Annotated in this window: 42 protein-coding genes and 12 pseudogenes (1 of these 54 running past the window's edge); 40 read left to right on the top strand and 14 right to left on the bottom strand. The window is 60.7% G+C overall.

What is annotated here, in order from left to right:
• From X733_RS1000000169020 to X733_RS1000000169005, 5 genes and pseudogenes are all read left to right on the top strand, one after another.
• Positions 1 to 219 (top strand): annotated as a pseudogene (locus X733_RS1000000169020) (type IV secretory system conjugative DNA transfer family protein) (its annotated part extends 158 nt beyond the left edge of the window); the annotation flags it as partial.
• A 1,161-nt stretch (positions 220 to 1,380) separates the two neighbouring features.
• Positions 1,381 to 3,915, top strand: a complete 2,535-nt coding sequence (locus X733_RS137930) for a two-component system VirA-like sensor kinase (RefSeq protein WP_031194190.1) — start codon at positions 1,381 to 1,383, stop codon at positions 3,913 to 3,915.
• Positions 3,916 to 4,848: 933 nt separating this feature from the next.
• A complete protein-coding gene (locus X733_RS1000000171130; RefSeq protein WP_023679698.1) occupies positions 4,849 to 5,040 on the top strand; it encodes a hypothetical protein in 192 nt (63 codons plus the stop codon).
• A gap of 192 nt (positions 5,041 to 5,232) precedes the next feature.
• Positions 5,233 to 5,666, top strand: a pseudogene (locus tag X733_RS01000000166855) (PfkB family carbohydrate kinase); the annotation flags it as partial.
• A gap of 127 nt (positions 5,667 to 5,793) precedes the next feature.
• Positions 5,794 to 6,228: pseudogene (locus X733_RS1000000169005) on the top strand (transposase); the annotation flags it as partial.
• A gap of 185 nt (positions 6,229 to 6,413) precedes the next feature.
• Here the strand turns inward: X733_RS1000000169005 and X733_RS1000000171360 are convergent.
• Together X733_RS1000000171360 and hemN are read right to left on the bottom strand one after the other, a co-directional pair.
• Entirely contained in the window at positions 6,414 to 6,620 is a 207-nt protein-coding gene (locus X733_RS1000000171360) for an isopentenyl transferase family protein (RefSeq protein WP_280790571.1), read from the bottom strand.
• Positions 6,621 to 6,785: 165 nt separating this feature from the next.
• Positions 6,786 to 8,216, bottom strand: a complete 1,431-nt coding sequence (gene hemN, locus X733_RS137935) for an oxygen-independent coproporphyrinogen III oxidase (RefSeq protein WP_023820244.1) — start codon at positions 8,214 to 8,216, stop codon at positions 6,786 to 6,788.
• Between the two features lie 1,434 nt (positions 8,217 to 9,650).
• On the opposite strand from hemN, the gene X733_RS137945 reads away from it, so the two are divergent.
• The 8 genes and pseudogenes from X733_RS137945 to X733_RS01000000166850 form a co-directional block, all read left to right on the top strand.
• Positions 9,651 to 9,929, top strand: coding sequence for a hypothetical protein (locus X733_RS137945; RefSeq protein ID WP_023703294.1), 279 nt, complete (start codon positions 9,651 to 9,653; stop codon positions 9,927 to 9,929).
• Positions 9,930 to 10,043: 114 nt separating this feature from the next.
• Positions 10,044 to 10,262 carry a hypothetical protein gene (locus X733_RS137950; RefSeq protein WP_023820242.1) on the top strand — a complete coding sequence of 73 codons (219 nt, stop codon included), beginning with the start codon at positions 10,044 to 10,046 and terminating at the stop codon, positions 10,260 to 10,262.
• Positions 10,259 to 10,819, top strand: a complete 561-nt coding sequence (locus X733_RS137955) for a hypothetical protein (RefSeq protein ID WP_023820241.1) — start codon at positions 10,259 to 10,261, stop codon at positions 10,817 to 10,819. The genes X733_RS137950 and X733_RS137955 overlap by 4 nt, the downstream gene beginning before the upstream one ends.
• Positions 10,816 to 11,037: a hypothetical protein gene (locus tag X733_RS137960; RefSeq protein ID WP_023820240.1), complete on the top strand. Its 222-nt coding sequence runs from the start codon at positions 10,816 to 10,818 to the stop codon at positions 11,035 to 11,037. Before X733_RS137955 ends, X733_RS137960 begins: the two co-directional genes overlap by 4 nt.
• Before the next feature lie 50 nt (positions 11,038 to 11,087).
• Entirely contained in the window at positions 11,088 to 11,312 is a 225-nt protein-coding gene (locus X733_RS137965; protein ID WP_023703296.1) for a hypothetical protein, read from the top strand.
• 200 nt (positions 11,313 to 11,512) lie between these two features.
• On the top strand, positions 11,513 to 12,238 hold the full coding sequence (locus X733_RS137970) for a hypothetical protein (RefSeq protein WP_023820239.1): 726 nt from the start codon (positions 11,513 to 11,515) through the stop codon (positions 12,236 to 12,238).
• Positions 12,235 to 12,387 (top strand): annotated as a pseudogene (locus X733_RS1000000171550) (hypothetical protein); the annotation flags it as partial. The gene X733_RS137970 and the pseudogene X733_RS1000000171550, both read left to right, overlap by 4 nt.
• 51 nt (positions 12,388 to 12,438) lie before the next feature.
• Positions 12,439 to 12,859 (top strand): annotated as a pseudogene (locus X733_RS01000000166850) (transposase); the annotation flags it as partial.
• A 665-nt stretch (positions 12,860 to 13,524) separates the two neighbouring features.
• Here X733_RS01000000166850 and X733_RS1000000167395 read toward each other — a convergent pair.
• Positions 13,525 to 14,235 carry a toll/interleukin-1 receptor domain-containing protein gene (locus X733_RS1000000167395; protein WP_023727169.1) on the bottom strand — a complete coding sequence of 237 codons (711 nt, stop codon included), beginning with the start codon at positions 14,233 to 14,235 and terminating at the stop codon, positions 13,525 to 13,527.
• 860 nt (positions 14,236 to 15,095) lie between these two features.
• Here X733_RS1000000167395 and X733_RS01000000166835 point away from each other — a divergent pair.
• The 17 genes and pseudogenes from X733_RS01000000166835 to X733_RS138025 form a co-directional block, all read left to right on the top strand.
• Positions 15,096 to 15,957, top strand: a pseudogene (locus X733_RS01000000166835) (IS3 family transposase); the annotation flags it as partial.
• A 215-nt stretch (positions 15,958 to 16,172) separates the two neighbouring features.
• Positions 16,173 to 16,499 carry a helix-turn-helix domain-containing protein gene (locus X733_RS137975; RefSeq protein ID WP_023690557.1) on the top strand — a complete coding sequence of 109 codons (327 nt, stop codon included), beginning with the start codon at positions 16,173 to 16,175 and terminating at the stop codon, positions 16,497 to 16,499.
• Positions 16,474 to 17,730, top strand: a pseudogene (locus X733_RS01000000166830) (HipA domain-containing protein). Before X733_RS137975 ends, X733_RS01000000166830 begins: the two are co-directional and overlap by 26 nt.
• A 474-nt stretch (positions 17,731 to 18,204) precedes the next feature.
• Positions 18,205 to 19,098, top strand: a complete 894-nt coding sequence (nifH, locus tag X733_RS137980) for a nitrogenase iron protein (protein WP_023706403.1) — start codon at positions 18,205 to 18,207, stop codon at positions 19,096 to 19,098.
• 98 nt (positions 19,099 to 19,196) lie between these two features.
• On the top strand, positions 19,197 to 20,699 hold the full coding sequence (gene nifD / locus X733_RS137985) for a nitrogenase molybdenum-iron protein alpha chain (protein ID WP_023820232.1): 1,503 nt from the start codon (positions 19,197 to 19,199) through the stop codon (positions 20,697 to 20,699).
• A 124-nt stretch (positions 20,700 to 20,823) separates the two neighbouring features.
• A complete protein-coding gene (gene nifK, locus X733_RS137990; RefSeq protein ID WP_023820231.1) occupies positions 20,824 to 22,365 on the top strand; it encodes a nitrogenase molybdenum-iron protein subunit beta in 1,542 nt (513 codons plus the stop codon).
• Between the two features lie 56 nt (positions 22,366 to 22,421).
• Positions 22,422 to 23,912, top strand: coding sequence for a nitrogenase iron-molybdenum cofactor biosynthesis protein NifE (nifE, locus tag X733_RS137995; protein ID WP_031194183.1), 1,491 nt, complete (start codon positions 22,422 to 22,424; stop codon positions 23,910 to 23,912).
• 8 nt (positions 23,913 to 23,920) lie between these two features.
• The gene (nifN, locus tag X733_RS138000; RefSeq protein ID WP_023820229.1) at positions 23,921 to 25,303 is read left to right on the top strand and encodes a nitrogenase iron-molybdenum cofactor biosynthesis protein NifN; all 1,383 of its coding nucleotides are present in this window, start codon (positions 23,921 to 23,923) and stop codon (positions 25,301 to 25,303) included.
• On the top strand, positions 25,269 to 25,766 hold the full coding sequence (nifX, locus tag X733_RS138005; protein WP_023820228.1) for a nitrogen fixation protein NifX: 498 nt from the start codon (positions 25,269 to 25,271) through the stop codon (positions 25,764 to 25,766). Before nifN ends, nifX begins: the two co-directional genes overlap by 35 nt.
• A 16-nt stretch (positions 25,767 to 25,782) precedes the next feature.
• The gene (locus tag X733_RS138010) at positions 25,783 to 26,295 is read left to right on the top strand and encodes a NifX-associated nitrogen fixation protein (RefSeq protein ID WP_023724740.1); all 513 of its coding nucleotides are present in this window, start codon (positions 25,783 to 25,785) and stop codon (positions 26,293 to 26,295) included.
• Positions 26,282 to 27,088 (top strand): response regulator transcription factor, encoded by an 807-nt coding sequence (locus tag X733_RS138015; protein WP_023820227.1) that lies wholly within the window; start codon positions 26,282 to 26,284, stop codon positions 27,086 to 27,088. The genes X733_RS138010 and X733_RS138015 overlap by 14 nt, the downstream gene beginning before the upstream one ends.
• 584 nt (positions 27,089 to 27,672) lie before the next feature.
• Positions 27,673 to 27,819, top strand: a pseudogene (locus X733_RS1000000171120) (universal stress protein); the annotation flags it as partial.
• A 731-nt stretch (positions 27,820 to 28,550) separates the two neighbouring features.
• Positions 28,551 to 28,829 (top strand): FixH family protein, encoded by a 279-nt coding sequence (locus tag X733_RS1000000168990; RefSeq protein WP_245274549.1) that lies wholly within the window; start codon positions 28,551 to 28,553, stop codon positions 28,827 to 28,829.
• A 776-nt stretch (positions 28,830 to 29,605) separates the two neighbouring features.
• Positions 29,606 to 30,051: pseudogene (locus X733_RS01575) on the top strand (NifX-associated nitrogen fixation protein).
• A 46-nt stretch (positions 30,052 to 30,097) separates the two neighbouring features.
• Positions 30,098 to 30,300: pseudogene (locus X733_RS1000000168985) on the top strand (CCE_0567 family metalloprotein).
• Positions 30,297 to 30,611, top strand: a complete 315-nt coding sequence (gene fdxB, locus X733_RS138020) for a ferredoxin III, nif-specific (protein WP_023820222.1) — start codon at positions 30,297 to 30,299, stop codon at positions 30,609 to 30,611. The pseudogene X733_RS1000000168985 and the gene fdxB overlap by 4 nt, the downstream one beginning before the upstream one ends.
• 26 nt (positions 30,612 to 30,637) lie before the next feature.
• Positions 30,638 to 30,955 carry an exopolysaccharide production repressor protein gene (locus X733_RS138025; protein ID WP_031194180.1) on the top strand — a complete coding sequence of 106 codons (318 nt, stop codon included), beginning with the start codon at positions 30,638 to 30,640 and terminating at the stop codon, positions 30,953 to 30,955.
• A 374-nt stretch (positions 30,956 to 31,329) separates the two neighbouring features.
• Here X733_RS138025 and scpA read toward each other — a convergent pair whose 3' ends face one another.
• The 4 genes from scpA to X733_RS138045 form a co-directional block, all read right to left on the bottom strand.
• Positions 31,330 to 33,471, bottom strand: coding sequence for a methylmalonyl-CoA mutase (gene scpA / locus X733_RS138030; RefSeq protein WP_023820219.1), 2,142 nt, complete (start codon positions 33,469 to 33,471; stop codon positions 31,330 to 31,332).
• A 10-nt stretch (positions 33,472 to 33,481) separates the two neighbouring features.
• Positions 33,482 to 35,503: an acetyl/propionyl/methylcrotonyl-CoA carboxylase subunit alpha gene (locus X733_RS138035; RefSeq protein WP_023820218.1), complete on the bottom strand. Its 2,022-nt coding sequence runs from the start codon at positions 35,501 to 35,503 to the stop codon at positions 33,482 to 33,484.
• Positions 35,504 to 35,733: 230 nt separating this feature from the next.
• The gene (locus X733_RS138040) at positions 35,734 to 37,266 is read right to left on the bottom strand and encodes an acyl-CoA carboxylase subunit beta (protein ID WP_023820217.1); all 1,533 of its coding nucleotides are present in this window, start codon (positions 37,264 to 37,266) and stop codon (positions 35,734 to 35,736) included.
• The gene (locus X733_RS138045) at positions 37,266 to 37,847 is read right to left on the bottom strand and encodes a biotin transporter BioY (protein ID WP_023820216.1); all 582 of its coding nucleotides are present in this window, start codon (positions 37,845 to 37,847) and stop codon (positions 37,266 to 37,268) included. Before X733_RS138045 ends, X733_RS138040 begins: the two co-directional genes overlap by 1 nt.
• A gap of 132 nt (positions 37,848 to 37,979) precedes the next feature.
• Here X733_RS138045 and X733_RS138050 point away from each other — a divergent pair, with 132 nt between their 5' ends.
• Positions 37,980 to 39,392, top strand: a complete 1,413-nt coding sequence (locus X733_RS138050) for an XRE family transcriptional regulator (RefSeq protein WP_023820215.1) — start codon at positions 37,980 to 37,982, stop codon at positions 39,390 to 39,392.
• 332 nt (positions 39,393 to 39,724) lie between these two features.
• On the opposite strand, the gene X733_RS138055 is transcribed toward X733_RS138050, so the two are convergent.
• On the bottom strand, positions 39,725 to 40,693 hold the full coding sequence (locus X733_RS138055) for a helix-turn-helix domain-containing protein (protein ID WP_081740777.1): 969 nt from the start codon (positions 40,691 to 40,693) through the stop codon (positions 39,725 to 39,727).
• Positions 40,694 to 40,786: 93 nt separating this feature from the next.
• On the opposite strand from X733_RS138055, the gene X733_RS138060 reads away from it, so the two are divergent.
• The 9 genes from X733_RS138060 to X733_RS138105 all read left to right on the top strand — a co-directional run bounded on the left by X733_RS138060 (position 40,787) and on the right by X733_RS138105 (position 50,156).
• The gene (locus tag X733_RS138060) at positions 40,787 to 42,880 is read left to right on the top strand and encodes an acetate--CoA ligase family protein (RefSeq protein WP_023820212.1); all 2,094 of its coding nucleotides are present in this window, start codon (positions 40,787 to 40,789) and stop codon (positions 42,878 to 42,880) included.
• A gap of 16 nt (positions 42,881 to 42,896) precedes the next feature.
• Positions 42,897 to 43,733, top strand: a complete 837-nt coding sequence (locus X733_RS138065; protein WP_155924295.1) for an enoyl-CoA hydratase-related protein — start codon at positions 42,897 to 42,899, stop codon at positions 43,731 to 43,733.
• The gene (locus X733_RS138070) at positions 43,733 to 44,896 is read left to right on the top strand and encodes an acyl-CoA dehydrogenase (RefSeq protein WP_023820210.1); all 1,164 of its coding nucleotides are present in this window, start codon (positions 43,733 to 43,735) and stop codon (positions 44,894 to 44,896) included. The genes X733_RS138065 and X733_RS138070 overlap by 1 nt, the downstream gene beginning before the upstream one ends.
• A 2-nt stretch (positions 44,897 to 44,898) precedes the next feature.
• Positions 44,899 to 46,026 (top strand): alcohol dehydrogenase family protein, encoded by a 1,128-nt coding sequence (locus X733_RS138075; protein WP_031194179.1) that lies wholly within the window; start codon positions 44,899 to 44,901, stop codon positions 46,024 to 46,026.
• Positions 46,023 to 46,394, top strand: coding sequence for a hypothetical protein (locus X733_RS138080; RefSeq protein WP_023820208.1), 372 nt, complete (start codon positions 46,023 to 46,025; stop codon positions 46,392 to 46,394). Before X733_RS138075 ends, X733_RS138080 begins: the two co-directional genes overlap by 4 nt.
• 32 nt (positions 46,395 to 46,426) lie before the next feature.
• Entirely contained in the window at positions 46,427 to 47,176 is a 750-nt protein-coding gene (locus tag X733_RS138085; protein WP_348625881.1) for an enoyl-CoA hydratase-related protein, read from the top strand.
• Between the two features lie 2 nt (positions 47,177 to 47,178).
• Positions 47,179 to 47,700, top strand: a complete 522-nt coding sequence (locus X733_RS138090; protein ID WP_023820206.1) for a thioesterase family protein — start codon at positions 47,179 to 47,181, stop codon at positions 47,698 to 47,700.
• A 4-nt stretch (positions 47,701 to 47,704) separates the two neighbouring features.
• The gene (locus tag X733_RS138095; RefSeq protein WP_023820205.1) at positions 47,705 to 48,823 is read left to right on the top strand and encodes a mandelate racemase/muconate lactonizing enzyme family protein; all 1,119 of its coding nucleotides are present in this window, start codon (positions 47,705 to 47,707) and stop codon (positions 48,821 to 48,823) included.
• A 316-nt stretch (positions 48,824 to 49,139) separates the two neighbouring features.
• Positions 49,140 to 50,156 (top strand): CaiB/BaiF CoA-transferase family protein, encoded by a 1,017-nt coding sequence (locus tag X733_RS138105; RefSeq protein WP_196813796.1) that lies wholly within the window; start codon positions 49,140 to 49,142, stop codon positions 50,154 to 50,156.
• Between the two features lie 440 nt (positions 50,157 to 50,596).
• Here X733_RS138105 and X733_RS138110 read toward each other — a convergent pair whose 3' ends face one another.
• The 6 genes and pseudogenes from X733_RS138110 to X733_RS138130 form a co-directional block, all read right to left on the bottom strand.
• On the bottom strand, positions 50,597 to 51,358 hold the full coding sequence (locus X733_RS138110; protein ID WP_023820202.1) for a methyltransferase domain-containing protein: 762 nt from the start codon (positions 51,356 to 51,358) through the stop codon (positions 50,597 to 50,599).
• Positions 51,359 to 51,398: 40 nt separating this feature from the next.
• Positions 51,399 to 51,725 (bottom strand): annotated as a pseudogene (locus X733_RS1000000168975) (5-methyltetrahydropteroyltriglutamate--homocysteine S-methyltransferase); the annotation flags it as partial.
• A gap of 45 nt (positions 51,726 to 51,770) precedes the next feature.
• Positions 51,771 to 52,874: an alcohol dehydrogenase family protein gene (locus tag X733_RS138115; protein ID WP_031194175.1), complete on the bottom strand. Its 1,104-nt coding sequence runs from the start codon at positions 52,872 to 52,874 to the stop codon at positions 51,771 to 51,773.
• Positions 52,875 to 53,232: 358 nt separating this feature from the next.
• Positions 53,233 to 54,237 (bottom strand): 2-oxoglutarate and iron-dependent oxygenase domain-containing protein, encoded by a 1,005-nt coding sequence (locus X733_RS138120; RefSeq protein WP_023820199.1) that lies wholly within the window; start codon positions 54,235 to 54,237, stop codon positions 53,233 to 53,235.
• Entirely contained in the window at positions 54,234 to 56,258 is a 2,025-nt protein-coding gene (locus tag X733_RS1000000171115) for an NAD(P)-binding domain-containing protein (protein ID WP_280790569.1), read from the bottom strand. Before X733_RS1000000171115 ends, X733_RS138120 begins: the two co-directional genes overlap by 4 nt.
• Positions 56,259 to 57,365: 1,107 nt before the next feature.
• Positions 57,366 to 57,671: pseudogene (locus X733_RS138130) on the bottom strand (IS256 family transposase); the annotation flags it as partial.

The following is a 57,671-nucleotide window of genomic DNA, read 5'->3' as shown; positions in this document are numbered from 1 at the left end:
TGACGACTACGAGATTGTTCTCATCAAAGGTCTGCCACCATTAAAATTGAGGAAGGTGCGATATTTTCGGATCGCATTCTGAAACGCATCTTTGAAAGCCAGACAGGCGCCCTCCCGGAGCCGGCGCCCTTGACGGGAGCAGAGGAGGCGCTCTCCGCAGAATCTCAACTCGGTGACCCGCTGTGTGAATTGGCGCAGGACTTTGACGATACAGTTTGATGTGAGGCTAGTATGAACCCGCGAAATAGTAATCCATCCCGTGTAACAGCTTTGTCGCAGGTGCAGGACGCCGGCTTGGAAGAGGGGCAAGCGGTCCAGGCCCGGCGAGTGGGCTTTGAGCAGCACGTGTCCGAGGCGCTCCGGCCGCTGTTCGATGGNGGGCAAGCGGTCCAGGCCCGGCGAGTGGGCTTTGAGCAGCACGTGTCCGAGGCGCTCCGGCCGCTGTTCGATGGTCGAGCTGACGAGCCGCCAACCAATCCAGAGGAGCTTCTGCGACTGGAACAGGGGTTTCGCGAGGTGCTTCAGCGAGGGCAGGATCATCAAGCCGCCTCGTCTTTTTTCAGCAACCCAGGGATGCCCGATGGACGGGATGACCTCAACAGAAGCGTGTCGGAGGCTTTCGCAAGCTCTGGGACGCCGGAGTTCGGGCCGCCGCCCCCAGTCTTGGCTGCCAGCCGACAGCAGATCCGCCCTTCGCCGGATGAGCTTGACCATGCAACCACCTGCCACCCGAGTGAGTAGTCCCAACAATGAACATTCCACAGCGCTGTTGTGGCCAGCGGAGACGCAGAGGGCCCTGAATGCGCCGCAAGCCGTCGCCATTCAGCAGCAGCTGAGCGNCCGGCGAGTGGGCTTTGAGCAGCACGTGTCCGAGGCGCTCCGGCCGCTGTTCGATGGTCGAGCTGACGAGCCGCCTACCGGTCCAGAGGAGCTTCTGCGACTGGAAAAGGGGTTTCGCGAGGTGCTTCAGCGAGGGCAGGATCATCAAGCCGCCTCGTCTTTTTTCAGCGATCCAAGGATGCCCGCTGGACGGGATGACCCCAAGGGAAGCGTGTCGGACGCTTTCGCAGCAGCCGGCTCTAGGCACGCCGGAGTTGAGGCCGCCGCCCCGCCAGTGTTAGCTGCCAGCCAACAGCAGATCCGGCCCTCGCCAGTTGCGTTTGACCGACCGGTATCATCCTCGGCTGCTGCAGGCGTGCGCTTGTATGCCCCTTCGATGATCTCTCGGAAGACCAGTTCCGAAAACTGCGATCAGTTGCCCGCCTTGTGCTGCCGCCTCGCCGTCGAGGTCGAAACGCCCGCGAATCAATGGAAGGTCAGCGGGCCATGGGGGCAGAGTGCAACGGCGTCTACACCGCCTATTTGAGGGGAGAGGTACACTTGGCTTTCCTGTTCCAGCAGCATCCGGCCGCACACCGACGCGATGGGGAGCTAGAATTCAAATCGGACCTTCGCAAGGCACGCACCGCGGATCAAACGCCGTTCGTTTGGGAAAAATGGCTCAGTACCGACAAAGCTTCTGTAATGGCCCTAGTGGCCTCGGTCGCGCTCTTGGTCGCGATACAGTGGCAAGACCCCCAGATCAACGAGGCGGTCCTAAGCGAACTGCGGACGATTCAGATCAACTACGCATTGCTCCAGCGAGACGTCGCCCGCGCAGACATGGTATTGGACTTCCGTTCCGTTGCTTCTACCGGGCAAGCATTAAAAAGGAACCTTCAAAACTACCAACGCCTTGTTGAGATCTCGCCCAATGAGAGCTCCGGGGTGCACTCCAGGTTGGTTGCACAGCTCAAAAATTCCCTCGAAAACACAGAAGCTGCCATCTCGGCCTCGGCAGCGCAAAATGAGCTTCTGCAAAGCTCTCTGGTACGCTTTGCTCGCTCGGCTAATCGCCTTCGGGGGGGAGTGTCGAACAGGCCTGAATTTTCCAATCTGATCCTTCAATTTTCGGCCAGACCGGGATTCAGCCTCGCATTACAAATCGATCAGTCTCTCCGCCGACTTCCTCCTAGCCAGGACCAAGTCACGGAGGATGTTGCCCGCGAGGGCCGCGCTATCCTGTCCTCAATGTTGAGGTTGGACCGCGCTGTCAATCGGATCCCATCCTTCGACACGTTCGCCAAGGCTGCCGAATTGGAGCGAGAACATCTGAAAGCCTACAGCTTCGCCAGCGCGCAAGCGCAGCGTACACGACTTTTCTTTGGCTTGGTGTCCATATGCCTCTGCTTGTTTGCGACCATTCGAGCCTCCACGCTGCATGTGCGGACGAACCGGTTGGAAAGGCGGTTAGAGCTTGAAGCGGCGATGAGTGAGATCGAAGCTTGTTTCATCGACAGTCAAGCAACGAAGGCTTCGCGGCGCTTCTCCACCGAAGCAGCGCTTAGACTCATTCAATGCGTTTTCGATGCCGATCAATGCGCGCTTGCTCTGGTGGATCCGAGTATCAGCAGGAATACCGAGTACTTTGTCGCGAACAAGCGGATGCGCGTCTGGAACGCCACGCTAATCCATGAAGTCGTCTCACTTGTACACCCGGAACAGCCAGTGTTTCGCGTCGTTCCGGCGTCGGAAGTGGTTCGGACTGCCGTAGGCACTACCGGTGTTTGTCAAATTGTTGGTTGCAGGGCCTCCGATCAGCAGGCTGCGGTTTGTATCCTTGTTTTTGAAGGAGATCGCTCACCACCCTCCACAGACGACCTCCTGGTTCTGGCGAGCGCTACTGTGCGTTTAGGCAACCATCTTGAAATGCAACGTGTACACACGGAACGTAACCTTTTTGAGAGTCGATGGGAGCATGCGGAAAGGCTGACGGCTGTCGGCACAATCGCAAGCGGCGTTACACATGAATTCAATAATGTTCTAGGAGCAATAGTCGGCTACGCAGAGATGGCTAAAGGTCTTGTGCGCCGCCCCTCGAGAATTCGGGGCCACATCGGCCAAATTATCTTGGCCAGCAACCGAGCCAAGCTGATTATTGATCAAATTTTGTCACTAAGCCGAACTCGGAAGCGCGTGACGATGCCTTTCGACGTCTCGGAGAGTGTAATGGATCTCGCGCCATTGCTGCGGGTTACACTTCGTGCGGATGTTCAGTTGAACTTCAAGATCAACGAGTGGCAAACGGTGATCGAGGGCAGCCCGACCGAGATACAGCAAATCCTTATGAATCTATGCAAGAACGCGTCGGAGGCTCTCTTGAATGAGGGCCGTGTCGAGATTAGCGTTTCTCGCGCTCACGTCTGTCAAACGAAGCCCGTGGCTAAGGGCACCTTGAAACCGGGAGATTACGTTCTCCTCTCCATCAGCGACGATGGCCAAGGAATCGCAAGTTCGGTGCTTCCGCACATCTTTGAGCCCTTTTTTACCACGCGCTCTCGCGTCGGCGGGACCGGACTGGGTCTTGCTGCGGTGGACCGCCATGTGAGCGCGCTCGCAGGATGCCTTGACGTCACCTCGGCTGTTGGCCGAGGTACACGCTTCGATCTCTACTTACCGGCCTGCGCTGAGGAGCAGGTCAGAGCTGATAGCGCTTCCGGTCCATACGATGGATCACTTGGCAATGGAGAAATCATTGCAGTCGTGGAGTCCGATCCAGCAGCGTTGGAGATCTACAACGATAAGATCGCCGCGCTTGGTTATAAGCCTGTCGGCTTCGCGACCTTCGAAAGTCTTTGCGACTGGATCGAGAGCGGGAAGGCAGCCGACCTCCTAATTTTCGATCAAGCGACTTTCCTCGGGCCAGGACAGCCCGATGCCGTACGTACCACCCTGATGACGGTGCCCATCATCGTCGTTGGTGGAAGCGACCCCATGCCGATCACATCTGGTAATCAGACCTTCGTCCTTTGGCTAGCCAAACCGGTCTCGTCCAGGACGATGGAGCATGCAATCCGTAGGATGATAATGGCATGATGCCGCCGACGCGCTCAGGCTACCGAGCTACCGAGGCAATCGGAGGCGGAGCCGGCTGGAATCCAGCAAATACAAGAGCGTCGGACGATCTCTGCGCACCCGGCTCATGACGAGTTCCCCTCGAACACTGTCGTCGGCTTCCGCCCAAGGAAGGGCTCCCCGACCACAGCAAACCTGCCGCCGTGCTCGTGACCGTCAAGGACAAGTCGCCGCGCGATGGGGTCTGCGGGCCTCCATCCTTGACAAGTCACTGCGCGCTGGCGGCGACAGGCGACGGGTAATATAGGGTCGGGACGAGGAGATGGTCGCCAATCGGTCATGCAAGATGGTTGACGAAAAGCAAAGCTTGACAATCATCGCCCCATTCACGCCAGACTTCTCCTGTGCGCTCATCACTCGGCTACGGCTCCTCGCCTGCCCCGACAAGGCTATCGCCGCCCGGCCGGGCAAGCGATGTCCCAGGTTCCGACGTGTTCCTTTCATGCTTGATGGACCTAGGCCCCGGCAGGGCGGGAGCATGAGGCTGGGTTCTCGGTCGCGGATCTGTGAGGCAAGCACGGGGTAAGCGAAGGCTCGACCCACCATTGGGGAGGCCGGCTTCGGCACGGAGGTGCGGCCTCGGCGTTGAGAGGCATCGGATCGGGTGTAGCAGGACTTTCGAACTAACTGCCGACAACACACTGGATAGGCTGTTCTCGTCGTTCGGTCCAGTTCACCAACGCCTGTGTCGACATTTTACGGCGCTTCACTACTCAGCGCCGCGCCCGTGAGCGCCAGCGAGTGGTCGTCGGCGGGCTCGATGGCGCTATCAGGTCGGGGACTCGACCTCTATGATCATCACCGACTTAATTCAAATTTGTCTGTATATATTGACGATCGCACCACCTTCACCTCGTAAACGGCAATGCGGGCGGATGGAGAGGGTTCTATGATATGACAAGCGATTTTTCCGCCGCCCGAGGGCATTTAGATCGAGCGTATGACTACCTTTGTGGGGATGACCCGATGAGTCAAAGGGGCCGAGAAGCCTTGGATCTGCTAATTGAGGCGGTTGCCGTCGAAGAGTTCAAGCAGCCACGCCAAAGCGCGGAGGTGCTAAGGTTTCCGATCGGGCGCCGCTGCTGAGGTAATCTCCACGGCCGCCATGTAGCCTCAGGTGGCAGGGACTCGCCGCCCCGTGAGGGCCGGGAACGAACGCATTGGCAAAAGGAAAGCCCACTTGCCAGACCCGCGCCCGGCCGGCGTGGTAAGAAGGCCGGCGGGTTCCCAAGCGGAGACATTGACGCCGGACTATGACGTTCTTTGCATCGGCAATGCAGCGCCGGCAACACCGCCGCCGGCGTAGGCAGCTTCGGCGGGCGCGCCGCCTTCTTCGGCAGGTGTCGAACGACGCGCTCGGCGAGATCTACGCCCACGACATCCACGCCCAGGGCGTCGCCTTCGACACCGAACCGCTAGTGGGACAACCACCGACGGCATGCTCGATGATCTTCGTAACGCCCGATGGCGAGCGCTTATCTCGGCGCCTGCTTCGAACTCGGCCCGACGATGTCGAACCGGACAAGGCTTCGGGCACCAAGGTCACTTATTTCGAGGGCTATCTGGGGGACCCGCCGCGCGCGAAGCAAGCGATCCGGCAGACCGCGCGGCTGGCGCATGCCGCTGGGCGCGAAGTGTCGATGACGCTGTCGTATTCGTTTTGCGTCGACCCCTACCGCGACGAGTTCGTCGAGCTGATCCGCTCCGGCACGGCAGCAGCAGGTCGTCTGGATCGCCGGGACTATCCGGGTGAGTACGTCGGGGTAGTGTGCTGAGAGTTCTGCAAATTCGCTGAGAGGGGGCGGTCATGGCAGGCTGGTGATTGTTCACGTCACCNTGATCCCCGAAGCCGCCTGGCAACGCTGCTACGTGCACTTCCTCAGGAACGCGCTCGATCATCTGCCGAGGAAGCACGGCGACGACTGCCTGCAGGAATTGCGCTGGCTCTACGACCGGCGCGATCTCGCAGAGGCCAGGGCTGATCTTGCCGTATGGCTTGCCAAATGGTCGGCACGCTATCCGCGCCTGACAGGCTGGGCCGAGGATGCCATCGAACAAACCCTGACCTTCTTCAGGCTGCCGAGACAGCACCCAAGCATCTCAAATCCACCAACATGCTGGAGCGGCTCTCCGCCGGCGCACCTATGTCGTGCGCATCTTCCCCAACACCGAAAGCTGCCTGCGCCTGGTCAGGGCGTTGGCCGTCGAGACCAACAAAACTGGATGGAGGCCTACCTGCGCGAGCACAAGAAGCTCACTCTGCGCCAAGCCGCATCACCAGCATATGGCCGCCCCATTTTGCAGGACTTGACGCACACAACCCGCTTTGCTCTCTCTACAAAGGCATCGGAGTTGCCGAGCCGCAACCGCCTTACATGCCACTGAAAGCTCCAGCCCGATGCTGACTCGCGCCATGTGAATTAAGAAGGGAGATCGAGCCGGCTTCGAGTGAGCCCAGGCTAAGATCTAAGCTCATCCACGTGCATGATGAGCTTACGACGGGCAGTCACGGCGTGGATGTGCCCGCGGTCAGGAGGCGTATCCAAGTAAACCCGCTGGGTAGATTGCAGTTCGGGATCCGAGGCACGCCCGCTGCCCGTAGCGATTTGAGGACAGCATTGTACACGATCCAACGCAATGACCGGCCGTCCGGCCTCTCGTGCAATTTAAATTGAAACGTCTGTCTTGCCGCTGCAGGTCGGCCCGTAAATCAAATGGATTAGCATGTGTTTACCGCTTAGAAGCCCTTGTTTTCGAACTAACTGCCGACAACAAACTGGATAGGCTGTTCTCGTGGTTCGGTCCAGTTCACCAACGCCTATGTCGACATTTTACGGCGCTTCACTACTAACGGGCACCGCACGATGGCAGCTCGTTCTCTCCGGCAAAGATACTCCCTGTGTTAGCTTCCGTGTTGTGTGCTTGCCCTCACCTGCGGGATACGGAAGGCCATCCCTAAAAGCATCGAATGCGGCAGCGACAGCGCGAATCCCAAAGCGATGCTCCCGCCGTACGCGGACAAAACCGTTTTCGAAGTCCACTATTCCGTCCTTGGCCAGCATCGCCAAACGCTCATCTGAACCGCGAAGACGGATCAAATCAGATCCGTGGGCGACACAGATTGCCGGCACGTCAGCCTCGAAATCGCACATTAATCGCTCGATGATTGCGGCTCGCAGGCGGTCGTCGTCTGTGAGGCGATGGCCCTTCGATGTCGCCAGTCGGCCAGCTGCGATGTGCCGGATGTAGAAATCCCGTGTAACTTCGTTTTGAACGTACCCCTGGCCAAAGCGGCCGATAGCCGACGCGCCGAAACCGATCAGGGTTCTGCAGGTATCGGCAGAGTAGCCCAACGAGTTACGTCGCAGGCGACCTGTTTCCTGTGCCCTCGCGAGCTCGTCGTGCGGCAAGGCGAAATGGTCGAGCCCGATCTCTCGGTAGCCGGCGGCAACCAGCGTCACGGCGGCAGCCGCATGCTGTTCAGCGCGGGCAGCGCTGTGGGGAAGAAATTCCGCCTCGATGAGGCGCTGGTTCTTTATTTGGGATGGGATATGCGAGTAGCCGAACAAGGCAAGCCGGTCGGGGCGCATGGCGACCGCCGCCCTCGCCGTCTCGACGCACGACTCCACCGTTTGACGCGGCAGGCCGTAGATGAGGTCGAAGTTGATCCGGTTTACTCCATGCCGGCGCAGCATTTCCACGGCAGCCGACGTCTGGGCCTCGCTCTGGATTCGGTTGATCGCTTTTTGAACAATGGGATCGAAGCTCTGTACGCCCAGGCTCGCGCGGTTCACGCCGGCCGCTCCCAAGCCTTCCGCCATCTCGGGCGTGAGCGTGCGTGGATCGATCTCGATGGCGACCGTAGCTGTTTTCGAGATGGCGAAGCGGCATCGCAGGAACTCCATCAGAGAGAGGAACTCGGCTGGTCCGATGAGAGACGGCGTTCCGCCGCCGAAATGTATGTCGCTCACGGGCAGCGTCTTCGGCACTCGCTCACAAACCAGACGGATCTCGTCACGCAGCGCCGCCAGATAGTTGAGGATGGGCGCATCATGGCGGGTGATGGTGGTTGGGAAGCCGCAATACCAGCAGGCTGATCGGCAGAACGGAACGTGCAGATAGAGTGACACCGGATCCTCAGCCGGCAGGTTCCTGAGCCATGCCTCATAAGCCTCGGCGCCGACCGCCCCGGAGAACTCCGACACAGCCGGATAGATAGTGTACCAAGGCAGCCGGGCCTCTCGAAATTTCGTGGTCTGCAAAGGCACAATCCCATACTGATAACAACCAACCCTACCCACCGCGCCCCCCTGGGTCCTTGCGCTATGTCAGTCCGTTCCGTTTGGGCTCGAATCTAAATCTTTTTTAGCAATGGGCCACAGGCGCCGCTGCCCATCACTTCGCGCTACGGCACCCTGAACGACGTTTACGAGGCCCCGGACGCCGATGACTGGGAATCGACCAACTACGCCAATCTCGTCGGCTCGCCGGATGCGTCGACGCTGCGAGCGTCCGGCCGGCTCCGGGCCCTCAAGCGGCTCTTCGCGCCGACGCCGGGGGGGCAAGGACCTCCTTGACCAGGGCGCCAGCGTCGATTTGGTGTTGCCGGTGGCAAGCGTGACGGATCCGCTCTTCAATCGGATCCTGGGGGGACTGGCGCCCCTCAAAACCGGTGGCGCGGAACGAGCCCCGATCTGCATCTTGAAAGGCGCGTTTACCAGCCGATGGAGCGCCTCGACCGATCGCGTGCTCGACCGCTTTGAAGTCGCCTACACGNTCTTGAAAGGCGCGTTTCCCAGCCGATGGAGCGCCTCAACCGATCGCGTGCTCGACCGCTTTGAAGTCGCCTACACGCCCTCCCCGTATAATGCACCTGCAAACCGGCACGTGCTCGCACAGCTGAGTGACTTCAACAAGCTGAAGCTTGCGCTGGCGAGCGACGATCCCGAAGTCATCGCCCGCGCGCCCAAACTGAGCCGTTCCGGACGTGTCGTGACCTTCCTCACCTATCCCGATGCGGCGGGTGCCGATGCCTTCCGCGGGCTACCTGCCCGCCAGGGCGCCTTGGCTGGTCGCAGCGCCTCCTCCGAGCGGGCGGTTCTTTGGCTATTTCCTGTCGCATTCTTCACACAGGACGCCCGCGGCGAGGAGCGCGACGCCGAGACGGAGCGGCTGGCGAGCGAAACGCTGCGCTTCATAAATTACCTGACCCCGCAATTGGCTTGGACGCTCGACGGATACCTGCAACATCAATACACGCAGCGCTACCCGTTGACGGCCCCGACGGTGATGTTGCCGCTTGCAACCGATATCCAAACCCCTGCCACAGCTGCGCTGTGGGACGACCATGGCAGCGAACTGCCGCTGATGGGCTGGCGGTTCTATCTCTCGCCTGCGCGCTTCGAACTTGGTTTCTTGCGGCAATACCTCAAGAAGGCTCTGGCGCCGGCTGACAATGGCGAGGCAAGGCCAACCGCGCTCCGCTCCATTTGTGAGCCGCTGGCGGACCTGATTTTGGCCGTGGACCGCGGCAGCGCCGAACTGGTGTTGCAGCGCTGGGCCTATGAGGCCGATGCCCGCGCGGGGGCGTGCCGTCGCAGAGCGGCGCCCTCACCGCAAACGTGGCAAAGGTTGGAACACACAAGCGCGCGCTAAAAGCGTCTGATTCACCTAATGAATTCAAGATCCTTCGGGACTTGCTGCGCCAGCCGCTCGACAAGTTCCAAGCCGCCGTCAAGGTCTTCGCCTCTGGCGTGAAAGACGACTGGCTGACGATCACGATACCGTGCCCGGCTGGATGGAGCGGACTGGGTTCCGCAAGCCCTGTCACTGACGGCAGCGACGTGCTGCGCCTCGGCCTTCGCCTGGAGCGCCCGAGCGATGCGGTGGTGCCGGCGGGCATTGCCGACCCAATGCGGCCGCAGGCCACGCCTGGATTTGGCCTTGCAGTCGACAAGAACGAGGTCGCCATCTAACCGGAACTGCAAGGCGACACCTTTGCCGATCTGCATGACGGGGCGGCCACAGAGCTGGGCAAATATGTCTCGGCCAAATGAAGACCTCACTGCGCGAACGCCTCGACTGGCTGCGTGCGATCCGGGCCGCGCCCGCGCTGCGCTCGCCGCTCCGACTCGCCCGCCGACGCCTTTGGCCTGCGCAACACCGTGCGGGCTCTCCTGCCCGACGTGGCCGCACGCATGGCCGCGCTGGTGAGCTATGTGCACAATGACGGCCCAGCTTCGGGTACCGACGCGCTGTTCGAACACGTCAAGGACCTTCGGCAGAGCTGGCCGGCCATCTTTCGATGACGCTGAAGAGCCTGCTCATCACGACCCCGGGGCTCTTCGCCACGACCAAGGGCTTCGGAGTGGCGATCTTCGAACCCGATTCCTGTACCCAACGGCTCTACTCCTTGCAATTGCGTAAGCAGATCCATCCCGCACCCGCGCCAGGCGAGACCGCTAGCGACCCGTCGCGCTTTGATGTCGACCGTTTTCTCTTTCCTCTGTTCCACAACGCTGTGGCGGGGCGTTACGTTGTCGATATACTCGACGACGCCCGATATGATGACGAGTTCGAGATCGATGGGAGCGTTTTTGACCCGCCGCGGCCGCTGTGGACACGCGGCGGACCTGGCGTTGTGCTTGGGTCGTGCGGCGCGAAACTGCGCCAGCGCGGCGATGCCCAAGCGCGCAGCGGCGAGGACGTCATCGAGCAGCATAATCGCTTCGACGATGGCCTCGCCCCGCCCGCCAGATCGAAGCCGATGTCGTGCATTGGAACCCGAACTGGACCGAACCGGTCGCCCCGAACACCCGGCGCTTCTACCTGCTGCCCTCGCGACGTCGGCCCGCGACGCCAGTGAAGCAGAAGCCCAGCGCCGACAGCGGACCGCCTCGCGCGCCGCTGCCGGTGAATCTGACAACGCCCATGCGGCCCCTGAACGATCAGCTGGCCGACCTCCTGAAAGGTCGTCTCGATGATAAGAAGATGGTGGCCTTCGGCTCGGGCGGCACAGGGCTAAGAGCGAAGCGCCGCAATCCAACCCTGACAGGGCTGATCCAGCCGACAGCAATGGGCTAGCCGCGCCCGGCTGGTGGCATCTCGAGAGCTATGCCTCCGAGCACTATTTCGTGCTGGAGGGTGACGAGGAGTCCTCGGGCTCCGAAGGCCCATTCCACAATGACCGCATCCGCATCGAGGTCGAGATTGGCGACAGCCCGTTCGTGGACGAGGATGCCGTCGCGCCAAAGACATACGCCGTCGAGGGTGAACTCGGCGACTGTTCGCATACCAGCGTCTGCGGGTCGCAAACCAAGCGGCGTGATCCCGAAGCCCGCCAAGATCTCGCGTGCTAACCTTGAGAAGCAGCTCCGCGACTGGCTGGCCCCAACGACTGCCGACGATGGGCTCCTGGTCCCGGCGCCGCCTGTCGTGGACTCCGGCAAGCGAGCATCGCAGAAGGGTAACAGCACGACTGTCGTGGCCGGCTTCACGCCCCAGCAAGTCGGATGCCGCGCAGCGGCTCGAGAATCAATGGCCGCAAGGGATTGGCGCGGTGCTGGCCGCCGAAATCATGGATCTCGATGCCGATCCAAAGCCGCAGGATCGCTTTGTGCTGAGGGTGGTTGTGCTGGACGAACCCTGGCGCTACGCGCGCGTGCGGGTCCGGATCGAGCGCAACAAGGCGGACGTCAACGACGACAAGCTGCCCGACATCAACCCGCTGTTCCAGATGATCGGGGAATTCTCCAGCTGGAGCAGTCATGGGCGCGAGCCGATGCTCCTTGATTTGCGCGACAGCGAGGTACTGGGCTTGACAGCCGAGGCAGTTCAATTGGCTGCGAAGCTGACGCTTGGCGAGTTCCTCAAGAAAGATATGACTACTCCCCTCGACTACGGCGATCAGGTTGGGACAGCCGTTGACGCCCAATTCACCGCATCGGGTTTCGGGCGGCTTCCTCTGTGGAACCCCGATCGTGTTCGACTGGGGCAGTACGCGGTCTCTGGCATGGTGATCCAACTGCGAGCGGACCTTCATCCGCGCTACGCAAGGGCCGAGCTGAACGATCAGATTGAGGAGCGCATCGAGGAGATCCCGCGCGTACATTTGGCTCCCATGCCGTCCGACCCGACTACGCCAAGGCGTGACTTCGCGCCAGTTCTCAAGGGCTTCACGCACACTGACGTGCCCTCGGCCCATCATGCGGTGCGTATCAATTGGACCAACGCCGCCGGCGAGCTAATGGTGAGTTGCGCGTGGCCAGTGCGATTCCAATCATGAAACGCAACGAGAGGCGCAGCCGAGCGATCTTGATTTTTGCTGATGCCATCGCACTAGGGTGCTCGATGCGACTCGAACGCGGCCTCGCCTTCGAAGCGCGGCTGTTCAGCGCCCTGCCCTCCTCGCGTTCCGAGCGGGCCTTGGTGGCGACACTGGCGGAGATGTATGTGCAGGGCGTGTCGACCCGCAAGGTGAAGNTGATCCCCGAAGCCGCCTGGCAACGCTGCTACGTGCACTTCCTCAGGAACGCGCTCGATCATCTGCCGAGGAAGCACGGCGACGACTGCCTGCAGGAACTGCGCTGGCTCTACGACCGGCGCGATCTCGCCGAGGCCAAGGCCGATCTCGCCGCGTGGCTGTCCAAATGGTCCGCCCGCTATCCGCGCCTGACAGGCTGGGCCGAGGATGCCATCGAACAAACCCTGACCTTCTTCAGGCTGCCGAGACAGCACCACAAGCATCTCAAGTCCACCAACATGCTGGAGCGGCTCAACGAGGAAATCCGCCGGCGCACCTATNTTGGCCGTCGAGACCAATGAAAACTGGATGGAGGCCAACCGATACATCAACATGGACGACCTGCGCGAGCACAAGAAGCTCGCTCTGCGCCAAGCCGCATGACCAGCATCATGGCTGCCCCATTTTGCAAAACTTGACGCACACAACCATTGCCCCCGAGTCATGCGCGGTCGGTCGTGAGGTGCCTCCGGCTATCCACAGCACTTCCCGGCAAGGTGCCCAACGCCCATTAGAGGCGCATGGATCGGCTTGATCAGGGCGTTGGGCGCGGTCGTCATGAAGCCGTAAAGCTCGAAATCGCCGGCGCCGTCCTTGACCTTGCGCACCCCATGCCATGGCGTCCAGAGGCCAGCGAAGAAGAAAAGCGGCCGGTCCTCATTGAGGGCGAACCAATCCGCTGAATACCTGTCTCAGGGTCCTTATGCCGGGTGTTGGGCTGGGCTCCGAGAAACTCGTCACAGGCACCACACAGCGATGCTCAACCCCAACATACTGCTGCCAATGGCCGTATTGTGGGTTGCGGATATTGGTCGTGCCGTAGTCGGCCTTGCCCTTGACCCGTTCGAGCGGTGTCGGCATTCCCCAAAGCAGGTTGGCGACTTCACGTTGCCCGTCTGCCGCATTGCGGACCACCGGACCGGGCTGGTTGGGGGCTGGTTGGGGTAGATGTCGATGGACGGTTCAGGTTGCCTGAGATGTTCGCGCAGAGCCCTGGTGCACTGGCGTATGGCTTCTTGCGACGTGGTGATGTTGTGCAGATTGCACATCTAGGAAGGAGCAACCCCGTTCTTTTTGGCAAGCATGGAAAGGGCTTTTTCCTTGATATCTGCCGCGACCAAAGTCAGAGCTTCGTCGCGATCCTTGAAACTTGCGATCGATGTACCCTTGAGGGTCGCCTGAAAAGAGCCGAAGAGCTCTTCCTGCCACAGGCAATTTCTCGCGATCACTGGAATAACAACCGTCGTGTTGTTGGCCTCTCTCTCCATCGCGTGAGTTAGCTCAATCTGGTTGCAATAACGCGAGTTGATAAAGTCAACGCTTATCAGGAGGATGATAATGTCGGCGCTCTCTAGATTGCCCTTGATGGCGTCCGCCCATTTGTCGCCAGTCTCGATTTCGCCATCGTGCCAAGCCTCGACAAGACCAAGTCGGCTCAGCGGCGTAAGGTGCTTTAGAAGGTCAACCTTGATAGCCGCATCTGCATGCGAGTAGGAGATAAACGCCTTGAGAGGCTTGGGACTGGGGCTAGCCGCATTTTGGGGGAGGGACATAGTCCCACCGGGACCTCCTCTTATCAGTCCATTCTTCCTCAGGCGGTCCTTAGTTGTCGTGTAACGTTCTTCTATCCAACCCAGTTTATTGAAAAGGGCTGCGTTCTTAACGCTCACTTTTCCGCCCCCCGACAATTCTCTAACGGCGTCCATAAACCGGTCTTCTAGAGTTCCAACGCGCTTCCGCGATTTTGCCTTGCTTGCCATTTTATGGAGCCCCCCGAATCTAGGTCGACACTTCCAGCGAAAGTCTTTTGCAGTCAAGTCGACGCTGGAAATTAAGCCGGGAAATCCTCTAATTGGGGAGCCGGCTTGTTGCCAGCAATAAACTCGAACGGTGCGTTGCGTCTTTGTGTTAGCTTGTCGGGTCGGAGGTCTAGCCAGCCTGAGTTAGAGCCTTCTCAAGCGCCGGTCTGGGCACCTCAAGCTGCGCCTTGTCGCCACCCCATAGTCGTCCCCGACGCTGCGAGCCGTCCAAGGGTTGTCAGCTCTGGTGATGCTGACACGGGGCCTAGCTTACGCGCTTACCGTCATCTCAGCCCCTGTCGGTTATGTCCGCGGCCAGGGCATCGATATTCCGTCGAATTGCTCTCCCAGGTCGCACCGCTCCTTGGCTCATATCGCATTCACCAAAGACTATCTCTGGAACGAGATTGACCGACCCGGGAACGCTCCAGGCCGATCCGAGCTAACCGGTCAATCCAAACAACTTCGAATTACCTTAGCGGGTATTATTCTAAAAATGCCCACGGTGCCCCGGTTACAGGCAGCCCGCGAACGCGGGCGAAAGGGTGGACGCCGTCCGAAACAAACCCAATCAGCGCTCCGAAATCACTCGACTCAGCTAAATGAAGGCTGTGCGGCATCTGAAGCAGCCCGTCTCTTTCATAGGACCACCGTCGAGTGCATCGGCGCCGAGGTCAAATAGCCGTTGGCTGAATTTTCTTTCAGTTGGCCGTCTGCAGCGACGCATGCACTAGGCCTATTACGAAGAAAAGCCGGTGGACGGTGGCCACAGCAGCTGTATGAACCGTGCTCGCCGGCGTGCCTTCGGACGTGGCAACCGCATCGAGCCGATCTGGAAGGTGCTGCCGATCGCCCCGTCGAGCTACCACGACCATGTCGCCAAGCGCATCGATCCTTCCCGGCTGTCGGCTCGGGCGAAGCGGGATGAGGCCATGGCCTTGAAGGATGAGGTCCGACGCGTGTTCGAGGCCAACTTCCGCGTCTACGGCGTTCGCAAGGTCTGGCGGGAGTTACAGCGTGAGGGCTCGACGTCGCCCGCTGCACGGTTGCCCCACTGATGAGGGCCATGGGTCTTGAGGGCATCATCCGCGGCAAGCCGATCCGCACCACGGTGAGCGACAAGGCCGCACCTTGCCCTCTCGATCACGCTAATCGCCAATTCCATGCCCCGGCGCCGAACATGCTGTGGGTCTCCGACTTGACCTGCGTCGCGACCTGGACGGGCTCCGTCTATGTCGCCTTTGTCATCGACACCTATGCGCGAAGGATCGTCGGCTGGCGGGTGAGCCGGACGGCGCATGCCAGCTTCGTTGTGGACGCTCTGAAACAGGCTCTCCATGATCGGCGGCCCGTGCAGGGGGGCAGGCTGATCCATCACAGCGATAGAGGCCGCCCAATACGACTCTATCAGATACACCGAGCGCCTGGCGGAGGCCGGCGTTGAGCCTTCGGTAGGCGACAGCTACGACAATGCTCTCGCCGAAACGATCAACGGCCTTTACAAGGCCGAGGTGATCCATCGACGCGGACCATGGCGCGACTTCGAAGCCGTCGAGTTCGGTAGCTCGATTGGGTCGATTGGTTCAACAATCGCCGGCTGCTGGAGGCCATCGGCAACATTCCGCCGGCCGAAGCTGAGGAACGCTACTACGCCATCTGTATGACCCAGCCATGGCCGCGTGACTCAACGAAACGGCCTCCGGAAAACCCGGTGCGGCTTCAGTTCTCGGAGGAACGACGTTGCCGCGCGGCGCTAAAGAGAGAGGAAGATTGATCTCTTTCCATATCATTTTCTTCACATATGATACGTAAACAGATCATAAAGCATTGAAACTACTCGCTGGATGAGATACCTTTGCGTACCATCGCGCATTGGAATAGATCGTATAGGTTGCGTTATGGACTCTCAATCGGAAATTCTACGGGAAATCGGTGGGTTTTTCAGGCAGGCGAGGTTGGCCGCTGCGATGACGCAGGAGCAGGTCGCCGATTTGGCGGGTATATCCCGTCCCCGATATCGCGACATCGAAAAGGGAGCCGCAGCCGCGCGTGCGACGACGCTCATGAATATCGCTCGCGCGCTCGGTCTGGAAATGATGCTGGTTCCGCAAGCCATGGTGCCGGCTGTCCAGGCTCTATTGCGTCCGCATGATGATGACGATCGACCCGCCTTTGTTTCTCAACCTGACGATGACGATCATGGCTCCAGTCTTTCGCGCACCTAAGACGATCCCGTCACTGGACGTGCTCTTGAATGCAGTGAAGATCGGCACAATCGTCAGGACGCCGGGCGATTTCAATGCGTTCAACTTCGATGACGCCTACCGCGCGACGGGCGGCTTTCCGGTTCTCAGCCTGTCGTTCCGGGCAGCGACGGGAGGATTGCGGAAAGATCCAAAGCCTCTGGCAAGCGCCTTGCCCGCTTTCTTTCGCGAACCTCCTGCCGGAGGAGAAATTGCGGGAGGCGATGGAAAGGCATCACGAAGGCAATGTGCGGCCAGGCAATGATTTCGATCTTTTAGCGGCACTGGGCGCCGATCTGCCGGGAGCCGTACGGGCGTTGCCCAGTGACGGCGCGATAACGGTTTCGAAGGATGGCTCAAAGGATCACCCCAAGGCACGGTTCTCGCTTGCCGGCGTGCAGATGAAGCTGTCGGTCATGAAGAACATTGGAAAAGGCGGCGGCCTTACCTTGCCGATGGACGACGAGCAGGGCCGGTACATTGCCAAGTTCCCTTCGACGGCGTTTCCGGGCGTTTCCGAGAACGAATTCGCCAACCTGGCGCTGCCAGCAGCAATCGGCATGGAGGTTCCTGAATGCGAACTGGTCGAGAAGTCCGATTTTGAGGGCGTTCCCGAAGAATTCAATACGCTGTCGGAGGGCAAGGTCCTTCTCGTCAAACGCTTCGATCGCGGCGCCGGTGGCGAGAGGATACACATCGAGGATTTCGCTCAGGTCTTCGGTGTCTACCCCTCGCGCAAATATGAGGGGGCCGCTTATCACGACATAGCCTTGGCTCTTGGCGTGGCCGTCTCGCCTACGGCGGCTCTCGATTTCGTCCGCCGCCTGGCACTGAGCGTCATCACCGGCAATGGCGACATGCACCTGAAGAATTGGTCTTTGATGTATCCCGGAAACGGCGACAAGCCGGCGCTTGCACCAATCTACGACGTCCTGTCCACTGTGCCATATATTCCCGCCGACGCCATGGCGCTGTCGCTTGGAGGAGAGCGCTCGTTCAGGCGCTAGCAGCACCGCGATGGAAAGCATTTGCGAACCGCGCAAGGCTTCCGGAGCCGGCAGTCCTAAAGGCAGTGGTCGAGACGGTCAAACTCGTCAACGAGTACTGGTGGCATCTGCCTGAGCGCGACGTTGTCGCGGCGAAAGTGCTCAAGCGGATGGACGAACATGTGAAGGCGATGACGCCGATACTGAACTCCTGCGCCGATAAGTGAGCCGAGTCCCCTCGGGTTGCTGATATAGCGGAACTTTCGATCCGCGGCCCTATGGATGGCTGGACCGAAGGCATGCCAGCGTGGCGCAAGATTCCGCGGAGTGTCCACGATGACACGCGTGAGTAAGCACGTCAGCTCGCCGGAACAGACAGCATCCCGCAATTCACCCAACAGGATCGAGCTGCTGTTCGTCCACTTCAACATAACGACGCGGTTCAAACGAATTCGGTGACTGAGGATCGCGATCCGACGCTTTGTGTCGCCATTGTCGGGTCCGCTACACGGTCTGTTGCGACGATCCTTTCTTTGGCCCTCAGGCTAAACCACTGAAAAGCAACCATCAAATTATTCTTCGGTTCGATCAGCCAAATTGGCACGAGTCTTGAGATCCTTAGGTGCGAGGCGGCTACAGCTGCCCGACCGGCATTCATGTCGCGGCAGCCGCGATGAATGGAACGAAGGAAGGAAAGCTACATGTCAGGTTTGCGTCAGATCGCCTTTTACGGCAAGGGCGGCATCGGCAAGTCCACCACCTCCCAAAATACGCTCGCCGCCCTTGTCGACCTCGGGCAGAGAATCCTCATCGTCGGCTGCGACCCCAAAGCCGACTCCACCCGCCTGATCCTGAACGCGAAGGCGCAGGATACGGTGCTGCACCTCGCGGCAGAGGAAGGTTCGGTGGAAGACCTGGAACTCGCGGACGTGCTCAAGGTCGGGTACAAAGGCATCAAATGCGTGGAGTCGGGCGGGCCCGAGCCCGGTGTCGGCTGCGCCGGCCGCGGCGTGATCACCTCAATCAACTTCCTCGAGGAGAACGGCGCCTACGACGACGTCGACTATGTCTCCTACGACGTGCTCGGGGATGTGGTGTGTGGCGGTTTCGCGATGCCGATCCGCGAGAACAAGGCCCAGGAAATCTATATCGTCATGTCCGGCGAGATGATGGCGCTCTATGCCGCCAACAACATCGCCAAGGGTATCCTGAAATACGCCCATTCGGGCGGCGTGCGGCTCGGCGGCCTGATCTGCAACGAGCGCCAAACCGACCGCGAACTCGACCTCGCCGAGGCGCTTGCTTCCAGGCTCAATTCCAAACTTATCCACTTCGTGCCGCGCGACAACATCGTCCAGCACGCCGAGCTCAGGAAGATGTCTGTGATCCAGTATGCGCCGGACTCCAAGCAGGCCGGCGAATACAGGGCGCTGGCCGAGAAGATCCATGGGAATTCGGGCCAGGGCACCATCCCGACCCCGATCACCATGGAGGAGCTCGAGGACATGCTGCTCGACTTCGGCATCATGAAGACGGACGAGCAGATGCTTGCCGAGCTTCAGGTCAAGGAAGCGGCTAAGGCGGCCGCACAGTAGCGACCACTGCCGACATGAGGCGCCGCCTGACCTGGTGCGTCTTTCAAAGAACGGCGCCTCGTCGGTGAGGCGTCACCCTGAACCTTGAAAGGGGTCCCATGAGCCTGGAATACGAGAATGACGGTGGCCTCCATGCGAGGCTAATCGAGGAAGTGCTGTCGCAATATCCTGACAAGTCGGCGAAGCGCCGCAAAAAGCACCTCAGCGTCGCAAAAAGCGGCGGCGAGGCTGGCGAGGAAAGCGAGGTCCTTTCCGAATGCGAGGTCAAATCGAACATCAAGTCCATCCCCGGCGTGATGACAATTCGCGGCTGCGCCTATGCCGGCTCGAAAGGCGTGGTGTGGGGTCCAGTCAAGGATATGGTCCATATCTCGCACGGCCCGGTAGGCTGCGGGCAATATTCCTGGTCTCAACGCCGCAACTACTACCTCGGCACGACCGGCATCGACACGTTCGTCACCATGCAGTTCACCTCCGATTTCCAGGAGAAGGACATTGTTTTCGGCGGCGACAAGAAGCTCGAACGGATCATCGACGAGATCGAGGAACTGTTTCCGCTGAACAAGGGCATGACTGTGCAATCCGAATGCCCGATTGGCCTGATTGGCGACGACACCGAAGCTGTATCCCGCAACAAGGCCAAGCAGCACGGAAAGACAATCGTGCCGGTGCGCTGCGAGGGCTTCCGCGGCGTCTCGCAATCCCTCGGCCACCACATCGCCAACGACGCGATCCGCGACTGGGTGTTCGAGAAGAAGGACCTCGAGTTCGAGGCCGGCCCGTACGATGTCAATGTGGTCGGGGACTATAATATCGGCGGCGACGCCTGGGCTTCGCGCATCCTGCTCGAGGAGATGGGTCTGCGCGTGGTCGGCAACTGGTCGGGCGACGCTACGCTGGCCGAAATAGAGCGAGCGCCAAAGGCGAAACTCAATCTCATCCATTGCTACAGGTCGATGAACTACATCTGCCGGCACATGGAGGAAAAGTATGGCATCGCCTGGATGGAGTACAATTTCTTCGGCCCCTCCCAGACCGAAGCCTCTCTGCGCAAGATAGCCAAGCACTTCGGGCCGGAAATCGAGGCCAAGGCCGAGGCGGTCATAGCCAAATACCGGCCGCTGGTCGAGGCGGTCATAGCCAAGTACCGGCCGCGCCTCGAAGGCAGGACGGTGATGCTTTATGTCGGCGGGCTGCGCCCCCGTCACGTCGTCACGGCATATGAGGACCTGGGTATGGTGATCGTCGGCACTGGCTACGAATTTGGCCATAACGACGACTATCAGCGTACCGGCCACTACGTGAAGAAGGGCACTCTGATCTACGACGACGTGACTGGTTACGAGCTGGAGAAGTTCATCGAGGGGATCCGTCCTGATCTCGTTGGCTCCGGCATCAAAGAAAAGTACCCGGTCCAGAAGATGGGCATACCGTTCCGTCAAATGCATTCCTGGGATTATTCCGGCCCGTATCACGGCTACGACGGGTTCGCCATCTTCGCGCGCGATATGGATCTGGCCATCAACAACCCGGTCTGGAACCTCTACGACGCCCCCTGGAAGAAAAAAGCCGAGCCGTCGGCGGCGATCGCAGCCGAATGAAACCCTGGCCTCCCGGAAGCCGGGAGGCCATGAACGCCTGTGGCCGCTTGTCCGCGGGAGACCTGAAACTTTCGACGTCCCTGTGCCGCCGTATGGCGGACCAGATGCAAAGAGGTAACCGCCCATGCCGCAGTCGGCTGAAAAAGTTCTCGACCACGCGCCCCTGTTCCGCGAGCCGGAATACAGGCAGATGCTCGCGGAGAAGAGGCTGAATTTCGAATGTCCTCACCCGGACCAGGTCGTTACCGACCAAGGCGAATTCACCAAGACGTGGGAATACCGCGAAAAGAACCTTGCTCGCCAAGCCCTTGTCGTGAACCCCGCCAAGGCCTGCCAGCCGCTCGGCGCGGTGTTCGCGGCCGCAGGCTTCGAGCGAACCATGTCCTTCGTCCATGGCAGCCAGGGCTGCGTGGCCTATTACCGCTCGCACCTGTCGCGCCATTTCAAGGAGCCTGCTTCGGCGGTTTCCTCCTCGATGACCGAGGACGCGGCAGTGTTCGGCGGCCTGAAGAACCTGGTCGATGGGCTCGCCAACACGTACCAACTCTACGACCCGAAGATGATCGCCGTCTCGACCACTTGTATGGCAGAGGTCATTGGCGACGATCTGCACAGCTTCATCGAGAACGCCAAGGACGAAGGCTCGGTCCCGCGCGACTTCGACGTGCCTTTCGCCCACACTCCGGCCTTCGTCGGCAGCCATGTCGACGGCTATGACGTTACGGTCAAGGGCATTTTGGAGCATTTCTGGAAAGGGGAGGAGCGAACGGAAGCCGAGGGGACCATCAACGTCATTCCGGGCTTCGACGGATTCTGTGTTGGCAACAACCGGGAACTCAAGCGCCTGCTCGACCTGATAGGCGTATCCTACACCTTCATCCAAGACGCCTCTGACCAGTTCGACACGCCGTCCGACGGCGAATACCGCATGTATGACGGCGGCACGAAGATCGAAGACGTGAGGAAGGCACTCAACGCCGAGGCGACGCTGTCGCTGCAGCATTACAACACCCGAAAAACCCTAGAGTATTGCGAGGGGGTGGGGCAGGCGACGGCCTCGTTCCATTACCCGCTCGGTGTAAAGGCGACTGACGACTTCCTGATGGAGGTTTCCGCGATTTCCGGCAAGCAAATCCCGGAGGTAATCCGCCTCGAGCGCGGCCGACTTGTCGACGCCATGGCGGACAGCCAATCCTGGCTGCACGGTAAGAAATACGCCATTTACGGCGATCCGGACTTTGTCTACGCCATGGCCCGCTTCATCATGGAGACGGGCGGCGAGCCGACCCATTGCCTCGCCACCAACGGAACGTCGGCATGGGAAGCGGAGTTGAAGGAACTGCTTGCATCATCGCCCTTCGGCAAGGATGCTCAAGTCTGGGCGGGCAAGGACCTCTGGGCGATGCGCTCGCTGCTCTTCACCGAGCCGGTGGACCTGCTGATCGGCAACTCCTATGGCAAGTATCTGGAGCGCGACACCGGCACGCCGCTGATCCGGCTGACGTTTCCGATCTTCGATCGCCACCATCACCATCGGTTTGCGCTGATGGGCTACCAAGGCGGGTTGCGCGTGCTGACGACGATCCTCGACAAGATCTTCGACAAGCTCGATCGCGAGACAAGCGAGACGGGCGTGACGGACTATTCGTATGACCTCACCCGCTAAGCTTGACGGTCGGCTTTGGCCGGTCGTCTTCCCGAGGGACTTTGGAGACCGACGCAATGTCCTTGCTCAGAGCCAAAATCCAGGATGTCTTCAACGAGCCTGGCTGCGAAAAGAACGGCGGCAAGGATGCCAAGGCGCGCAAGGAGGGCTGTTCGAAGCCACTGATCCCCGGGGCGGCGGCCGGCGGCTGTGCCTTCGATGGCGCCAAGATCGTGCTGCAGCCGATCACAGACGTCGCACACCTGGTCCATGGGCCGCTCGCCTGCGAGGGCAATTCCTGGGACAACCGCGGTGCGGCTTCGTCCGGGCCAACGCTGTGGCGCACGAGCTTCACGACCGACCTCACCGAACTCGATGTTGTCATGGGGCAGGGCGAGCGGAAGCTCTTCAAAGCGATCCGCGAGATCAAGGAAGCGTATGGGCCGCCGGCGATCTTCGTCTATCCGACCTGCGTGACGGCGCTGATCGGGGACGACATCGACGCCGTCTGCAAGCGCGCGGCGGAAAAGTTCGGCTTGGCCGTTGTACCGGTCAATGCGCCGGGCTTCGTCGGCTCCAAGAATCTCGGCAACAAGCTTGCCGGCGAGGCGTTGCTCGAGCATGTCATCGGCACGGTCGAGCCCGACGATGCCGGCCCTTACGACATCAACATTCTTGGCGAATTCAACCTCTCGGGCGAATTCTGGCTGGTGAAGCCGCTGCTGGATCGGCTCGGGATCCGGGTGCGCGCCTGCATTCCGGGTGACGCCCGTTACGTCGATGTTGCCGGCGCGCACCGCGCCCGGGCGGCTATGATGGTGTGCTCGACCGCGCTCATCAATCTGGCACGCAAGATGGACGAGCGCTGGGACATCCCGTTTTTCGAGGGCTCCTTCTACGGGATCACCGACACCTCGGAAGCGCTCCGACAGATCTCTGAGCTGCTGGTGAAGCAGGGTGCCGACCCGGAGATCCTCGGCCGCACCGAGGTATTGATTGCAGAGGAAGAGGCGATCGCCTGGAAGAACCTAGCGGCCTACCGGCCGAGGCTCGAAGGCAAGCGCGTGCTGCTCAACACCGGCGGCGTGAAGTCCTGGTCGGTCGTCCATGCGCTGATGGAGATCGGGATCGAGATCGTCGGCACCTCTGTCAAGAAGTCGACCGTCGAAGACAAAGAGCGGATCAAGCAGATCCTCAAGGACGACAACCATATATTCGAGCAGATGGCAGCGCGCGAGCTTTACGCCATGCTCTCCGAACACAAGGCCGATATCCTGCTATCAGGCGGGCGCACGCAATTCGTCGCTCTGAAGGCCAAGACGCCCTGGCTCGATATCAACCAGGAGCGCCAACATCCTTTCGCCGGCTATGACGGCATGGTGGAACTCGTACGCCAGATCGACCTGGCCATTCATAACCCCATCTGGTGCCAGGTACGCGAGCCGGCACCATGGGATTGCCAGCCTGCGGTGAGGGAGGAACTGCCGCGCACGAAAAGCGAGACCGTGACCTTGCATGCTGTCCAGGAATTCTCCGGCACGACGGCCGCTGATTTCGGCGAGTGTTGAGGAAGCCAATGGGCCGCATCCTTCCCCAGACCAAAGCGGCGGCGGTCAATCCGCTGAAGTTATCGCAGCCATTGGGTGCCGCCTTGGCCTTTCTTGGCGTCGACGGCGCGATGCCCTTGTTCCACGGCAGCCAGGGTTGCACCAGCTTCGCGCTCGTGCTCTTCGTGCGACATTTCAAGGAAGCCATTCCCTTGCAGACAACCGCGATGGACGAGGTGGCAACGATCCTCGGCGGGGCAGACCATCTGGAAGAGGCGATCCTCAACCTCAAGGCCCGCACAAAGCCAACGCTGATCGGGGTTTGCACGACCGCGTTGGTGGAAACCCGGGGCGAAGACTGCGCAGGAGATATCGCCAATATCAGGCTGAAGCGGACCAAAGAACTCGCGGGTACGGAGGTGGTGCTGGCCAACACGCCAGATTTCGATGGTGCGATCGAAGAGGGCTGGGCCAAAGCTGTCACCGCGATGATCGAAGGGATTACACGGCCCGGCGAGCAGGCGCGGCAGTCGAAGAAAATCGTGATCCTGCCTGGCTGGAACCTCACTGTGGCTGACACCGAGCATTTACGTGAGATGGTTGAAAGCTTTGGACTGAAGCCGGTGATTCTGCCGGACATCTCCGGCTCGCTCGACGGTACGGTGCCCGACCGCTGGGTCACGACCACCTATGGCGGCACCAGCGTCGAGGATATCCGCGAGCTAGGCACGGCCGAGCAATGTATCGTCATCGGTGAGCATATGCGCCGCCCGGCCGAGCTGCTGCAGAGGTTGACCGGCGTGCCTTACGTGCTGTTCCGGTCGCTGACCGGATTGAGGGACGCCGACCGGTTCGTCTCGCTGCTGTCCGCAGTTTCGGGCGAGGCGGCGCCGGCTGAGGTGCGCCGTCGGCGGGCGCAGTTGCAGGACGCGTTGCTCGACGGACATTTCCACTTTGGAGGCAAGAAAATTGCGATCGCTGCTGAACCAGACCAACTCTACCAACTCGCGAGCTTCTTCATCGGCATGGGCTCCGAAATCGCGGCGGCGGTCACAACGGCCGCTATGTCGAAAATTCTGGAGGAAGTGCCGGCGCAGTCGGTTCAAATCGGCGATCTCGGCGATTTGGAAGCGCTTGGCGCCGGCGCTGATCTTCTCGTTACTCATTCCCACGGCCGCCAGGCGGCGCAGCGCCTCGGCATTCCGCTCATGCGGGTCGGCTTCCCGATCTTCGACCGGCTCGGGGCCCAGCACAAGCTCACCGTCCTCTACCAGGGGACCCGCGACCTGATCTTCGAGGTTGCCAACATTTTCGAAGCCAACGGGCGAGCGCCGACGCCTGAGGCGCTTGATCCACTCCGTAAGCGAGAAATGCCAGATGAGCTCCGTCCGTCGCCTCTCGCTCGTCACTGACGAGGTTCACGTACCGACGCCGGAACGCCAGGCGGGCGCATTGCGCGTGGCGATCGCCACGCAGGACATGAAGAACCTCAACGCCCATTTCGGATCGGCCAGGCGCTTTGCTGTCTACGACGTTATGCGCGAGGAGTGGAATCTCGTGGAAGCCATGGTCTTTGACGACGTTTCCGACGAGAGCGGGAAGCACCGAACCGAGGGCGATGACCGCATCACCCCGAAGGTGGAGGCGCTAAAGGGCTGCCATTTGCTGTTTTGTCTGGCGATCGGCGGACCTTCGGCAGCCAAACTTGTTTCCGCAAAGATCCATCCGATCAAAGTGCCGCAGCCCCAGACCATCCAAGAGGTGTTGTTGCGCACGCAGATGATGCTCAGGACGTGTCCTCCCCCTTGGCTGCGCAAGGTGCTGGCGCAGGCAGGTGTCGCTGAACAGAAGCCCTCCTTCGAGGACGAAAGCTGAATGAGGAGTGGGCGAAATGTTTGAAGCCGCTGTTGGCCCTGCCGCCACCGAGGACGAGGCGGCCCTTGCCACCCCGTTCGTCAAATGCCTCGTGCGGCTGATCCGTGCCAATGATTCCCACGGGTCATGGGAAGGCAAATCGGACGCCGAGCTGCTGGGCGACTTCATCATCACCAGGGAACAGCGCCGTGCAATTCCAATCATCGGCGATCCCGATCCGGACGTGCTGTGGAGGCTCGATAAGTTCTACACCGCCGTCGGGCTTGCGATTGAGGAACGCTCCGGCCTGATGGCATCCCCGATCATGGAGATGAGCCACGAGGGCTTCGGGCGCGTGCTCTTCACGGCCGGGCGGTTGGTCGTTTTGTCGAAAACCCTGCGCGACGTCCACCGGTTCGGTTTCGAGACGTTCTGGAAACTCGCCGCCGCCGGTACCCAACTGGCCGGCGATGCCACCGCAGTCATTGAGGCTTATCCCGAGGTGGCGCGGGCGGGATCTTTCGATCGAGGGGATCATGTCAGGTCTTGAGGACATGCGATGGCCAGCCCTCTCAATCGAGGCGGTCGAGGCCGATGTGGTTCTTGGGGTAGCGCTGATGAAGCCAGTGGTACTGATCTGTTCGCAAGATGCGGAGTTGTATTTGTTCCTCAGCCACATTCTGGGGGTGGACGGCTTCACGAGTGAGCCGGCAGGCGGCGTGAATGAAGCACTTGCATTTGCCAATGAACGGGAGCTCCAGGCGGTCGTGCTGGACTGCGGGCCATCAAGCGTGGCAGGCTCCACAATCTGCGCCCGGTTTAAGGGGGAGCCCCGAACCGGCCGCCTGCCCGTCATTGCGTTGATCGCGCCCGGCGCCGAGAACCAGCACCTCGATCTCTTGAAGGCAGGAATTGACGAGAGCTTTGTGCGGCCCTTCGCGCCGGCCAAGCTGCTTGACTGTCTACGCACGAAGCTGGCGCTGCCACAGCCGGGTTCAAACGGGATAAAAAACGGCAGCTGGCTCCGCTGTGGCAGGCTAGAGATGAACGTCGATGCCCGCCGAGTCCATGGTAACGGCCACGACATCCACCTTGGACCGATCCAGTTCAAGCTGCTGCGGCATTTGCTCGAGACTCCCGGCATGGTGTTCAGCCGAGTCGAGTTAAAGAACGCTGCTTGGGGGGAAAAGATCCATGTCGGTGAACGCACCGTCGATGTCCATGTCAGCCGGATCAGAAAGGAGCTGGAGAGGACGTCGGCCGGCAGCGTCATTCGAACCATCAGGTCCGACGGCTACTCGCTGGAGGAGGCGGACGTTGAGCCTGAGGCTGACGGCGAATGAGGCAGGTGCGGTGCCACTCGCTCGAGGGGCCGGACGGCTGAACAGCGAAGATGTAGTGCCACCCCATCTCCGTCGTGCCGAGGGCAAGTCTTGCGGCTTCGAAACGCGCCTACAGTTACGACATACTTAGAAAGAAGCAGACAGATGGCCTTCAAGAGCGTACTCAGTGTGACGGGAGTTGACCACTCCGATCCGGATGTCAGGACAGCTGCCAGCTTGTGTGCCGAAGTCGGCGCGTATCTTTCCGTACTGGTGATGTCGCCTCCGCCGCTCGTGATGGTCGCCTCGGCCGCTAGGCAGTGGCATCCCCGAGTGGCCTGGACAACGCGCACACGCCATTGCCGCACTGGAACAACGGTACACGCAAAGAGATTTTCACAGGACACGGCCAGTTGGGAAAAAACATCCAGGGAAATTCACAAACTGCTGAAAGCCACGTGGCGGTGCTATGATGTCGATATTGCGAACTGCGAAGCATCGGTGACGCGGTGCGACAGCGGGCGCTCTGCAACGGCCCCGCACTTCTCAACGACACTAGTCTCGGAGCTCTTGTTTTCAACGGCAGCTTGTTCGATACGGCCACTGTGCTCGCGCAGCACGCAATCGATACGTCTGCCAACATGATAGTCATGGGCGCTTATGGCAGCCGACGGCTGCGCGAGCGGCTCTTCGGTGGCGTCACAAAATGGATGGTGGGCAAGCCGCCATTGCCGCTGTTTTTGGCTCGCTGACGGGTTCCGAAGCAGCACCGATGCTGTTCGAAGCTCTACTCCCTGGTCACCTATCCTGATGCCAAGTCGGAGAAAAGTCGCCGCAACGCGAAGCTCCTGGAGCAACTTGCAAGCGCCGTCGCGAAGAACATTCCCGGACGTCTCTAACGCGCGCTCGGGGTCTGCTCGCCGAGACAATCCGTAACGCGCAGACCAACGGCCGGGCAGAGGCCCAGGCGTCCTCAATGCTCTCAAAACACCGATACTCGGGTCGGCGTCAGGTCGAGAAGAGAGTCGTTTCAGCGCAGCAGGCCGCGTTCGGACCGTAGCCCCATCGTATTGGCGTTATCACGATTCCCCTCACCACTGGCCGGGAGCTGAACACCGCAACCGTGCAGCGGCCAAGGCGCCGACCTTCGAGTCGGACGGTCGGGCTCTTGCCGGTGGCGGGGGGGAATTGATAGCATCAATAACGTTACCATCGGCTGGGATGGTAGCCGGCTTAGCGGCGAGGACGGCGGCCGCATCTTCAGCGTTTTCAGTCTGCCCGGCCCACCGCGTGGCGACCGAGCGGCCTTAAGGCTGGTCAATTCCGACAAGCTCACATTCGCACCAGGCGGTCCCTGTAGCGCCTGAGCACAGGGAACACAGAAAATATCGGCACAAAGCAGGAACCCCGGAGAGCTCACCGGCCGCACACGCCGGCACTCATCCTGGCCTTTTTCGCCAGGATCATAATCTTCGAGCTGACGATGGCGGTATTGGCGAGCCGAAGCTGGACCGGCTTCGTCGTGAAAAATTCCCATGTCGCCAGCCAGGAATTCAATCGCAAGGCGGGCGAGGGGGCACAGGCCGCGCTCGGATGGGGCAGCCTTTGCAATCGAAAATGGCGAGATCCGCTACCGCCTGAGGGACCGGAACGGCAAGACGCTCAAGCCGGTGGCGTGAAGCGGACAATGATGACGGGCCTGGCGGCAGCCAACGCAGTCTTGATGTCCATCTGCTCGGTCCCTCAGCCGAATACATGTTGAGTCGTCCGTGGCCAGGCTTTCGTGCCGGCCCGAAGTGCCAGATGCGTGTCCAAACCGGACAGCGGCAGAAGACATGTCGCGTCCAATACAACCGGCTATCTTGGGCACCCGGACGATTTTGAAGTAGAATCAAGAAGTTACTGCGCGCCTAGCGCGTTGGCACGGCCTTTGCGATTTGAGATTCAGCAACACTGAGTGAAGGCTGACTGCACGCAGATGCGCAAGACGAGCGATGCTCTTGAACCCTCGTGCCCCGTCTCAAAGGGGGAACAAGCTCGCGCATAAGGTCACCCAACCTTTGGCAACAGCCTTGGAGAGAAACATGGTAGTGCAGCTGGGGTCACCGGCTCCCGAGATCAAAGTGGAGGACTGGCTGCGTGGCGAGCCCCGAGGGTGCCAAGGCGCGGTTGGCCGAGGAGGAAAGATAAAAAAATGGGTAATTGGTCGAAATGACTTACTGGTCAATTCGCCCATTTCCCTGGCGTGACCGTGCGGCAAGGAGGGTCCATGCAGCACTTGGTCGATCGTTTGCAGCAGGGTCGAGGCTCAAATCTTCATGGCCTCCGGCCGCATTGCGGCGGAAGTGCTGTTCAACGCGAATTCGCGTGGAAGACTTCGCAGTCGAGGACGTGTTCAAGGTCGGCCCGAAGGACATCAATTGCGTGGAACCAGTCGCGCCGAGCCGGGCGTCGGCTGCGCAAGTGTGCCCGAAGTACGCGTCCCAGACAACAGACATCGTGCTTCGAGGAAGAGGACTGAAATGAGGAGAAGGCGAAATGTCTGACACCGCAATCAGCCCTGCCGTTGAGGAGGACGAGGCGCCTGCCACGCCATTCGTCAGATGCCTCGTGCGGCTGATCGGTGCTCAAGACTCCTACGGCTCGTGGGAAAGCAAATCGGACGCCGAACTGCTGGACGACTTCATCGTCATCAGAAAACAGCGCCGTGCGATGCCTGTCATCGGCGATCCCGAGCCGGACGTGCTTTGGAGGCTCGACATACTTTACACCGCCGTCGCGCTCGCGATCGAGGAGCGCTCCGGCCTGATGACATCGCCAATGACAAAGATGAAACCTATGGGGCTTCGGACGATCGCGTTTTACGGCCGGGCGGTTGGTCGCTCTGTCGAGACATCCACCGGTTCGGCTTAGAGATGCTCAGGAAGCTAGCGGAGGCCGGTACGAAACTGATCGACGATGCGACTGCGGCCATCGAAGCCTAACCCAACGTGGCACGGGCGTGAAGAAACCGATTTCAAGGAAGGATCTATGTCAAAGCTGGATGAGATGGGAACGGAAGTCCGAAAGCTTCAGTTGCGCGCGCCATTGCCAAGATGAAATTGCGCGACCTTGCAGAGGATCTCCCTGGAAAATGGACGGAGATAGAGGAAGTCGCCGAGGAAGCGTCGGCCGTTTTTGCCGAGTTGGATGGCGCCCAGAGAGAGCTCGCTGCAATGAAGAAGTTACGATGAGGAGCACATTCACCACGCGCGACGGCTCCGGATGGATGCCGGAATATCTCACCGCGATAGACGGCGCGACCTGCATCGGCTGCGGCCGCTGTTTCAAAGTCTGCTCGCGCGAGGTCATGCATCTTTACGGCGTCGATGACGCGGGTGAAATCCTCGCCTGCGACGGCAAAGACGACGATTTCGATGGCGAGCTCAATCGCATGATCATGGTCGTCGACCATCCCGGCCGCTGCATTGGCTGCGGAGCCTGCGCCCGCGTCTGCCCGAAGAGCTGCCAGACCCATGTTGCGGCCGACAATGTCGCTGCATGATCTGGTGGACATCCAGGAGAACGGCATTGCCCTTCAGAATCTTCTGCCGCGTCCTGGGAATGGTCCTTTGCAGCACAGCTCTGACCGCCTATTTCGCTTCTCATTCCATCGGCACAGCAATCGTCACTACGCTGGCTTGTTCGCTGCTCCTTCAGCTGGCGTATTTCGCAAGCGTGCTCTTTCTGATCTGGCGGTCTGGCCACGTTAGCCGAGCTGGCCAAAGGGCCGAGCATTTCGACAGTTGCGAGGAAGTTGGATCCGAGCCGCCAGACCTGGATGAGGTAAAGAATGAATCCGCAGAGTTGCTCCAGCGCGGTCAAATGCTGGCCACATCGCTGGAGTAGTCGTCACGATCAACGTCTCCGGACCCGGTCGTCTGTCGGCAAACAACGAAATTGCATCGTCAACCTGCTGGAAGCCTGGAGCGAGGTTCCCATACAGGAGCAGCCCCCTGCCGTCAGCTTGATCTCGCGGTTCCAACGATCAAACAGGCGAACGCTGAGTTGAAGCTCCAATAGCTTTATCTGCTGGATTACCGCCCTGGCGTCCCGCCGCCCAGATCTTTTGCAGCGCCGTTTACGCTGCCGTGACGCCCGACCTTGACAAAGGCGCACGCCTTGGTCGCTTCGGTGATGACGCGCCTGACCTCCATCAGCTTCGACGCCTTCAGGCCGGTTTCGCTTCTTTGAGCTGACCGAGAGCTGCAGAACATGGCCGTTCATTGGTTTCGTCTTCTTCCCTCGAGGACATCAAGGAGCGCCCGCGCCGCATCGAGCACGTTCGTGCCAGGGCCAAAGATAGCCGCCACACCGCGGTCACTGAGGAACTGGTAATCCTGGCGCGGGATGACGCCACCGACCACGACGACAATGTCGTCGGCACCCTTGGCCTTTAGCGCCTCGACTAGCTGCGGCGCGAGCGTCCTGTGACCGGCCGCCAGCGAGGATACCCCCACAAGATGCACCTTCTTCTCTACTGCTAGCTGCGCGGCCTCCTCCGGCGTCTGAAAGAGCGGGCCTGCGACCACGTCGAAGCCGATGTCGCCCAAGGCGGACGCGATAACCTTGGCGCCGCGGTCGTGCCCGTCCTGACCAAGCTTCGCCACCATAATGCGCGGCCTTTGTCCAAGGGTGCAAGTGAAGTCATGGATCCGCGAGACCAGCGTCTTGAACTCCGGCTCCTGGTCAAAGGCTTTGCCATAGACGTTGCTGACCACCTCGGGTACCGCCGTATGATCGCCAAACGCCTCACGCATGGCATCTGAAATCTCCCCCACAGTCGCGCGGGCCCGTGCCGCCTCGATCGCCGCTGCGAGGATGTTGCCTTCGCCGCTAGCTGCGACCTGGCTAAGTGCGAGAAGCGTATCGCCGACGCGCTGGGGATCGCGCTGGCGCCTGGTCTTTTCGATGCGGGCAATCTGCGACTGGCGCACGGCTCCATTGTCAATGTCCAGGATATCGATCTGGCCCTCGGTCTCGAGCCGGAACTTGTTAACGCCGACTATGACCTCTTCGCCCTTATCGACGGCAGCCTGACGGCGTGTGGCCGCCTCCTCGATCAGCCGCTTGGGCAGTCCGGAGGCCACGGCTTTGGTCATGCCGCCCAGCGCCTCGATCTCTTCGATAAGCGCCCAGGCCTTTTCGGCAAGCTCATTGGTCAGGCTTTCTACGTAATAGGAGCCGGCGAGCGGATCAACGACCTTGGTCACGCCGGTCTCATGCTGCAGGATGAGCTGCGTGTTGCGCGCAATGCGGGCGGAGAATTCCGTCGGCAACGCGATCGCCTCGTCGAAAGAATTGGTGTGCAGCGACTGCGTGCCGCCAAGAACGGCGGCAAGCGCCTCATAGGCCGTGCGCACGATGTTGTTGTAGGGGTCCTGCTCCTGCAGCGACACGCCCGATGTCTGGCAATGCGTGCGCAGTATCAACGACGAAGGCTTCTTCGGATGGAACTCTTCCATGATACGCGACCACAGAAGTCGAGCTGCCCGCAGCTTGGCGGCCTCCATGAAAAAATTCATGCCGATGGCGAAGAAAAACGAAAGCCGGCCGGCGAACTCATCGACGCTCAGGCCCTTGGCGATGGCTGCGCGGACATATTCGCGCCCGTCAGCCAGCGTGAAGGCAAGTTCCTGGACCCGCGTCGCGCCGGCTTCCTGCATGTGATAGCCGGAAATCGAGATCGAATTGAATTTTGGCATCTCCCTTGCCGTGTATTCGATGACGTCGGCGATGATCCGCATCGAGGGTCCGGGCGGATAGATGTAGGTGTTGCGGACCATGAACTCCTTGAGGATGTCGTTCTGAATGGTTCCGGAGAGTTTTTCGCGCGCGACGCCCTGTTCTTCTCCCGCGACGATGAAGTTCGCCAGGATCGGGATCACCGCGCCGTTCATGGTCATCGAAACCGACATCTCGTCGAGCGGAATGCTATCGAACAGGATCTTCATGTCCTCGACAGAATCGATCGCAACGCCAGCTTTGCCGACGTCGCCCTCGACGCGGGGATGGTCTGAATTGTAGCCGCGATGCGTGGCAAGATCGAAAGCCACCGACAGGCCCTTCTGTCCGGCGGCGAGCGCCTTGCGATAGAAGGCGTTGGATTCCTCGGCTGTCGAGAAGCCGGCATACTGACGGATGGTCCAGGGCCGGCCAGCATACATTGTAGCGCGCGGCCCGCGGAGGAACGGCCTCAGGCCCGGCAACGAATTGAGGTGGGCGATCTCCTCCAGATCCGTTGCGGTATACAGCGGCTTGACGGCTATGCCTTCCGGCGTGTGCCAGACCAGATCGTCCGGCGAGGCCTTCAGTTCGCGCTCGGCGAGTTTGCGCCAGTCCTCGTACCCCACCCGGTCGCCCATTGCCCTGCCCTCACTCGAATTCCATGATCAGTTCATCGACGGCCAGGCTGGCGCCGGCTTCCGTGGCGATGCGCCGGATCGTTGCCCGGCGCTCGGCGCGCAGCACGTTTTCCATTTTCATGGCTTCGACCGTCGCAAGCGCCTGCCCTGCCTCGACCTGATCCCCCGCCTTAACCGAGACGGCGGTTATCACGCCGGGCATCGGACAGAGCAGCATCTTGGAGGTGTCTGGTGGCAGCTTTTCCGGCATCAGCAGCGCCAGCTCGGCAATGCGGGGCGTGCGGACATGGGCCAACACATCCATGCCTCGCCATCGCAAACGGATGCCCGTCGCCACGTTTGACGTCTTCACGCCAAGCGTCTCATCGTCGATCGTGAACCGAGCTTGGCTGCACCCCGGCTGCCAGTCGCTGCCGACTGCGACCGGAGTCTCGCCGCCGAGGGCGACGACGACCTTGCCGCCCTTTTCACCAATCGTGATGCCAAAGCTTTTGCCGGCTAACATCGCGACCCAGTCGTGCCCCACCAGCCGACGGTGATTGTCCATCGCACCAGAAATCAGCACGTTGCGTTCCTGCATCCGCAGATTGATGAAGGCGGCGATCACCGCCAGCTTCCTGGCATCCTCCGCGGACGGTTCGACCCCAGAAAACCCGTCCGGATATTCCTCGGCGATAAACGCAGTCGTCAGCCTTCCCTGGCGAAAGCGCGGATGGTCGATGACAGCGGACAGGAACGGCAGATTGTGGCCGATACCCTCCACTTCGAAGTCGTCGAGGGCGCGGGCCATGGCATCGATAGCCGCCAGCCGGGCGGATGTCCCCTGTCCGTCCGGCGCCCAGGCGCACAGCTTGGCGATCATCGGATCATAATACATGGAAATCTCGCCGCCCTCGAAGACACCGGTATCGTTGCGCACGATCGCCCCGTCGTCGAGTACGCCTTCCATCGGCGGACGATAACGGCTCAGCCTGCCAATCGACGGCAGGAAGTTTCGATAGGGATCTTCGGCATACAGCCGGCTTTCGATCGCCCAACCTGTCAACCTCACCTCGTCCTGCGTCAGGCGAAGCGGTTCACCGGCCGCAATGCGGATCATCTCCTCGACTAGGTCGATACCGGTGATCAACTCCGTCACCGGATGCTCGACCTGCAGCCTCGTGTTCATTTCGAGAAAATAGAACTTCTTTTGCGCATCGACGATGAACTCGACCGTGCCAGCCGAAAAGTAACCGACAGCCTTGGCGAGTGCCACCGCCTGCTCACCCATGGCCTTGCGCGTCGATGCGTCGAGAAAAGGCGACGGCGCTTCCTCGACGACCTTCTGGTTGCGGCGCTGGATCGAGCATTCTCGTTCGCCAAGATGGATCAGGTTGCCATGCTGGTCGCCGAGCACCTGAATCTCGATGTGGCGCGGCTGGGTAACGAACTTCTCGATGAAGATGCGGTCGTCGCCGAAAGACGATTTCGCCTCGTTCTTCGACGATTGAAACCCCTCGCGCGCCTCGATATCGTTCCAGGCGATCCGCATGCCTTTGCCGCCACCGCCCGCCGACGCCTTGATCATCACCGGATAGCCGATCTCGTCGGCGATCTTCACCGCCTCGTCGGCATCCGCGATCAACCCCATATGGCCAGGCACGATCGAGACCCCGGCCGATGCGGCGATCTTCTTCGACGTGATCTTGTCGCCCATCGCCTCGATCGCCACCGGCGGTGGCCCGATGAAGGCGACGCCCATGGGTTTCAACGCCTCGGCGAAATTAGCGTTCTCCGACAGGAAGCCATAGCCCGGATGCACGGCGTCGGCGCCGGTCTGCTTCACCGCTTCGAGGATCTTGCCGATGACGATGTAGGACTGGCTCGAAGGCGGCGGACCAATATGCACGGCTTCGTCGGCCATCTTGACATGCAACGCCTCGCGATCGGCATCTGAATAGACTGCGACAGTGGCAATGCCGAGCTTCCTTGCGGTCTTGATGACACGGCAGGCGATTTCGCCACGATTGGCGATGAGGATTTTCTCGAACATTCTTTGCCTATCGTTCAACTGTGAAAGTCGACGCGTCGGTATCCTGCTTCCAACTGAGCTTGGCGCGATTCAGCGTCGTCGGCAGGTCGATGGCGCAAAGGCACCAATCCATTTCACCGGCGTGCCCCAACCAGACTAGACCTCGTGGCCCGCCGACGAGATCGGAAAGCTGTCCCGGCGTCACATAAATGCGTTCACCGCAGAACACGTGATTGCACATAGTTTCACCTCTACAGCGGCATCGTGTCGTGTTTCTTCCAGCGCGCATCGACGCTCTTGCCCCGTAACGCCGCGAAGGCACGGGCAATGCGTCGGCGCGAGGAATGCGGCATGATCACCTCGTCGATGAAGCCACGTTCGGCAGCGACGAAAGGATTGGCGAAACGCTCCTCATAGTCCTTGGTGCGCTGGGCGATCTTGTCCTTGTCGCCAAGTTCCGAGCGATAAAGGATTTCGGTCGCACCCCTGGCGCCCATCACCGCGATCTCGGCCGTCGGCCAGGCATAGTTGACATCGGCGCCAATATGCTTGGAGGCCATGACGTCATAGGCCCCGCCATAGGCCTTGCGCGTGATCAGCGTCACCATCGGCACCGTCGCCTGGCTGTAGGCAAACAACAGCTTCGCTCCATGCTTGATGACGCCGCCATATTCCTGCGCCGTGCCGGGCAAGAAACCGGGCACGTCGACGAGGGTCAGGATCGGGATCGAGAAGGCGTCGCAAAAGCGGACATAGCGCGCCGCCTTGCGCGAGGAGTCGATGTCGAGGCAGCCCGCCAGCACCATCGGCTGGTTGGCAACCACACCGACCGTCTGGCCCTCGATGCGTAGGAAACCGGTGAGGATGTTTCTAGCAAAGGCCTCCTGGATTTCGAAGAAATCACCCTCGTCGGCGATTGCCAGGATCAGCTCACGCATGTCGTAGGGTTTGCTGGCGCTGTCCGGCACCAGCGTGTCGAGCCGCATCTCGAGCCGTGACGGATTATCGTGGAAGGGGCGGACCGGCGGCTTTTCGCGATTGTTGAGCGGAAGGAAATCGAACAGGGCGCGAACTTGCTCAAGGGTCTCGACGTCGTTTTCGTAGGCGCCATCGGCGACGGACGATCTGGTTGTGTGCGTGCGCGCACCGCCAAGTTCTTCGGCGGTAACAATTTCGTTGGTGACAGTCTTAACCACGTCTGGACCGGTGACGAACATGTACGACGAATCGCGGACCATGAAGATGAAATCGGTCATGGCTGGCGAATACACCGCGCCGCCGGCGCAAGGACCCATAATGACGGAGATCTGCGGTATCACCCCCGACGCATCGACATTGCGCTTGAAGACGTCGGCATAGCCGGCCAGCGAAGCCACGCCTTCCTGGATGCGCGCGCCGCCGGAATCATTCAGTCCGATAACCGGCGCGCCATTGCGCACAGCCATGTCCATGATCTTGCAGATCTTCTGGGCGTGGGTCTCCGACAACGAGCCACCAAGCACGGTGAAATCCTGGGAGAAGACATAGACCAGACGACCGTTGATCGTGCCCCAGCCCGTTACGACGCCGTCGCCCGCCACTTTCTGGGCGGCCATTCCGAAATCGACTGTGCGATGAGTGACATACATGTCGTATTCCTCGAACGACCCCTCATCGAGAAGGACGTCGAGGCGTTCACGCGCCGTCAGCTTGCCCTTGGCATGCTGCGCATCGATGCGCTTTTGCCCGCCGCCGAGGCGAGCCTCGGCGCGACGGAATTCCAACTGTTCGAGAACCGCGCGCATCAGCGGCCGGCTCGCGCGTCAACCCATTTCCATGCCGTCGGGAAAACAAGAACAGCCAGAAGGGCCTTGACGATGTCGCCGAGCATGAAGGGATAGAGTCCGAACTGGACAATGGGCTTGTCGAAGCCGAGTACGGCGCCAAGCCACAGCAGCCCAGGTACATAAATGATAGCCCCGGCAAACAGGGCTGCAGCCATTGCGGAAAGCGGATTACGGTCCCAGCCGCGGACCGCGAGCCAACCGGCAAGGAGCACGGCCGGCAAGAAGCCAAGGAGATACCCTCCCGTCGGCCCCATCATATAGGCAAGGCCGACGCCTTTTTCCGGCGTACCGGCGAAGACCGGGAAACCGGCAGCGCCCTCGGCCAGGTAAAGAGAAACAGCGGCGACGCCGCGTGCAGGCCCCAGCGCCAATCCCAGGCCAATGACGACGAAAGTCTGCATGGTGATCGGCACCGGATGGAACGGCACCGCAACCTTGGCCGAAAGGGCGAGCAGCAGCGAGGCTGCGAAGATGGTGGTTCCGTCGACTGCAGGGTTGCTCGCCCCCCGCCGTCTCGCAATGGCGTTGTAGATGGTCATTTCGGCTCTCCTCCAAAGGTCCCCTAACTGCTGCCACCAACCTTTAGGTGGCGCGACCGAATGAGGGAACCTTTGAAAAGGAGCGAAGGTGTAATATAGCAATTTGTAATCTGCATTTGCGAAGTTGCGAACATGGCCATAGGCAAACTTTTTGTCGGTACAAAAGTCCGCGCTCTGCGCGAAAGCAGCAAGGCGACGCAGGCCGCCTTCGCCGAGCGCATTGGCATCTCGACCAGCTACCTCAATCAGATAGAAAATAATCAGCGGCCGGTTTCGGCCTCAGTGCTCTTATCGCTTGCCGAGAACTTCAAGATCGATATCGCATCCATGTCGGGAAGCGACAGCGACCGTCTGCTCTCGGCGCTTAGCGAGGCTCTTGCAGATCCGGTTTTAGGTGCCTATTCGCCGAGTTTGCAGGAGTTGAAACTCGTCACTCAGAACGCGCCGGGCTTTGCGCATGCTTTGATTGCCAGCCACCAAGCCTATCGCCGCAACAGCGAACAGCTTGCAAGCTTCGATGATCACATGGTCCGCTCAAACGCCGTCGGTGATCCGACGCCCTACGAAGAGGTCCGCGATTTCTTCCACTTCGTCGACAACTATATTTCCGACCTTGATCTGGCAGCCGAGCGCCTGGCGACGAGCCTTGGCATTCCTGACCGCGATGCTGCGCTTGTGTTGCCGACCTATCTGGAGAGCCAGCACGGTGTTCGGATCCTGCGCTCGCAATCCGGCGAGGATATCCTGCGCCGATATGACGGTGCTTCCCGCGCACTCTTCCTCAATCCCTATTCGCCGACATCGACGCGAACTTTTCAGATGGCGTTCCAGGTGGCCGCCTTGGAGATGGACAAAGAGATCGATGCGATAGTCCAGCGAACAAACTTCCGCACCCAAGAATCTGGTGAGATCTGCAAGATCGGTTTGCGCAATTACTTCGCCGGAGCGCTGACGCTGCCCTATCAGCATTTTCTGGCGGCGGCGAAAGAACTTCGTCACGACCTTGAATTGATGGCGACACGTTTTGGTGCGAGTCTTGAACAGGTCGCGCATCGTCTTTCGACCTTGCAGCGGCCGGGCGTCAAGGGCGTACCTGTGTTCTTCGCCTGCATCGATCGCGCGGGAAATATCACCAAGCGTCATAGCGCCGCCAAATTGCAATTCGCTCGCTTCGGGGCAGCATGCCCGCTTTGGAACTTACATCAGGCCTTTGAGACGCCGGGCCGCATCATCCGCCAACTGGCTGAGACGCCCGATGGCGCGCGCTATCTCAGCATAGCCACCGAAATTGCCAAAGGCAGCGGCGGATTCAATACTCCGCAACGACGATACGCCATTGCTCTTGGCTGTGAGGTAGCCCATGCGCAAGACTTCGTCTATGCCGACGGTACCGACCTGAACAATCGGTTGGCATTCGAGCCGATCGGTGTTTCATGCCGCATTTGTGAGCGGCTGAATTGCGTCCAACGTGCCGTCCCGCCGCTCAAGAGCAAGATTGCAGTCGATCAAAGCCAACGTGGCGCATTGCCGTACACCCTTCGCTGATTTTACGATCACCCAACATTGGACCTTGGGTGGCCGGAGGACTGCTTTTCGTTTTTAAGTGTTGGCGACTCAACAACGGTGGCCGACGACGTGACCTCATGCAGCATGGCAGGATCGTCAAACAGGGCGAGAAGGAAAGAGATCTTCCGACCACCTCATCACGCGTACACGGAACTGCTCGGGATTTGAACATATGTCGGCTTAAAGCGAGAATGCAGGGATTTCAACTTCTGAAGCCAACAGGCCTATGGACCGAGCCTGTGTCGCAGGCTGCGAAGCGCACTGTGGAAAGCCGTCTCATAGGTTTGTATCTTTTGCCAGGCAGCTAGGCCTCACGCGAAGGCTTCGCCGGATTTGTCGGGTTGCCCATAAAGCGATCTGTCGAGGCTGGGAGCCACCTTGAACCGTTTTCGATAGGCACGGCTCAGGCTTTCGCTTGCCGAAAAACCGCACATGAGGGCGATATTGCCTACCCGCTCTCGTGAATTTCGCAAGAGATTGCGTGCGCGATCGAGGCGTAGTTCCAGGTAGTAGGTCTGCGGTGACTGTCCGAGGTGCCGCAGGAAGAGCCGACGAAGCTTCCATTCCTTGGCCTCCAGGCGGTTGGCGATCTCCCTGATCGGAAGTGGCGATTCCATGTTCGCAAGCATCATCTCAATAGCCTTCGCGAGCGTCCGGTTGAGGCGAGGGATCGACCAGTCGAACCCGAACGATCCATCCGCGCGTTCCGATTCCAGAGGCCGATAGTTCAGGATCTCTGCGACTCGGCGCGCCAATCGTTTGTTTTCAAAATGCGAAATCATGGCCAGCGTCATGTCGATCGTTACGACTCCGCCCGCACTTGAGCAGCGATCATGATCGAGATCGAACAGGCGATCGGCGAAGAAGGCTTCGCCGCGGCTTTCACGGAACCCGACGATCGCCTCGTGGTGCGCGGCCGCAGGTCGCCTGTCGAGAAGGCCCGCCTCGGCAAAGATGAGGGCCCCCGTGTCGACGCAGCCCATAAGGGATCCAGTCCGGGCGCGGCGCCTGAGCCAGCTCAATACCGCGTTGGTCTTCATGCGGTCCGGGGCGTAGGAAGCCAACAGAATGACGGCATCTGTCGGCTGTTCATCCAGCCCGCCCTGAATCTCCAGAGCATGGCCTGAAGAGGACCGCGGTGTCGTCCCGTCAATACTCAAGACGCGCCAGCGAAAGACCGGTCCCTGACTTTCTCGATTCGCCAGCCGGAGCGGTTCCGTGATGAGCGAAAGCGACAGAAGCGGGAAGCCTTCGCCGATTACGATAGTTACCACCTTCATGTTCAGTCAGGTCATTTTTTTGTCTGCTCGGATCATCCAGGGAAGGAAGCAGATCGCTATGCTTCAGGCAAGCTTCTTATCCCCGGAAACCAGATGACACAGCCCCTCGATGCCCTCTTCCGCCCCAAATCTGTGGCGTTCATCGGGGGCAGCAATCTCAATCCCGCATTGAAATACCACCGCGACCTCGGCTTCTCCGGAGACACCTGGGTGGTGAATCCAAAATACGAGACCCTGCAAGGATTTCCTTGCGTCCCCTGGATCGAGGCGCTTCCGCAGGCGCCTGATCTGGCTTTCATCGCAATCCGGCGCGAAGCCGCGCTGGAAGCGGTCGGATCGCTCCGTGTCAAAGGCTGTAGAGCAATCGTTTGCAACGCCGCCGGTTTCGCCGAGACGGGGACCGACGGTGGCAACCTGCAGGCGGAGCTCGTCGCCGCGGCTGGCGACATGGCCATGCTCGGCCCAAACGCCGTCGGACTGGTCAACTTCGTCGATCCGATGGCAGCCATGATGGACCAGTTCGGGGTCCACTCGGTCGAAAAGGGCGTCGCCGTCGTCAGCCAGGGCGGTGGCCTTCTGTGCGACGCGGTATTCTCCGATCGAGGTCTGCCAATCACGCATCTTGTCGGTGGTGGCAATCAGGCGATTACCGGCATGGAAGCCTGCGTTGACTACCTGCTCGACGATCCGCGCGTGACTGCCGTCGGCCTGTCCTTTGAAAGTCTTCGGGATGTGTCGGTTCTCCGCAAGGCTGCGGCGAAGGCGCTTAAGCTCGGCAAGCCAATCGTCGCCATCAAGTTCGGCAAGACGGCTGCAGGCGCGCAGGCGGCGGCTTCCCATACCGCGTCGATGACCGGGGCAGGGGCTGCCTGGGAGGCACTCTTCGACAGGCTGGGCATCATCTCCACCAACTCGGAATCCGAGTTCTTCGAGACGCTGAAGCTCTTCCATTCGGGGCAGGCGCCCAAGGGACGCAGAGTTCTCGTGACGGCCGTGTCCGGGGTGCTGGGCGTGATGCTCGCCGACCACCTCAGCGCCGCAGGATTCGAGCTTCCTCAGCCGACCGGGGACCGGGTCGCCCGCCTGCGGGAAGTCCTTCCCTTGATGGCAACGCCTGGCAATCCGCAGGATGTCACCATGGGCGCCTGGAACGACAAGGAACGTCAGACGGCCATCTACTCTGCGCTGCTCGACGAAGGCTACGACGCCGCCCTGATGGTGCAGAACTATCCCCGCGAAGGCATGTGGGACATCAGCGAATACGCTGCGCAGGTCGAGGCGCTCGGCGCGGCCTGCCGAGGCCGCGACGTCGCCGCCATGCAGCTGGCCCCCATGATCGACTGCTTCCCGGCCCACGCCCGGGATCACACCCAGACCCTCGGCCTTGCCGCCATGCAGGGTCTGGAGGAATGTATGCGTGCGATGTCACACGGTGTTTGGTGGCGCGAGCGCCGCGAAGAGCTGAATGCCGCAGGGCTGGAGCAGCTGACCGCGGCCCAGTCGATTGTTCCTGAAGCCGGCACCTATCAAGACGAGGCATCAGCCAAGTCGATGCTGGCAGGGGCTGGAGTCCGGGTTCCCAAGTCGAGAGTCTCCAGTCCCGAGAAGGCCCACGAAGTCGCCACCGAAATCGGCTTCCCGGTTGTTCTCAAAGCTCTCGACCCCCGCCTCATTCACAAGTCCGAGGTCGGTGCGGTTTGCATCGGCCTGTCCTCGGCCCAGGAGGTGCGCGACGCGGTCGACAAGATGCGATCGGACATGGGCCGCCTCGCACCGAACATTCCATTGAACCTCGTCCTCGTAGAGGCGATGGCGGCGAACACCGTTGCCGAGGTCTTGGCTGCCGTGACTTACGATCCGTCCGTCGGTTCCATCATGATGATCGCCGGCGGCGGAGTGGAAGCCGAGCTCTGGAATGACAGCACTTTGGTCGCTGCGCCATTCCGCCGTGAAGAACTCTCGCGTGCGTTCGACCGTCTGAAGGTGGCCGAGCGCCTGAAGGGATGGCGGGGCCGTCCCGCAGGCGACCGCGAGGCGCTGCTCGACACGCTGGAGGCCCTGGGCCTCTTCGCCATCGCCGAGGGCGCCGAAGAAATCGAAATCAACCCGATCCTGGTCGGCCGAGAAGGCGCGCTTGCCGTGGACGCGGTTCTGAAGCTTGCACACCGCAAGAAGTGTGTCGCCTAACACAAAGGGGAAGGCCATGCAGGGTATCACTACCACCGATTACAGGCACCTTGTCTACGAGGTGGACTCCGAGCACGTCTGCTGGCTGACACTGAACAGGCCGGAGAAGCTGAATGCGATGAACCTGAGGCTTATCGCCGAACTACAGGCAGGCCTTCTGCGCGCGGACCGCGACGACAATGTCAATGTTATCGTCATCCGCGGGAACGGCCGGGGATTTTGCGCCGGACACGATCTTGATGAAGACGCCTCGGAGGACCGCACGTCGATCTACGAGTACCGCGCCCACTACATCCATCAGTTCGAGGAGTTCACCACTCCCTGGACCGTCACCAAGCCGGTCATAGCCTCGGTCCACAAGTACGCCATCGGCAAGGGGTTCGAGCTGTCCTTGTTCTGCGACGTCTCGATCGTCACCTCGGACACCCGAATGGGCTACAACGAGGTCCGCTACGGCGTGTCGGGGCACTGCATGTTCCTACCTTGGGTGGTGAACATGAAGACCGCCAAGGACCTTCTCCTGACAGGCAGGGAACTGACCGCCGCCCAGGCGAAGGAAATGGGCCTGGTCACCGACGTGGTCGAGCCGGACCAGCTCGCGGAAGCTACCTGGCGCAAGGCCACACTGATGGCGCGGATGCCGCGCGAGATGCAGCGGATGCACAAGATGTATCTGAATCGCGTCTACGAGATGCAGGGGCTCAGGACGGCGACCGACTACTACCTCGAGCAGGTTGCCATCATGGGCGCGCAGCCTGTGCCCGAATACGCGGAGTTCAGCCGGATGACCGCCGAAAAGGGACTGCGGGCCGCCCTCGATCACGCCAATGCTCGTTACGAAGGGCTGGACTGATGGACTTCTCGCTGACCGAAGAGCAGGAGATGCTCTCCAAGACGGTCCGCAACTTCTGCGAAACCGAACTCATCCCGCACGAAGCGTTGCTTGAGCGGACGAGTGAACTGCCGCGCGAACTGGAACTCGACATCCGCCGCAAGGCGATGGCACTCGGACTTCACGCCTGCAACATGCCAGAAAGCGTGGGCGGAGCCGCGTTGGACTGCGTGTCCTTCACGCTCGTCGAAAAAGGGCTGTCACGGGCATCCCTGGCCTTGGCCGAGTGCGTTCGTCGGCCAAACAACATCCTCGCGGCGTGCCAAGGAGAGCAGATTGCCCACTTCCTCGAACCTGTGATGCGGGGCGAGAAGAGGGAATGCATCGCCATGACTGAACCCGACGCTGGCTCCGATCTCAAGGGCATGAAGACCCGCGCCGTCGAGGACGGCAGCGACTGGATCATCAACGGAACTAAGCACTTCATCTCGAATGCCCAGAACTCGGATTTCGTGATCCTGTTCGCGGCGACTGGGGAGGAAGAGACGTCGAGCGGTTCCCGCAAGCGCATCTCGTGTTTCCTCGTGGACCTCGACACTCCAGGTCTCGAAGTCGCCAGGGGCTACGACCACATGGGTCACCGCGGCTACTACAACAACATCCTGAACTTCGACAGCGTCCGCGTCGGCGCCTGGCAGATGGTCGGTGACGAAGGCGAGGGTTTCAAGGTGGTGAGTGACTGGCTCGGGCCCGGCCGCCTGACGGTGGCGGCGGTCTGCGTTGCCCGTGCGGAACGTGCTTTCGAGGTCGCTGTCGACTTTGCGGCCCAGCGAAAACAGTTCGGGCAGCCGATCGGCAAGTTCCAAGGAATCAGCTTCCCGCTCGCCGACATGGCGACCGACATCCGCATCGGCGACCTTCTGCTGATGAACACGGCGTGGAAGGTGGATCAGAACGCGCCGACGATCGCCCAGGACTGCGCCATGGCGAAGGTCTGGTGCTCCGAGATGCTCGGGCGCGTGGCCGACCAAGCCATCCAGACCTGCGGCGGCATGGGCGTGATGGCCGACCTGCCGCTCGAACGTATCTACCGTGACGCTCGCGTCGAGCGCATCTGGGAGGGGACCTCCGAGATACAGCGTCACATCATCAGCCGACAGCTCATGCGTGCGAGAGGTGCGTGAACATGACGCCGAACAAGATGACGGCCGTGCACCTCGTCGGTCACGGCGGCCTCGACAAGCTGGTCGTTCGCAACGACGTTGTCGTTCGCCAGGCTGGTCCCGGGGAAGTTCTCGTCAACGTGACTGCCGCTGGCATGAACAACACGGACATCAACACGCGCACCGGCTGGTACAACAAGCAGGTCAGTTCGGGCACCACGGCGGAAGGGGGGAATCGCGGCTTCGGGGTCGCCGAGAAGGGCATGGGTGACTGGGAGGGCGGGCTTACGTTCCCGCGCATCCAGGGCGCCGACGCCGTCGGCTACATCGTGGCAGTCGGCGAGGGCGTGGACGCGAGCCGGATTGGTGAACGTGTCGTGTGCGATCCCTATATCCGCGATCCGGAAGATGTCGAAGGGTTCGACAGCGCGGGCTTCTTGGGATCCGAGCACGACGGCGCGTTCGCCCAGTTCACCACCGTCCCGTCCGTCAATGCCGTCTCGGTCCCGAAGGACTTTCCGCTCTCGGATGCGGCTCTTGCGACCCTTCCATGCTCGGGCGGCACGGCCATGAACATGCTCTCGATGGCCGGCGCAAAGGCAGGCGATCTTGCGCTCGTCACAGGCGCCTCCGGCGGCGTCGGCACGTTCCTGGTGCAGATCCTGAAGGCTCTCGGCGCGACCGTCATTGCGGTCGCGGGCATGTCGAAGATGGCGGCCGTCTCCGAACTCGGCGCCGATCACGTGATCGACCGCGAGACACCAGACCTCGTCGCTGCGGTGCTGGAGATCACGGGCGGCAGAAAGCTTAGCCTCGTGGCAGACGTGGTTGGCGGCGACCAGTTCCCCGATCTCCTGAAGTTGCTGCGCCGTGGCGGCCGCTACGTGACGGCAGGGGCCATCGGCGGCCCGAAGGTCGATCTCGACCTGCGGACGCTCTATCTCAAGAACCTGTCCCTGTTCGGTTCCACGGTCTACCTGCGCGACACGTTCCCGCGGCTCATCGACCTGGTCGTCGCGGGCCGGATCAAACCGTTCAGCACGAAGTCCTGGCCGCTGGATCAGATCCACGCCGCTCAGTCGGAGTTTTTCGAGAAGAAGCACGTCGGCAGCCTGGTCCTCCTGCCTCCCAAAGTGGAGGCGCAAAGGTGAAGATTACCGGACTCGCGGCCTACCGAGTTGTCCTCGACAAGTGGAAACCCTACACCCACGCCCTCGAGATCTCGATCCCGCTCGAAACCACTGTGCTGCGCAGCGACACGGACGAAGGGCTCGGCGGCTGGGGCGAGACGATGACCCCGCCTAGCTACTACCTGCCGACCTCGCCGCAGACGGCACACGTGGGTCTGGACCTTATCGTCTCGATCCTTCTCGGCGCTGAGCCACGCAACCACCGCGCACGGATGGAGGAGATCGCTTTCGCGATGCGCGGACACAAGCCGACGAAGTCGGTCGTCGACATGGCTCTCTGGGACCTGGGCGGAAAGGCGAGGGATCCTTTCACGGAGTGGCGGGCGTGAGTTCCCCGGTTAAGACGGAAAGGCGCGGCCGCGTGCTCGAGATCGTTCTTGACCGGCCGAAGGCGAACGCCATCAACGCCGCGACGTCGAAGGAGCTGGGCGAGGCGTTCCGCACCCTCAGCGAAGACGACAGCCTGTCGGTCGCTATCATCACTGGCGGAGGTGACAGGTTCTTTTCTGCGGGTTGGGACCTCAAGTCGGCCGCCGAGGGCGAAGCGCCGGACGCCGACCAGGGCATCGGGGGGTTCGCTGGCCTCACGGAGTACTGGGGCCTGAAGAAGCCCGTAATCGCGGCGGTGAACGGGCTGGCACTCGGCGGCGGGTTCGAGCTTGTCCTGGCCGCAGACCTGATTGTCGCGGCCTCGCATGCGAAGTTCGGCCTCACCGAAGCGGCCATAGGTCTCATTGCCGATGCTGGCGGCGTGATCCGTCTTCCGCGCCGGCTTCCACGGCCCATAGCAATGGAGATGATGTTCACCGGAAGGCAAGTCAGCGCGCACATGCTGGAGAGCTGGGGTCTCGTGAATGAGGTCGTGCCCGGCGGCCAGCTGATGTCGGCCGCGCGCGAGCTTGCCGATCGGATCGCCGCATCGGCGCCTCTCTCGTTGCAGGCGATCAAGGAGATAGACCGGGTGACCGAAGGGCTCGGCGAACGGGAAGCCTACCGGATCATGCGCGAGGCTGATCTGCCCGTGTACCGACGCGTCTATGCGAGCGAGGACGCCGCCGAAGGAATGGCCGCTCTATCGGAGAAGCGAGCACCCAACTGGAAAGGACGCTGACAATGGCGGAAGTCTATGATGCCCCGTTGCCCTGGACAGGCGATATCGAATCGCCGCTCACGCTGTTCCGGGCGAAAGTCCGGGAACAGTGGATCGACGTCTTCCAGCACGTGAATGTCGCGCATTATCTGACTATAGGTGACCATGCGAACTGGGCTTTCTGGAACTGGCTGAACGGTCCTGACAGCACGATGGAAGCGCGCGATGGCCATGAGTACGTCATCGTTGAAAACCACGTTCACTACATCAACGAGCTGGCGTTGGGCACGCCGATCCATGTCACCACGCAGCTCATCGGCGTGGACAACAAGCGCTTCGTCCTCTTCCACCACATCTGGAAGTCGGAGACGAACGAGCTGGCAGCCACGAACGAGGTGAAGTGTCTCGGGTTCAACCTGGCAGAGCGGCGGCCGGAGAACTGGCGGTCTGTCGTCGCGAAGAGGCTCGAACAGATCCTGCAGTCCCAGACCGGACAGGAAGTTCCCGCCGTCGCCGGACAGGGCATCGCCCTGAAGAAGAGGTGATCCAATGCGCATCGAGAGGATAACGCTCTACTCTGTGCCGATCGACGTCGGCATGGAGCTCACGCGGTATGTGTCGAGCCAGTCGATCAACCCGGCGCTCGACGTCCTCGTGGTGAAGATCGAAACCGATGGCGGTCTCGTCGGCTGGGGCGAAGTTTCCTCCGCGCCTCCTTATTACCTGCCGGAACTCTCGGCAGGCGCCCGCGAGGGCATCCGACACGTTTCCCCGGCGGTGCTGGGGCGAGATCCGCGACAGGTCGCGGCCATCCTGAGGGACGTGTCCGCAGCGCTTAGGGGCCATGGAAACGCCAAGACAGCGCTGGAGATGGCGCTGTGGGATCTCGCGGCGAAAGCACATGGCGTGCCGCTCATCGACCTGTGGGGCGGACGTATATCGGATTCCGTGCCGGTGCTCACCGTGGTCCGCATCGGAACACGCGACCAGACGCTTGCCGCGTTCGACAAGGAGCGGAAGAGGGGATACTCGCGGTTCCAGATCAAAGTCGGGGCAGGCGAGGTACATGAGGATATCAAGACCATCCGGATGGTCGAAGAGATAGCGCTTCCCCATGAGCGCATCTGGTACGACCCGAACCGCGGCTGGCTCGTCGATGACGCGATCCGCGTGATCAAGGCGCTACGCGATCTCTCGCCGATGATTGAGAATCCCTGCGACACCTACGAGGAGTGCCGGACCGTCGCCCGGAAAACTGGCGTGCGGATCATGCTTGACGAAGTATTGGACAGCCCGCGGCGCTTCCTTGAGGCGGTCGAAGATCAGGTCCTCGACGTCGCCTCGCTTAAGACCTCGTGCATCGGCGGTATCGAGGCCACACGGCAGGCGATGTCGCTTGCCAGAATTCTCGGAGTGCCGGTCCGCATCGAGGACTACTACGGAACGGGAATCCTCCTCGCGGCGGTGACCCACCTCGCACACTCGCTTCCGCGCAACCTCGTTTTCGGGCTGTACGACTACGTCAGCGGCGACCTCCCGCTCGTGAAGAACCCGCTTCTTGTTGTGAATGGCGAGATACGCCTGCCAGACGATTGCGGTCCGGGGCTTGGCGTGGAGGTCAACGAGACTATCCTGGGTGAGCCTGTTGCTATCCTCGGGCTAGCCTGACCGGCAGGCAATACATGGGCAGGCGGATCACATTTCAGCGGGTGGGCGAACAATCTGACGGAACCGGCTGGAAGCCTACCTGGTCAATTTCGCCATTGGCTTGCGTAGCAGGAAGCACCGGCATAAGTTCGATCAGAACCTCGTGGCGGTGTCAGGAGGGGATTAGGGCCCGAGAGCACGTCATGGAGGCAGGGGACGTCCCGACGATCCCGGCCGGACACCGCACTGGCTCGGAGAAGTATTTCGCACATCAGATCTCGAAGATCAGTGCCGAGATCATGATTGCCGCTGGAGACGCTGGAGGGTGAAGACTGCTTTGACCGGCATCAGGGTGATCGACATATCGGTAAATGCGCCGGGACCGTTCTCATCTATGGTGCTTGCCGACATGGGCGCCGAAGTCGTTTCCGTCGTGAATCCCTTGCAGACGAAACCGGAGTACGCCGGTGCGGCTGACGATCCAATGCTCGCGGGACGCGGCGGTCCCAACGACGCCTTGGCCAGGGGAAAATCTCGCCTTTTGCTTAACCTCAAGTCCGAGACGGATCGGGCTGATCTGCTCGAACGCGTGGGCAGTGCGGACGTCTTCATCAGCGAAATGCGGCCCAGAAAGCTCGAGGCTCTCGGCCTAGGCTGGGACGTCTTGAAATCTCGCAATTCTCGGCTGGTGCTCTGCGAGATCACTGGCTACGGCCGAGACGTGCCTCACGCGGCAAGGGCGGGACACGACATTAACTATCTGGCGTTCTCCGGTGCGCTTTCTCTCATCCGGGACGAACATAACAAGCCCGTCGCTCCGCAGAACCTAATTGGCGACTATGCGGCGGGCGGAACGCTTGCGGTGTCAGCCATATTGGCGGCCCTCCTAGAAAGGGCAAGAACCGGGCAGGGGCAGCACATCCATCTCTCTATAGCCGACGGCATCAGGTATCTCCTTTCCGACATCTCGGCTGCGACGATCCTTGGCGGCCATTCCGAGGAATCCTGGCGGGGTTCCCTGAGCGGCGGGATGCCGACCTACGACACCTACAGCACGTCGGATGGAAAGTGGATCGCGGTCGGCGCGCTCGAACCGAAGTTCATCGCCGAAATTGGCCGGAAGCTCGGCTGGGTTGAGCTGTCGTCGTTGATGGAGCGCAAGGAAGGTTGGCCCGAAGCAAAGAGGGGATTAGCCGAACGGCTGAGGTCGCGGCCGCTTGCCGAGTGGACGGAGCTGTTCGCTGACAGCGATGCGTGCGTGACACCGGTTCTGTCGCTAGCCGAAGCTCATCCGTTTGGGCTGCCGCATATGGCAGACGTAGTTGGCCAGGGCCAGGGCGCGGCGGAGGAATGATCCCGATACATCCTCCAATCGGCACTTCTTGAACCGACGAGCTCGGCGAATGAGCCAGAGAGGGACATAGTCCGTGGTTCCGAAAACGATGACAGCCATGCATCTGGCCGGGCACGGAGGGCTCGAAAAGCTCAAGTGCTGGACGACGTGGCGGGCCAGCGTCCGTCGCGATCCTCAACTAGACTAAGACTGAGGCAAACACGCCCGAAGTCGTCGCCGTTTGAGGCGAGGACGACGGCAGCACTTGAGCTCGCTGCGCCCCGCGTGAGGAGGCGCGCAGTACATCGCAGAACGCGAACCCGGAGGCCCGACCTCACGAGACGTAGAGGATACATGTTCTGAGTTCGTTTCAGAGATCGTCGGAACGGCGAATGCGAGCATGATCCATACCGCGATGGGGCATAGCACAGCGGATGACGAACGGGGGATGCCGCCTTAGGTCAGCGACGGCCCCTGAGATGGCAGGGGATGAGGCAGCCGGAATCGAGCGCTGCCTGGCGGCCCTTGGCGCTGGCGAGACGGCTCTCGGCCATCTCCGTGCCGACCATCGCCGCAAGCCTCTGGCGTATCGGACCTTCGAGCAGCGCTACCTCCTTGCGGTTGGCCTCCTGCAGCTCGTGGCGGCGATCGGCGACCCCTGGTTCGGCGAAACCCGCGTCGATGAGCGCCTGGAGGGCGTCCGCGGGCGGCGTGAAGGCGAATGTCAGTTGCATTTTCGAGAGCCAGGCATGAACGACGGCGCCCTCGGCCGCCCCCTCGGACCAGAGCCAATCCGCGGCAATGAACCAGCCGCCAGGCTTGAGCACGCGGAAAACCTCTGAGTAGACCGCCAGTTTGTCGGCAATGTGTACCATCGCATCCTTGGAGAAGACCAGGTCGAAGCTCGCATCCGCGAACGGGAGCTTCCCCGTCGTGACCAACTGGAAGGTGACGCGCCCGGCGAGGCCCTTCTTCGCCGCTAGGTCACGGGCCGAGTCGATCAGCTGCGGCTCGACATCGATGCCGATGACCGCAGCCGCGCCGTGCTTGGCCGCAAGCAGCACGTCGATGCCACCTAGGCCGGAACCGATGTCGAGAACGCGGCGGCCGCAAAGGTCGATGCCCTCCAGCATCTGCGCGACCTCCTCCGGCCCGCCCGGCGAAAGGATGCCCTCGCCCCAGATGAATTCCAAGGCATCGGTCAGATTGGTAGGATACTGCATCGTTGGCTCTCCAGTGACGGGAAGGATTGGCATGATTTTGTCGTCCGGCGAGCCCGATCTGCTGGCTGCTCTGGCTGCGCGGGATGTCGTCCCGGACGAAGGACCCGTTGAGGATCGTCACTGGTCGGCAAGCGTTCCCCGACCTTATCCGTCGACGCCTGTGCATATCGCCAGCATGAAACGGTCATCGGCTGGGGGAGCGAAACGTCGCGATAGATGATCAGCGGGCGGACAGTGCGTGAACCGTTGCTTTGCTTCCAAGCGTGATTTGTGAAGACGAAGCCCGCAAGCTGTTCGGCGAAACACTGTACCATATCATTGCGTTCGAATTCGCCGCATAAGCAACATGGGGGTCGATATCCTCCCGTCAGCCAGCGGCAATTTCCATCTCGCGCCTAAGGAAAGCTTCATTTCAGACAGTAACGACGATGTTCCCAACGTGGCGCTTTTCCATAAAAGCCTGTTGGGCCTTTGCAAGATCCGGCAGTGTATACTCCGCTGCGAGGAGAGGCCTCAGGAAGCCGCGTTCAATCAGATCGACCAGTCGCCTCACTGTTCCCGGCGGCACGATCGTCGCACCGGTCAGTTGGAGATCCTTGTAGATGAGTTGCCTGAGGTCAAAATCGACTATTGGTCCCGAAATGGCGCCGGAACTCGAATAGCGTCCACCGTGGCGCAAGGCGCAGAGAAGATGGTCAAAGATACGGCCTCCCACGACGTCGAGGGCGACGTCGACGGCGCCGCCGGCCGCAGTTCGGATCGCCTCGGACATTTCCGGCGTCTCGCGATCGACCACGGCATCAGCGCCAAGCTTCCTCAAAACGCTCGATTTGGACCTTGATGCGATAACGATGATCCGAGCTCCGCGCAATCGGCATAACTGAATCGCTGCAGTTCCCACGCCCCCGGAAGCGCCGGAGATTACGACGGTTTCTGCCGGCCTCAGGCCTGTGCGCGCCACCAAATTCTCTGCCGTGGCGTAGGCGCAAGGGAACGTTGCGAGTTGGGCGTCAGACAAATCACAGTCAACGCGAAGCGCGTTTTCGGCGCCTATGGTCGTGAATTCAGAAAAGCCCCCATTGCATTCCGATCCGAAGTAGATGGCGCTCGAAGGGTTCATCCAGTCTCCCGACCCAAGAAGCCAAGGATCCACGATGACCCTTTCGCCAATCCGGGTAGAACTAACGCCATCACCGACCGCAGCGATCCTGCCCGCCACGTCCGAACCTTGAATAAGCGGGAAGCTTATCGCAGAGCTTCCCCAACTGCCTGCGTCGAACTGAGCCTCCGCAAATCCGGCGCTTCCAGTTGCGGGCGTAATGCCGTCGGTGACACGTTTGGAGTACCAAGCCGTCCGCGTGTTGATGTCGGCGTTGTTCAGGCCACATGCGCCAACCTCAATGAGCACTTCTCCGGCGCGCGGCGTCGGAACGGGCCAGTCTTCACGATACTCAAGCTTGTCAAGACCGCCATGACCAGTGAGGATGACGGCGCGCATGAATGTCTTCAAACTCATAATGCTCTCCGAGCGTACGAGAACCTCGATACCGGACGGTCGAGACTTCAGATGTCCGGGCGACTCCAATGCCAGGGGCCCAGGGAGCACGACTGGCGATCTGGCGCGCCCTGGGTCACCCTGAAACAGGTCGCCAGCAATACAAAGCCTGTGGCCGCTGAGCTGCTCGGGATTCGATAGGAAGCCCGGGGTGCTACAGTGGAGCGTTGTGCAGGGATCTCGTTCATACGTCAGGACCTTCGTGGCCTCGCACAGGACGGCGGGACGATTAGCTTCTGGTAGAGGTCTTACGGCGGACGCTGGATGCTTAGGAGCCGTGCGTCGTCGGCCCAGTTGTTGCAAGCTCGACCCGAACGGCTTACTGCAACTCTCGCGCGCGTCCGGCTCCATCCCGGGTTTGCCAGATTGACTCAAAGTTGCGCAACATCACTTCCGCCACACTGAAGGTCTGCTTTCCTTGCCGGGAAGTCAGGCGAGCGTCGATGTCGGGATAGATAAAGAAGGGCAGGGAAATTCGGTCAGTCGGACCGGTATGCACGACCTGATGGGGTGTGCTCTTGAATCGGTTATCACTCAAAGCCTGAAGCATGTCACCCAGATTGACCACGAGAGTGTCGGGCAAGCTCGGCGCCGGCACCCAGCGCTCCCCGAACCACACCTGCAAGGAGCGCGTGGGAAGTTCCTCCTGCAGCAGCAGCGTGAAGAACCCATTGTCGGTATGCTTTCCGGCCGTGCCGCCACTAGATGGATACCGGATCACGCGTTGCAGGACCGTCGGCGGGCTGAAATGGCGTCGGAACCAGCCCGCTTCCATATCGAGCAGGTCGGCCAGCGCAATTCCGAGCTTCGGCACAATGTCGTTGACTATGGTAGCCTGCAAAGCAAGCAGGCTTCGCGCGAAACCAGGAGCCACCGCGTCATCCGGAAGGCGTGTGCAACCAGCAAACGGACGCCGGTCGCCTTCGTTCTCGATTCCGAGGTCGAACATTTCCTTCGGATCGGGGCCNGTGCAACCAGCAAACGGACGCCGGTCGCCTTCGTTCTCGATTCCGAGGTCGAACATTTCCTTCGGATCGGGGCCAGCCTCGGGATGTAGCACCTCGCCGTACAACGGACTGTACCCACGGGCGGTAGCAGGGTATACGTCTTGGGTGGCGTGACCGTAACGTTCCTTTGTCGACTGTGGCAACGTGAAGAATCGCCGGGAAGCCTGGATCGCTTCTGCGATCTGTTCTTTCGGGATTCCGTGCTCAAGGTAGAAGAACCCGTACTCCTCGCAGGCCAGGCGTAGGCGCTCGCGCTCTTCGTGTCGGGTTGCATCGGCTGCCAGTTTTGCCAGTGAGATTTGCGGTAGTGTGGTCATAGCTGCTCCTCCGTTGGTGCGTTGGCTTTGTCGGTCACTTTGAAAACCCAATAGTGTGCGTCCTCCTCCGAGATGTATCTGCCGTCGTTTAGACAGTGTGCTGTCACAAGCACGCCCGCATCCTGCAGGCGCCGCACCTCATCTTCAAAGGATGTGGCCTCCGCATAGCTCTTGCGGGTGCTTACGATGACGAATCCATTGGGGCGCGTGACGCGAGCAAGTTCGCGCAGTGCGTCCGGTCGGATGTGACCGAGCGTGAAGACACCGCAGCAGACCGTAATATCGTAGGTTGCACTGGAGTATTCGGGGAGCAGCCCGTTAAGGTCGACATCGCCTTGGACATCGCGGTAGACGCCCGTTTGCCGGGCTTGTTCGGCCATCGCCTCGGAGAGGTCGATCCCATCGATCAACCGGAAGCCAAGGCGTTCCAGTTCGACGCCGACGAGGCCCGTTCCGCAGCCAGCGTCCAGGATTGCGATGGCTGCTCGCTCATCGGCCAAATAGGCCGTCTGAACGGTGCCCGCCAATTCCGCCACGATCATCGGCCCGCAGTACCGGTCCTGGCCAACATCCAACTCGTAGGAACTGGCCCATCCGCGATAGAAGTGGGTCAAGCGATCGACGTCGCCGTCGAGGTCATGGGAATCCTTGATGCGTTTTCGCGCAGCTTGCGCCAGTGTCGTCTGCTGATCGCGGGTGTTCATGACAGGTTCCTCCGTACAGGGACAGATGAGATTCGGTATAGTCGTCGTCTTCGCAAGCGCCGCGGCTGGATATACAAGCTGTTTGTTGTCGTACTGCCCATTTTGGCTGTCCGACCAAGCGGAAGCGCCTACGCTCCAGGTGACAACCTCGTGTATCAGGGCATCGCTCAGGCCCATTCCGCGCCCAAGATCAAACGCCTCTTCAAGAATCAGCCGATTGACGTGGGTGAGCTCACCGACCAGAGACTTGAGCAACCGTATCTGGATGCCACTGAGCGGGATGTCGTCGAGCGGAAACACATGCTCAAGCTTGGGTTTGATCCGTCCGACGGGATCGGTCAGGAATTCTTGGTCTGGCGGATGCGTGGGGTTGGCACCGTACTTGGATGGCGCGCGATAACCCGGCACTTGCAGTCGAACGCCGAAGACCACCTCCGCCAGTTCGATGACTCTCAGGTGGCTGTCGTATCGGTCGAACTTCCGTCCCGCCAAGCTAAAACGCTTTTCGACCGCCCGTCCGAGCGGCAGTCCCACGCGCAGTTGGTCGGCCAGCTGGACGGTCAAGCCCATATCCTTCACCGTGATCTCCAGGGTGCAGGAGCGGTCGTAGCTGCCATCCAGGAGAAACGGGGCGAACTGCTCGATTGCAACGGAGTTCGCCGAAGAACCGGCAAAATTCCGCCACGCCTGCTGCGCTGGAACGCCGGCCCGCACGCTTCGGCAGAGCGCGTTGCCGCTCGCAACGGCTGCAGTGTAGAAAAGTAGATTCGTCAGTAATTTGACTGATTGGCCTTGACCGATGTCTCCGACATGGAAGGAGACGGCTCCCATGATTTGCAACACCGCCTCGCAACGCACATAGGCCTCCGGTGACCCGCCGACGAAAAAGCTGACATTGGCAAAATCGACCCCCATGTGGGACAAGTTGCTTACGGGCGCCTCTAGCGAATCCACACCTATTGCTGCGGCCCGGCGGGCGATCTCGATCGTGTTGTGGTAGTCGGTGGTGGACGTATCGATCCACACGCTCCCCGGTGGCATTCCGGCCAAAGCGCCTTGCTCGCCCGTCATGTTGTCAAAGACGTCATGTGGCAGCGGCAGGCAGGTGATGACAATGTCGCAATCGCGGGCCGCGTCGCGCGGTGCCTGATGCCAGCGTGCTCCCTTTTTCAGCACGTCGGTCGCAGCCGCGGGATCGATGTCGTAGACGTCCACCTGATAGCCGGCTTGCAGGAGCTTGGCGATCATCGGTCGCCCCATGCTGCCAGTTCCAATGAATCCGATGCGTTCGACGTTGCGGGATCGAGCGGTGTGCACGGCACCTCCTCCAGCCTCTAGAGCGGTTGTGGACCTTCTTTTCAAATAAAACAGACAGTGCCAAGCTACATATACACAAACCTACAGGTACAGATAGCAAGCGTAAAGTAACTCAATATTAAATTACAAGACACCACGGCCAAGCCAACATGGATCAACATCCATAGAATTTGTGGCGACAATTGGGCGATACAAATAACGTTGTATTGCGCAATTATTAAATTTCATTCATCGTCATTTAATGCATCGAAAATGTAATGTTCACATTTCGTCACGACCAAATGTCCGTTCGAGGACTTTGTGAGTCGGGAGATTCGGTCAGCGGATTTAGGCTTGCGGGGTTGGAATCGGCTGTGATTCCTTGCGTGGCACTGATTCGAGAAGGAAAGTGCGATGGGGACCGTTGAAAACCGGCCGCTACAGACGCGATCACCTGCGTTTCCGAGGACCTGACGGCGAGGAGTGATCGGAGATCGAGCCGCGGATCCACTCCGGGCAGGCGGGGCGGCGGCAAGCGGCGCGTGAACATGCGCGAGGTGTCAACGACTGGTGTATGTTCTGTGGGCCGGCTGCCAGCGGCGTGCGATCCCGAAGGACCCGCCGCCACCCTCGTCGGCTAGCGCCATTTGGACCTACAGACCTGAGAGCACACGCTCAACCGCATCCATCATGCGCTCTACGTCACCTCGCGGGAGCAGGCGGAGCGGGAAGTTTCCCTCGCCGCCGCCATCATTGACGGCCAGAGCGTCAGAAGCGCGAAAAGGGGAGTTGCATCGACCCGCTTAGGTATGATGCGGGCAAGAAGATCAAGGCAAGAGCAGCTATTGTCGTCGACACCCAGGGCCTCTTGATACACGCCCTCGTCCATGCCGCCGACGTTCGGACTGAGACGCGGCGTGATGGTGATGGCGACCCTGTTCGGGCCGTATCCCTTCCTGCTCGAGCTCCGGAAGAGGCCGAAAAGGTCGTCGCCCAGGCGAATGTTGAGATCGTCAAGCGGTCAGAACAGGCCAACGGCTTCGTCGCGCTGGCGAAAACTCTGCAATCCACTCTTAGACGGTTTGGGGCTTACGGCCTGGATCCCGCACATGAAAGTTGTGTGCGTCAATGGCCGCACAGTTCTTCCGTGATCGCCTTCACCTTGCGGGTCGACACACCCTGCACATACATCTCCGCCAGCGTCGCCACCAAGGCCCGCTCGGAACGCTGGTAGCGTTCGAACAGCTCGGTGGAGAAGCGCCCGGCCCGGTCCTGCGGAACCCGCAGCTCGAGCTTGCCGACCCGCGTCACAAGGGTACGGCCGTAATAGCCCGAGCGATAGCCAAGCCGTTCGGGCGTGCGCTCGCTCTTCGAGGCACCCAGCGCCTCGTCCATCTCGGCCTCAAGCACCTCCTGCATCACCGCACGGAGCAC

This window comes from Mesorhizobium sp. L2C066B000 (assembly GCF_000502335.1).
GTDB lineage: Bacteria > Pseudomonadota > Alphaproteobacteria > Rhizobiales > Rhizobiaceae > Mesorhizobium.
This window is presented reverse-complemented; position numbering and strand designations above follow the sequence as displayed.

What these genes read in the sequence shown, in the direction of transcription:
- X733_RS1000000171130 (WP_023679698.1), top strand. Translation starts at nt 4,849, where the DNA reads ATGACAAGCGATTTTTCCGCCGCCCGAGGGCATTTAGATCGAGCGTAT.
- X733_RS137955 (WP_023820241.1), top strand. Translation starts at nt 10,259, where the DNA reads ATGACGCTGAAGAGCCTGCTCATCACGACCCCGGGGCTCTTCGCCACG.
- X733_RS1000000167395 (WP_023727169.1), bottom strand. Translation starts at nt 14,235, where the DNA reads ATGGCAAGCAAGGCAAAATCGCGGAAGCGCGTTGGAACTCTAGAAGAC.
- X733_RS137975 (WP_023690557.1), top strand. Translation starts at nt 16,173, where the DNA reads ATGGACTCTCAATCGGAAATTCTACGGGAAATCGGTGGGTTTTTCAGG.
- nifH (WP_023706403.1), top strand. Translation starts at nt 18,205, where the DNA reads ATGTCAGGTTTGCGTCAGATCGCCTTTTACGGCAAGGGCGGCATCGGC.
- nifD (WP_023820232.1), top strand. Translation starts at nt 19,197, where the DNA reads ATGAGCCTGGAATACGAGAATGACGGTGGCCTCCATGCGAGGCTAATC.
- nifK (WP_023820231.1), top strand. Translation starts at nt 20,824, where the DNA reads ATGCCGCAGTCGGCTGAAAAAGTTCTCGACCACGCGCCCCTGTTCCGC.
- nifE (WP_031194183.1), top strand. Translation starts at nt 22,422, where the DNA reads ATGTCCTTGCTCAGAGCCAAAATCCAGGATGTCTTCAACGAGCCTGGC.
- nifN (WP_023820229.1), top strand. Translation starts at nt 23,921, where the DNA reads ATGGGCCGCATCCTTCCCCAGACCAAAGCGGCGGCGGTCAATCCGCTG.
- nifX (WP_023820228.1), top strand. Translation starts at nt 25,269, where the DNA reads ATGAGCTCCGTCCGTCGCCTCTCGCTCGTCACTGACGAGGTTCACGTA.
- X733_RS138010 (WP_023724740.1), top strand. Translation starts at nt 25,783, where the DNA reads ATGTTTGAAGCCGCTGTTGGCCCTGCCGCCACCGAGGACGAGGCGGCC.
- X733_RS138015 (WP_023820227.1), top strand. Translation starts at nt 26,282, where the DNA reads ATGTCAGGTCTTGAGGACATGCGATGGCCAGCCCTCTCAATCGAGGCG.
- X733_RS1000000168990 (WP_245274549.1), top strand. Translation starts at nt 28,551, where the DNA reads ATGGCGGTATTGGCGAGCCGAAGCTGGACCGGCTTCGTCGTGAAAAAT.
- fdxB (WP_023820222.1), top strand. Translation starts at nt 30,297, where the DNA reads ATGAGGAGCACATTCACCACGCGCGACGGCTCCGGATGGATGCCGGAA.
- scpA (WP_023820219.1), bottom strand. Translation starts at nt 33,471, where the DNA reads ATGGGCGACCGGGTGGGGTACGAGGACTGGCGCAAACTCGCCGAGCGC.
- X733_RS138035 (WP_023820218.1), bottom strand. Translation starts at nt 35,503, where the DNA reads ATGTTCGAGAAAATCCTCATCGCCAATCGTGGCGAAATCGCCTGCCGT.
- X733_RS138040 (WP_023820217.1), bottom strand. Translation starts at nt 37,266, where the DNA reads ATGCGCGCGGTTCTCGAACAGTTGGAATTCCGTCGCGCCGAGGCTCGC.
- X733_RS138045 (WP_023820216.1), bottom strand. Translation starts at nt 37,847, where the DNA reads ATGACCATCTACAACGCCATTGCGAGACGGCGGGGGGCGAGCAACCCT.
- X733_RS138050 (WP_023820215.1), top strand. Translation starts at nt 37,980, where the DNA reads ATGGCCATAGGCAAACTTTTTGTCGGTACAAAAGTCCGCGCTCTGCGC.
- X733_RS138055 (WP_081740777.1), bottom strand. Translation starts at nt 40,693, where the DNA reads ATGAAGGTGGTAACTATCGTAATCGGCGAAGGCTTCCCGCTTCTGTCG.
- X733_RS138060 (WP_023820212.1), top strand. Translation starts at nt 40,787, where the DNA reads ATGACACAGCCCCTCGATGCCCTCTTCCGCCCCAAATCTGTGGCGTTC.
- X733_RS138065 (WP_155924295.1), top strand. Translation starts at nt 42,897, where the DNA reads ATGCAGGGTATCACTACCACCGATTACAGGCACCTTGTCTACGAGGTG.
- X733_RS138070 (WP_023820210.1), top strand. Translation starts at nt 43,733, where the DNA reads ATGGACTTCTCGCTGACCGAAGAGCAGGAGATGCTCTCCAAGACGGTC.
- X733_RS138075 (WP_031194179.1), top strand. Translation starts at nt 44,899, where the DNA reads ATGACGCCGAACAAGATGACGGCCGTGCACCTCGTCGGTCACGGCGGC.
- X733_RS138090 (WP_023820206.1), top strand. Translation starts at nt 47,179, where the DNA reads ATGGCGGAAGTCTATGATGCCCCGTTGCCCTGGACAGGCGATATCGAA.
- X733_RS138095 (WP_023820205.1), top strand. Translation starts at nt 47,705, where the DNA reads ATGCGCATCGAGAGGATAACGCTCTACTCTGTGCCGATCGACGTCGGC.
- X733_RS138110 (WP_023820202.1), bottom strand. Translation starts at nt 51,358, where the DNA reads ATGCAGTATCCTACCAATCTGACCGATGCCTTGGAATTCATCTGGGGC.
- X733_RS138115 (WP_031194175.1), bottom strand. Translation starts at nt 52,874, where the DNA reads ATGAGTTTGAAGACATTCATGCGCGCCGTCATCCTCACTGGTCATGGC.